Genomic DNA, 56,180 nt, shown 5'->3' on the forward strand with positions numbered 1-56,180 from the left:
GCTCAAGTCAACAAGCGCGCACGTTTACGTGAGGCAACGAATCCGCCTTCGCGCGCATCTTGACGTGAGGCAACAGGGCGGACATGCGCCACGCCGCAGGCGGCAGTTGTGGATGAAGACCGGACTGTGGACGAATCGAGGTCATGAAGGGCACAGATCGGCATAGGCGACGTCCACCAGGTCGCTTGCCTGTTGCGGGCTGAGCCCCTCGGAGCCCTGGTTGGCGTCGGAACGCGCCAACGCCCTCGCCTTCAGCTGCGAGGCATTGGCGCCGGCCCACAACTCTTGACAGAGTCGCTGACCCGCCGCCAGCAACCCGGCGTCACCACCGCGCGCGTCGTGAATGCCGAGGTTGCGCATCGCTGAGGAACGAATTGGCGTCGGCCTGAGCCGGGGATGCCCACAGGCATCCGGCGACGAGGAAGGAACAGCTCGTCAGCGCCAGACTCGCCAATCGGTCACGACGTCTGTGTCCTGCCATCGCTGCTCCTTGCCTCTGCGCGCAAACCGGGACTGAATCGGGAACGCCACTTTCAACGACGGGTACCCCGGCGCATGCCGGCGGAACCGTCGTCGTGACGGGGCGGGACGGCCATCGGCGCGGCGCGCGCACCCGTCTAGGGTGAAACTCATGCGGGTAGGCGTTTTGGGGGCTAAGGGCAAAGTCGGTTCGGCGATGGTGGCGGGCGTGCAGGGCGCCGACGACCTGACCCTGGCCGCGGAGGTGGACGCCGGCGATCCGCTGGGCCTGTTCACCGATTCGGGCACCGAGGTGGTCATCGACTTCACCCACCCCGACGTTGTGATGGATAACCTGGAGTTCTTGATCGCCAACGGCATTCACGCCGTGGTGGGCACCACGGGCTTCACGCAGGAGCGCCTCGACCAAGTGCAGGCCTGGCTGGCCGACAAGACCGACACGAGCGTCCTCATCGCGCCCAACTTCGCGATCGGCGCGGTGCTGTCGATGCATTTCGCCAAGCAGGCCGCGCGGTTCTTCGAATCGGTGGAAGTCATCGAGCTGCACCACCCGCACAAGGCCGACGCGCCGTCGGGTACGGCGGCGCGCACCGCCAAGCTGATCGCCGAGGCACGAAAAGGGCTGCCGCCCAACCCCGATGCCACGAGCACCGGCCTGCCCGGCGCCCGCGGCGCCGACGTCGACGGCATCCCCGTCCATTCGGTGCGGCTGGCCGGGCTGGTCGCCCATCAGGAGATCCTGTTCGGGACCGAGGGGGAGACGCTCACCATCCGCCACGACAGCCTGGACCGCACCTCGTTCGTGCCGGGCGTCTTGCTGGCGGTGCGGCGCGTCAAGGAACGACCCGGCCTCACCGTCGGGCTCGAGCCCCTGCTCGACCTGCAGTGAACCCGCAATGAACCCCGCCCTGCGCACCCAGTTGCTGATCGCGTTGCTCTGCGTCGCGATGCTGGGGTACTTCGTGCTGCTGGGGCGGATGGCCGTCGCGATGATCGCCTCGGGCCGCGCGGCCGCCGTGGGGCTGGGGGTGGCGGTCCTGGTCATGCCGCTGATCGGTCTCTGGGCCATGGTGGCGACCCTGCGGTCCGGGTTCGCCCACCAGAAGCTGGCCACCCTGATCGCGGCCGACGGCATGGAGCTCGACACCAGCGCCCTGCCGCGACGCGCGTCCGGTCGCATCGAGCGGGACGCCGCCGATGCGCTGTTCGCCTCCGTGCGCACCGAAGTCGAAGACCACCCCGACGACTGGCGGCGCTGGTACCGGCTGGCCCGCGCCTACGATTACGCGGGTGACCGCCGCCGGGCGCGGGAAGCCATGAAGACGGCGCTCGAATTGCAGGGCCGCCGAGGAGCAGGCCGGTGAGCAAGACGCTGCTGATCGTCCACCACACCCCGTCCCCGCATTGCCAGGAGATGTTCGAGGCCGTCGTCTCGGGCGCCACCGACCCCGAGATCGAGGGCGTCGAGGTGATACGGCGGCCGGCGCTGACCGTGTCGCCGGCCGAGATGCTGGCGGCCGACGGTTATCTGCTGGGCAGCCCGGCGAACCTGGGTTACATGAGCGGGGCGCTCAAGCACGCGTTCGACTGCGCCTACTACCAGCTGCTGGACTCGACGCGTGGACGCCCGTTCGGCCTGTACCTGCACGGCAACGAGGGAACCGAGGGCGCCGAGCGCGGCGTCATGTCGATCACCACCGGGCTGGGCTGGGCCAAAGCCGCTGAGACCGTGCTGGTTTCGGGCAAGCCGGACAAGGACGACCTGCAGGCCTGCTGGGAACTCGGCGCGACGGTCGCCGCCCAGCTGATGGAATAAGCCGTCTAGGTGTAGGTCGGCTTGAACGCCTCGGCGGGCTGGGCCAGGGCCAGCGCCGAGCTGGTGCCGATCGGCCCGTGCCGGTCGAACAGGGTGGCGGCCCCGGTCGCGACACCGGCCGTGCCGTAATGGCTTTGGGCCGCCAGGCCCAGGTATTCACCGTCGGGCAAGCGGCTCGCGGTGACCGTGTAGTCGGCATTGATGTAGCGCAATCCGCCGGTGCCCCAATGGGTCAGCGAGCTGGTGATGTCACCGGCGAAAGCGAGGCGGACGAACGGGGTCAGCGGGTGGCCCTGCACGATCGGGCGAAAGATTCGCGTCCAGGCGAACTTCTGCGAATGGGATTGCTCCCACTCGCCGGCCGCGATGCCCGGGCTACCCGCGGCGGTGGCCCCGTACCCCCAGATCAGGAACGGCATGTCGGCCGGGAACCCATCGGACGTGACCGGCAGCGGCGGCATGGCCAACGGCGCCGACCACACCGCGCCGTCCGGGTGTTCCCCTCGGCGCAGGAACAGCGCGCTGGCCCGGGCGACGGTGTTGCCGTTCTGCACCAGCGCCCCGTCGACGAGCTTGATGCGCCGCCCTTCCCGCTGCACCGAGGTCCGGACCTGCACCGGTTCGGGCAAGGCCGGACGCAGCAGGTCGACCGTGAGCCGGGCCGGCTGAAAGGCGGGCTCGATGCCCGATTGCTCGATGCCCCAAGCCAACAGGCCACCGACGTTCTGGCCGCCCATGGCCGCGCCCCAGGGTCCGCGGGTCAGCGGGCCCGGCACGTAGGAGTCGCCGTCGACAGTGAAGAACGCCTCGGGCATGATGGCGGGATCCTCGATCGTCACCGCTACGACGATAGGACACCGGGCAGGGGAGCCCGCGCGCTGTCAGGTGCGGGCGGGAATCGCGACGTGCAGCGCCGTGCCGCCACCGGGCGGGCTGGCGATCTCGAGGTGTCCACCGAGCGCTTCGACTCGGTCCATCAGGCCGACGAGCCCCGATCCCTTGCCGATGTCGGCGCCGCCGGCACCGTCATCGCGAATGGCGAGCCGCAACTCCGACCCGTCGCCGCGGACGTCGATGTCGATCCGGGAGGCCTGCGCATGCCGGGCCGCGTTCGTGAGTGCTTCCGCCACAACGTAATACGTGGCGACCTCAGCGGACTCGGTCGCCGGTCCCGCCAGTGCCAGGCTGATGTTGACCGGAATCGGGCAGCGGCGGGCGAGCGTCTTGAGTGCCGCACCGAGCCCTCCTCTGCTCAAGATCGCCGGATGAATGCCCCGAGCGAGTTCCTGGAGGTCGGCCGATGCGGTGGTCAAACCGGTAACGACGGCCGCGATCTCGTCTTTCAACCGACTGAGGTCCGCCGGCACCCCCGCCTCGATGGAGCGCAATTGCAGGGCAAGCGATACCAGTCGCTGTTGCGCGCCGTCGTGCAGATCGCGCTCCAGGCGGCGGCGTGCATCGTCGGCGGCGGTCACGATGCGCGCGCGGGACGCGGTGAGCGCCGCGTGGGCCTCGGTGTTGGCGATCGCGGTGGCGACGAGTTCGGTGAACTCGCCGACCCGCTGCTCGGTATCGAACGGGAGTGGCTCGGTGGGGGAGCCGACGACTGCGAGACCCCAGAGCCTGCCCCCGACCACGATCGGTGCCCCCACGCCGCTGCGCAGTCCCAGACGGCGAATCAGCGCCGCCACGTCACCGGTCGCGGTGTCATGACTGTCCATCCGTGCTGGTTGACCGGAACCGGCCACCATGGCGCCGAGGTTCTCCCCGTCCAGGGACCAGCGGCTGCCGACGGGCATCCGCGCCACCTGCCCGGGGTCATCGTGGGCCGCGACAAGTGTTGCGGTGCCGTCGGATTCGTAACGCCACAGCGCGGCGTTGGCGACACCGAGCGATCTCGCCAACTCATTCGCCACGGCCGGTAAGACGTCCGATGGCCGGACTCCGCGTGCGACCAGGGTCGCCACCCGGCGCAGCGCGGCTTGCTGCTCGGCCAGGACGCGGAGCTCGTCGCGGCTCGCCTCGGCTTCCCGCCTGCGTCGTTCGGCGGCCACGGCATGCGCTCGTGCGGTGCGCGCCAGCGAATTTGCCACCAGTCCGACGACGACGAAGACGGCCAATGCCGTCCAGTCCTGGGGCTCGGGTGACCCCATCGTGGCGTCCGGCCAGTTACGAAAGTAGTCAAAAGCGAGTGCGCTCAACACGGCCGTGCCGCCGGCCAGGCCGGCGCCCCACCCGGTTGCGACGATCAGGACGCCGATCAGGTAGAGCACGCCAAAGGCGTTGTCCGGGACGAACATTTTGAGCACCAGCATGACCGACGTTTCCGCCGCGATACACCCGATGGCCACCGCGACGCCCAGCGACGTGGGTAGTGGGTCCCGCGACAGCCATGTCGAGGCCGGGCGGGATACCCACTGGGGCTTGGCTTCCGGCACGGGTCAGCGAGCTTCCAGGAAGGTGATGACCGCGCGAACGCGCCGGTGATCGTCGGGCGCTTCGTGGAGCTCCAGTTTGGTCATGATGCTGCGGACGTGCTTTTCGACGGTGCCCTCGGTCACCCACAAGCGGCGGGCGATCCCCGCGTTCGACCGCCCTTCGGCCATCAGGCCGAGGACTTCCTTCTCCCGTGGGCTCAGCACGGCGAGCGGATCGTTGCGCGTGCGCGCCTCGACCAGTTCCTGAACCAGCGCGGGGTCGACCACACATCCGCCGCCGGCGATTCGGCGAAGCGTGTCCAGGAAATCGCCGACATCGGTGACCCGGGTCTTCAGCAGGTACCCGACGCTGCGGCCGCTGGCCAGCAGCTGCATCGCATGTTCGACGTCCACGTGGGCCGACAAGATCACCAACCCGACCGAGGGCAGCTCCTCGCGGATGGTTATCGCGGCGTCGAGTCCGTCGGTGGTGCCCGTCGGCGGCATCCGGATGTCGACGATCGCCAGCTGCGGCCTTTCCCGACGGACCAGTTCCAGCAGGCTTGCGGCGTCGCCGACCTGACCGACGACGCGGTATGCGGAGCGGGCCAGCAGGCTGGCCAAGCCCTCCCGCAGGAGCACGTCGTCGTCGGCGACGACCACCCGCACGCCTGCCTCCTCCGGCTCCACCCCGCCCGTGATCCTCTCGTGTGATCTGCGCCCGCAGTGCTGAGCGTAATTCCAGCCAGCAGGTATTGCCCCGGTCAGGCTGGCGGGCCCGCAAAGACGGGTGTCAGCAATGACGACTCGGGCCCCGCAACGCGAGAGCCTGGGACCATGGAGACAACCACGGCTTCTCCGATCAGTATCCGTGCGGCGGGCGCCCGGTATGTGACGAGGTGTGCGGCCTACGTGGCCGGGACCTTGACGGTCAATGCGGCCGCCTTGCTGGCGGGCCTGCGGCTCAGCGGATTGGGCTGGTCGGAGCTGTGTTTGTTGGTGCTGCCACCGATGATGGCCGGATCGGGAGCGGTCCTCACCTTCTTGGCTCAACCACATGGTGTTGCGGTCAGAAGCGGCCGCCGCCGCTATCGATGGCGCAAGCGTTTCGGTCCAAACGCGTACAGGGCGACGTACAGGGCGACGTACAGGGCGCGGATGCGACAGATCCGGTTAAGGAGAGGCCTCGACGTGGTCGCCAACGCCGTGCTCAGCGCGGTTCTCGCGCTGGGCTGCAGTGTCGGGACACCGGTCAGCCCCGATCCCAACCCGTTCGGGGGCCTCGGCTGCGACTGCCGGAACTCGCCGTCGGCGGGCGGCGAGGTTCAGAAACACGAGATAAGTCGCGGTATCAGCGACGGTCTGTCCGGCGCGTTGCCGGCACCGATGCACTGATCCGGCCGCGGGGTTTCAAGTTCTCAGACGGGACCGCCGACTACGCTCACAGCCGGGACGTAACTGCTCGTTGTGACGGAGGTCGAGACGTGCCGCAGCCACAAGTCCTCGACATCACCCGCGACCACAACCCCTTCCCGACGACTGGCGTGACCCGCGGCGCCGACGGCGTCCCGCGCTATGCCGACCTGCCCGCCACGCTGCTGGACATGCTCGCCGAGCAGGTCGAGGGGCGCCCGGACAGTGAGGCGCTGGTCGAGCTCGGCGCCGGTCGATTGACCTACCGCCAGCTGTGGGACCGCGCGGCGCGCGTCGCCGGTGGGCTCCGCGCGGCCGGGTTGCGATCCGGTGACCGCGTCGCGGTGCGCTACCCCGCCGGCAACGACTGGGTGCTGGCGTTCTGGGGGACCGTGATGGCCGGTGGCATTGCGGTGGCGGTGAACACTCGCTCCGCACAGCCGGAAGTCGACTTCGTCCTCTCCGACTCCGGCGCGACGCTGGACCTGACGGCCGACACCCCGCTGCCCGACGGCCAGCCGTACGTGACCGAGCGGCTCGGCCCCGCCGACGTGGCCGCGCTGTTCTACACCTCGGGCACCACCGGCCACCCCAAGGGGGTGCCGACCACCCACGAGGCCTTCCTGACCAACACCGAGAACGCCATCCGCTGTCTCGGCCAGCCGCGTGACCTCGGCGAGGCGATGCGGACGCTCATCTCGGTGCCGCTGTTCCACGTGACCGGCTGCAACTCACAGCTGCTGGCCGCCACCCGGCTCGGCGGTGCCTCGGTGATCATGCCCACCCTCAACCTGGACGGACTGATCGCCGCGCTGACCTCGGAGCGTGTCTCCGTCATGGTCACCGTGCCGGCGGTGTACGCATTGATGTTGCGCCACAAGGGCTTTGCCGACGCGGACGTCTCCGGGGTCCGCTGGGTGGGGTACGGGGGCGCCCCGATCGCGCCGTCGCTGGTGCGTGCGGTGAAGGACGCCTTCCCCCAAGCCACCGTGTTCAACGGCTACGGCATGACCGAGACGGCTTCGCTGATGACCGTGCTGCCCAGTCAGGACGCCGTAAGGCACGCCGATTCGGTCGGGTACGCGGTGCCGTCGGTCGACCTCGGACTGGTCGCGTTCGCCGGCGACGAGCCGGGCGTCGGTGAACTGGTGGTGCGCGGCGCCAACGTGACCGCCGGGTACTGGAACCGGCCGGAAGCGACCGCGGCCACCATTGTGGACGGCTGGCTGCACACCGGGGACGTGGTCCGCATCGACGATGCGGGCCGGGTGCACATCGTCGACCGCCTCAAGGACATCATCAACCGCGGCGGCGAGAACGTCTCCAGCGTCGAGGTGGAGGCCGTGCTGCTGGCGGCGCCCCACGTCGCGGACGCGTGCGTGCTGGCCGTCCCCGACGACGTCATGGGCGAGAAGGTGGGCGCGGTGCTGTTCGGCGGCGCCGACGAGATCGACGTGCCGGCGGTGCTCGACCATTGCCGAGAGCAACTCGCCGACTTCAAGGTGCCGCAGTACGTCACGGTGGTCGACAGCGCGCTGCCCCGCAACGCGGGCGGCAAGCTGCTCAAGGGCAAGCTCCGTGACCAGGTGCGGTGGGGGGAACCGCTGCGATGAGCGCGACCGTGCTGGTCGCCAACCGCGGCGAGATCGCGCTGCGGGTGGTCCGCACGGCAACCGAATTGGGCATGCGAACGGTCGCCGTCTACGCCGAAGACGATGCCGAGAGCCCGCATGTGCACGCGGCCGACGAAGCGATCGGCCTGCCCGGGGCCGGACCGCGCGCGTATTTGGACCAGCCCGCCATGCTGGCAGCGGCCAAAGACTCGGGAGCGGAGCTGATCCACCCGGGCTACGGGTTCCTCAGCGAGAACGCCCAATTCGCGCGCGCCTGCGCCGGTGCCGGCTACACGTTCGTGGGACCGGACGCCGACGCGCTGGAGCTGGTCGGCAACAAGGCCGCCGCCCGCGCGGCCGCCGTCGCCGCCGGGGTGCCGGTGCTGCCCGCAACCGACGGGCCCGCCAGCGTCGCGGACATCGAGAACTTCTACGAATCCCGGGGCGGTCCCATCATGATCAAGGCGCTGGCCGGCGGGGGCGGTCGCGGAATGCGCCCGGTGCGCAGCGCCGATCAGATCGGCGACGCCTACCGGCAATGCGCCGCGGAGGCGCAGTTGGGCTTCGGGGATCCGGCGCTGTTCGCCGAGGTACTGCTCGAACACGCACGGCACATCGAGGTGCAGGTCGTCGCCGCGCCGGCGGGGCACCAGACGCGCGCGCTGGCGCTCGGTGACCGCGACTGCAGCATTCAGCGCCGCCACCAGAAGATCATCGAAATCGCGCCCGCCCAAGGACTTTCCGACGGGATGCGGCGTGACTTGCATCAGGCGGCTGCGCGGTTGTGCGCGCGGGCCGGGCTGCGCGGGCTGGCCACGGTCGAATTCCTCGTCGCCGGTGGGGAATTCGTGTTCCTCGAGGTCAACCCGAGAATTCAGGTAGAGCATACGGTGACCGAGGAGACGACCGGGTTCGACCTGGTGGCCGTCCAGTTGGCCATCGCCGGGGGCGCCTCCTACTACCAGCTCGGGCTGCCGGCCGGGATCGCCTCCGACGGAGAAGAAGTCATCGGCGAGCCCGCCGCGCATCGCGGCATCGCCATCCAGGCCCGGGTGAACGCCGAGACGTTCGCCCCCGACCTGTCCGTGGCGCCCGCGGCCGGCACGCTCACGGTGTTCTCGCCGCCGAGCGGGCCGGGGGTCCGCGTCGACACCTACGGCCGGGCCGGGCTGGTGGTCAACGCGCAGTACGACTCACTGCTGGCAAAGGTCGTGGCCCACGTGCACGGGCCGTCACCGCGGGCGGCGCTGCGCAAGGCCCGGACCGCCCTCGCCGAGTTCCGCATCGAGGGCGTTCGCACGAACATCGACTTCCTCCACGCGGTGCTGAGCGACCCCGCGGTGGAATCAGGTTCGGTGAGCACCGGTTTCCTCGACGAGAAGCTGCCCGAGCTGGCGGCGGCGGCGTCGTCGCACCACCACGACGTCCAGGTCGCGCCCGTCGAGCTCTATCCCGGCGAGGACGTGCTGCGCGCGCAACTGGCGGGCACCGTGGTCGAGGTGGCGCCCGAGGGCGCCGACTTTCGTGCGGGCAGCCAGCTCGTCGTTCTGGAAGCGATGAAGATGCAGCATGTGCTCGCCGCGCCGGACGCGCTGCGGACGGTGCGCGTCCTGGCGTCACCCGGGCAGGTGGTGGGGACCGGGGATCCGCTGCTGGTGTTCACCCGCGCGGAGGCCGCACCCGGCGGCGACTCCGGCGCCGCGGCAACCGATCTCGACCGGCCGCGCGCCGACCTGGACGAGGTGCGCAGGCGGCATCTGCTGACCCTCGACGAGGGCCGCGAGGCCGCGGTGGCCAGGCGGCACAAGCAGGGCCGTCGGACCGCGCGGGAGAACATCGCCGATCTGATCGACCCGGGCAGCTTCGTCGAATACGGCGCGCTGGCCATCGCGGCGCAGCGCAGCCGGCGCTCGGAGGAGGACCTGATCGCCAACACGCCGGCCGACGGCCTGGTCGCCGGGCTCGCGACGATCGGCGCGGACCGCTTCGGGCGTGCGGCGGCCGAGGCCGTCGTGGTGTCCTACGACTACACCGTGCTGGCCGGCACGCAGGGAATGCGCAACCACGCCAAGACCGACCGGGCGTTCGACCTGGCCGCCCGGAGACGGCTGCCGGTGGTGCTGTTCGCCGAGGGTGGCGGCGGCCGGCCGGGGGACACCGACGTCGGCGGCCTCGCGGGGCTGGACGTGCCGACCTTCCGGATGCTGGCCGCGCTGAGCGGCCGGGTGCCGCTGATATCGATCGTCTCGGGCCGATGCTTTGCCGGCAACGCCGCGCTGGCCGGGGTGTGCGACGTGATCATCGCGACCCCGGACGCCAACATCGGGATGGGTGGACCGGCGATGATCGAGGGCGGCGGGCTCGGGGTGTATCCGCCGGAGGCGATCGGGCCGATCGGCGTGCAGCGGCGCAACGGCGTGGTCGGCCTGGTCGCCCGCGACGAGGCGCACGCGGTGTCGTTGGCCAAGCAGTACCTGTCGTACTTCCAGGGCGACCTGGCCGATTGGTCGGCGCCGGATCCGCGGCTGGCCCGGCATGTGGTGCCCCAGAACCGGTTACGCGCCTACGACGTGCACCGGGCCGTCGAGGCGATCGTCGACACCGGTTCCGTGCTGGAGCTTCGACCCGATTACGGCGTCGGCATCGTCACCGCGCTGGTCCGCGTCGAAGGCGCGGCCTACGGGCTGATCGCCAACAGCACGCACCACCTCGGCGGGGCCATCGATGCCGAGGCGGCGGACAAGGCCGGCGACTTCCTCGCCTTGTGTGAATCGTTTAGGCTGCCCGTCATTTCGCTGTGCGACACGCCGGGCTTCATGGTCGGACCCGACGCGGAGGTTCAGGCGGCGGTCCGGCGGTTCGGTCGGATGTTCGTCTTGGGCGCGCGTTTGACCGTTCCGGTGGGAATGATCATCCTGCGCAAGGGATATGGGCTCGGCGCGATGGCGATGGCCGGCGGTTCGTTCCGCGCCCCGCAGTTCACCGTTGCCTGGCCGACCGGCGAAATCGGCGGGATGGGGCTGGAGGGCGCCGTGCGCCTCGGGTTCAGCAAGGAGCTGGCCGCCGAAGGCGACCCCGGCAAACGCCAGGAGCTGTTCGACAAACTCGTGGCGGCGGCCTACGACCACGGCAAGGCGCTGCGGGCGGCCACCACTTTCGAACTCGACGACGTCATCGACCCCGCGGACTCCCGGGCCTGGATCGCCAGGCTCCGGGAGCCGCCGGGTTCGGTCTGATCAGGCGTGGCCGGAGTCGGTCTGATCAGGCGTGGCCGGAGCCGCAGCCGACGCCGGGCAGGCAGCCCTGGCCGCCCGGAATGCCGCCGGGGCCCGCGTTCTGGCCGCCGGAGCCGCAGCCGACGCCCGGGACGCAACCGTGGCCGCCGGGACCGCCACCGGGGCCGCCGAACTGGCCGCCCGAGCCGCAGTTGCCGTTGGCGTCGCAGCCGCCACCGCCCGGGTCGTCCTTGAACACCACGTGCGTCGGCGCCGCCGAGGTGGCGGGCCCGGAAGCGACAGCATCGGTGATGGCGATCGGCGCGACGGCGATCGCCGCGGCCGCAGCCCCGCCCACCGCCAGTCTTTTCGTAAGGGTTAATTTCGAGAACATGCGGGTCGCATACCACGCGCAGACACGTGTAAAACATCCATGTAGCGAACGGGAAACCGTTCGATTTCGCGCGACGGAAGGCGCATCACGATGACCTCACTGGACCTGAGCGGCCGCACCGCGATCATCACCGGCGCATCCCGCGGGATCGGCCTCGCGATCGCCCAACAGCTTGCGGGGGCGGGGGCCAGTGTCGTGCTCACCGCCCGCAAGCAGGAGGCCGCCGACGAGGCCGCCGCGCAGGTGGACGGCAACGCGCTCGGCGTCGGCGCGCACGCGGTCGACGAGGAAGCCGCACGCCGCTGCGTGGACCTCACGCTTCAGCGGTTCGGCAGCGTGGACATCCTGGTCAACAACGCGGGCACCAACCCCGCGTACGGTCCACTGATCGACCAGGATCACGCCCGCTTCACCAAGATCTTCGACGTCAACCTGTGGGCGCCGTTGCTGTGGACCTCGCTCGTCGTCAAATCGTGGATGGGTGAGCACGGCGGCGCGATCGTCAACACGGCCTCCATCGGCGGCCTGCACCAATCGCCGGCCATGGGCATGTACAACGCCACCAAGGCCGCACTCATCCACGCCACCAAGCAGCTGGCGCTCGAGCTTTCGCCGCGCGTCCGCGTCAACGCCATCGCCCCCGGGGTGGTGCGCACCCGGCTGGCGGAGGCGCTGTGGAAGGACCACGAGGATCCGCTCGCGTCGTCGATAGCGCTCGGACGCATCGGTGAGCCCGCCGATGTGGCCGGCGCCGTGGCCTTCCTGGTCTCCGACGCCGCCAGCTGGATCACCGGCGAGACGATGGTGATCGACGGCGGCCTGCTGCTCGGCGCCGCACAGGGCTTTCAGGCCCGGCCGTAGGGCTAGCCGTGAGCCCCGAGGATGTGCAGGCCCGGGTGCGGGCGCTGCTGGACGAGCACGACCCCACCACCACCGACCCGCGCGAATTCCTGGGCGCACAGTACGACGCGGGCCTGGCCTGGGTGCACCTGCCGCGGGGCTTCGGCGGGCTGGACTTGCCGCGCAAAGCCCAGGAGCTCGTGGACGCCGAGCTGGCCGCTGCCGGCGCGCCGGTGGGCGGCACCGTCAAGAACTACATCGGCATGGGCATGGCGGCGCCGACGATCGCGGCGTTCGGCACCGACGAGCAGAAACGAAAGTTCCTGCGCCCGTTGTTCACCGGCGAACAGATTTATTGCCAGTTGTTCAGTGAGCCCGGCGCCGGCTCGGACCTTGCCGGTGTCTCCACGCGGGCGGTCCGCGACGGGGACGACTGGATTGTCAACGGCCAAAAGGTGTGGACGTCGCAGGCGCAGCACGCGTCCATGGCCATCCTGGTCGCCCGCACCGACCCGACGGTGCCCAAACACTTCGGCCTGACCTACTTCCTGTGCGACATGACGCAGCCCGGCGTCGAGGTACGCCCGCTGCGCCAGATCACCGGCGAGGCCGAGTTCAACGAGGTGTTCCTCACCGACGTGCGGGTGCCCGACGCGAATCGGCTCGGCCCGGAGGGCGGCGGTTGGCGGGTCGCGACCACCACCCTCAACAACGAGCGCGTCGCCATCGGCACCCGCGCCGGAACGCCACGGGAGGGCGGCCATATCGGCAAGGTCACCAAAGCCTGGCGAAACGACCCGGCGCTGCGCGATCCCGCGATGCACGACGAGCTGATGCGGCTGTGGGTGGAGGCGGAGGTTCTGCGGTTGGCGGGTGAGCGGCTGCGGCAGCAGGCCACCGCGGGTCAACCGGGCCCGGAGGGTGCGGGCATGAAGGTGGCGTTTGCGCGCCTGGCCCAGGCGGTTTCGGGGTTCGAGATCGAGCTGCACGGCGAAGCCGGGCTGCGCTACGACGACTGGACCATGCGCCGGCCGGAAACGGTCGACCTGGTCGGCCGCGAACCCGGCTACCGCTACCTGCGCGCTCGGGGCAATTCGATCGAAGGCGGCACCTCGGAGATCCTGCGCAACACCATCTCCGAGCGCATCCTGGGCCTGCCGGGTGAGCACCGCGTCGACAAAGACGTCGCCTGGAAGGATCTGGACCGGTGAGCGACCTGTTGTACTCCGACACCGAGGAGGCCCTGCGGGACAGCGTTCGTCACCTGTTCGCCGACCGCTGCCCGCCCGAGTCGGTGGTGCGCGTATATGACTCTGCGCCCCAAGACTTTTCGGAAGTCTGGCGGACACTGGCCGGCGAGCTGGGAGTGGCGGGCCTGCTGGTCCCCGAGTCGCTCGGCGGCGCGGGTGCGGGTGCCCGCGAGGCGGCGGTCGTCATGGAGGAGATCGGCCGGGCGGTCGCGCCCGTGCCCTTCTTGTCCAGCGCCGTGCTGGCCACTGTCGCGCTGCTGCGCGCCGGCGATACGGCGACCGTGTCCGCACTGGCGCAAGGCGAACTGACGGCCGCGTTGGCGGTGCCGCTGTCGACGGCCCCGGGCGATCCGGTCGCCGCGGTGACCGGCGGCGCCGACGGGCTGAGCGGATCGGTCACCAGCGTCGCCGGCGCCGCCGAGGCCGACGTGCTGGTGGTGCCCGTCGCCGGCCGCGACGGGCTCGAGCTGCACACCGTGCCCCGCAACGCGGCCGGCGTCCAGGTGTCGCCGCTGCTGGCCCTGGACATGACCAGACCGCTTGCCGACGTGAGTTTTTCGGCGGTCGACTCCTCATGCGTCGGGCCGGCGGACGGGCCGGTCGCCGACGCGCTGCGCACGGGGGCAGCCCTGCTGGCGTCCGAGCAGCTCGGAGTCGCCCGGTGGTGTTTGCAGACCACGCTGGATTACGTCAAGCAGCGCAAGCAATTCGGCCGCACGATCGGCTCGTACCAGGCGATCAAACACCGGCTGGCCGACCTGTGGTTCGAGGTCGGCGCCGCGACGGCGGCAGCCCGCTACGCCGCCGACACGTGCGCCCGCGGCGACGAAGACGCCGACGTCGCCGCGACCGTCGCGCAGGCATATTGCAGCGGTGTCGCCGTGCACGCGGCCGAGGAGTGCGTCCAGCTGCACGGCGGCATCGGCATGACATGGGAGTATCCCGCGCACCTGTACCTGAAGCGGGCCAAGAGCGACCAGTTGATCTTCGGCACCGCCTACCGTCACCGCGCCCGGCTGGCCGAGCTGGTGGGCCTGCCCCCGACGTAGTTGCGCTCGACCGCCGGGTCAGCGCGGTAACGCCGAACCGAAGACCTCGGTCATGGCCAGCCAGTGCCGCTCGGCCGCGGCGGGGTCATACGGCCCGTTGTCCGGAACCGCGAACCCATGGCCCGCCGGATACCACTCGATGGTGTGGCGCACGCCCGCGGCCGTCAGCGCCTTGTCGAGCTGTTCGGCGTGGTCGCGGGTGAAGGACGCGTCGTCCTTCGCGCCGCCCACGTAGACCGTGGCGGTCATCTTGTCGGCCAGCAGGTGCGGGCTGTCCGCGGTGTCGGTGACCAGGCCGCCGCCATGGAAGGAGGCCGCGGCGGCGACCCGGTCCGGCACAAGGCCGGCCACCACCAACGACGTGCGCCCGCCCATGCAGTAGCCGCACACGCCGAAGCGATCTCCCAATACCTCCGGGCGCTCCGCAAGGTAATCGAAGAACGCGACGGCGTCGCTGGCCATCTTGTCCGGCGTGACGCTTCCGATCATGCCGAACAGGCGCTTGCGCTCGCTTTGGTCGCCGAACACGGTCGCCATGTCGAACGGCGCCCAATCGCCGCTGCGGTAGTACACGTCCGGCAGCAGGACCGTGTAGCCGTAGCCGGCCAATTGGGCCGCCATCTGCTCGAAGGTGTCGCGCACGCCGCCGGCGTCGGGATACATGATCACGCCCGGGTGGGGGACTTGGGTGTCCGGACCTCCGGGGGTGAACAGATGGACGGTGCAGGTCCCGTCCGGGGTGGTGATGGTGTCGATGATGTTCGGCATGGCACCCGTTCTACTCCGCGGCTTTTGCGGGTGGCTTACTGGCGTCGACCCGCCGCGCCCGGCTTCGCCGCGCTTGCGATCGCCGCGGGGTTTTCTGGCGTCGATCCGCCGCGCCCGGCTTCGCCGCGCTTGCGATCGCCGCGGGGTTTTCTGGCGTCGATCCGCCGCGCCCGGCTTCGCCGCGCTTGCGATCGCCGCGGGGTTTTCTGGCGTCGATCCGCCGCGCCCGGCTTCGCCGCGCTTGCGATCGCCGCGGGGTTTTCTGGCGTCGATCCGCCGCGCCCGGCTTCGCCGCGCTTGCGATCGCCGCGGGGTTTTCTGGCGTCGATCCGCCGCGCCCGGCTTCGCCGCGCTTGCGATCGCCGCTAAGCTGGCCGCGTGCCGATCGCCGTGCCGGTTCCCACCCCCTACGAGGACCTGCTGCGCCTCGTGCTCGAGCGGGGCACGGCAAAATCGGACCGCACCGGCACCGGGACCCGCAGCCTGTTCGGGCAGCAGTTGCGCTACGACCTGTCCGCCGGCTTCCCGCTGCTCACCACCAAGAAGGTGCATCTGAAGTCGGTGGTCTATGAGTTGCTGTGGTTTCTGCGCGGCGACTCCAACGTCGCCTGGCTGCACGAGCACGGCGTCACCATCTGGGACGAATGGGCCAGCGAGACAGGCGATCTCGGGCCGATATACGGCGCCCAGTGGCGATCCTGGCCGGCGCCTTCCGGCGAGCACATCGACCAGATCAGCGCCGCGCTGGAGTTGCTGCGCACCGACCCGGACTCGCGGCGCATCATCGTGTCGGCATGGAACGTCGGGGAGATCCCGCAGATGGCCTTGCCGCCGTGTCACGCGTTCTTCCAGTTCTACGTGGCCGGCGGCCGGCTCAGCTGCCAGCTGTATCAGCGCAGCGCCGACCTGTTCCTGGGTGTGCCGTTCAACATCGCCAGCTACGCGCTGCTCACCCACATGATGGCCGCCCAGGCGGGCCTGTCGGTCGGTGAGTTCGTCTGGACCGGCGGCGACTGCCACATCTACGACAACCACGTCGAGCAGGTGCGCACCCAGCTCGGTCGCGAGCCGCGGCCCTACCCGGAACTGGTTCTGGCGCATAGGGATTCGATCTTCGACTACACCTACGATGACGTCGTCATCAAGAACTACGATCCGCACCCGGCGATCAAAGCCCCCGTCGCCGTATGACGCGCGGCGAAGACGTCGGCGCCGGCCTGGCCGGGGCCCCGGGAAGTCACCGATGACGGACGTCGGCCTGGTGTGGGCACAGTCGACGTCCGGCATCATCGGCCGCGGCGGTGACATCCCCTGGCGAGTCCCCGAAGACCTGGCACGTTTCAAGCAGGTGACGATGGGCCATACCGTCATCATGGGCCGGCGCACGTGGGAGTCGTTGCCGGCCGCGGTTCGGCCGTTGCCGGGCCGCAAGAATGTCGTACTCTCGCGAGGCAGCGACTTCGTGGCCGACGGGGCGCAGGTCGTGGGTTCGCTCGAGGCGGCTCTTGCGGACTGCGCGGGTGAACCCGAGGCCTGGGTGATCGGCGGCGAGCAGGTATACCTGCTCGCCCTGCCGCACGCCACCCGGTGTGAGGTCACCGAGGTCGACGTCGACCTGCGGCGCGACGACGACGACGCGCTGGCCCCGGTGCTCGACGATGCCTGGCTGGGTGAGACGGGGGAGTGGCAGGTCAGCCGCACGGGACTGCGGTACCGCCTGCACAGCTACCGTCGGGCATGAGCTCTGGTCTCCGCGACCGTGACATACTCGGACGCGGGGGTCGGTCTCACCAGGTCAACACACGTTGCCAGGAGGGGGAATTGGCAGTGATAACCGAACCCGCAAAACAGTTCACTCGGATGTTCAGGGGCTATGACCCGGCTGCGGTCGATGCCCACATCGAGATGCTGACCACCAAGCAGCAGCTGCTGCTCGACGACGTCGAGAACCTGCGGTCCCGGCTGAAGGAAGCCGGCGACCAGACGGCCGCGCTGCGCAAGGAGGTCGCCGTCCTCACCGACACCTCGCCCTCACCCCACGCGATGCAGCGCCGGATGGCGAAGATGCTGCAACGCGCGGTCGAGGAGGTTTCGGAAATGCAGGCCGAGGCGCGCAGCGAGGCGGATGCGCTGATCGCGGCGGCCGAGGCCGAGGTCGAGGCCGCGCGGCGAAAGCACGAAGAGGAGTTGGCGGAGATGGCCGAGCAACGAAAAGCCATGGAAACCGATTACGAGGAAGCCAAGAAGCAGCTCGAGGCCGAACTGGCCGGGATGCGCGCCGACACCGAAGCGGCGATCGACAAGGCGTGGCGGGACGCGCAGCGGGAGGCCGATCACTATCGTGAACAGGCCCGCCGCGCGGCCGACGAGGCGATCAAGCAACGGATCAACGTCCTCGAGCAGCTGATGGGCGTGTACCGGGACCTCGAGGCGGTCCCGGCCGCGCTCGAGTCGGCCTACCAAGAGCAGAAGAACGCGCCGGAGCCCAGCGTCGTGGTGCCGCTGGACGGGAAAGTCAGCACGGGCTAGCCGCGTCGCCGCAGGGAGCTGTCGTACCCGGGCGGTATTCTCGGCGCCGTGTCGATCCGGACCCCCAGGTTGTCGGCCCCGCAAGCCCGGCGGATCGCCGTTGCGGCCCAAGGCTTTAGCCAGCCGCGCCCGGCCGGTCCGGTCACCCGCGCCCACCTCAAGCGCCTCATCTCGAGAATTCAGGTGCTGCAGCTGGATTCGGTGTCGGTTGCGGTGCGCGCCCACTACGCGCCGGTGTTCAGCCGGCTCGGCCCGTACGACCGCGAGGTACTGGACCGCGCCGCCTGGGGCCCGCGTTCGTCGCGGCTGCTGGCCGAATACTGGGCGCACGAGGCCGCGCTGATGGCCGTCGACGACTGGCCGCTGCTGCGCTGGCGGATGCGCCAATACCGGCACGGTCGCTGGGGCACCCACATCGTCAAGGCCAACCCCCAACTCGCCGAGGATGTCGTCGCCGCCGTCGCGGAACTCGGTCCCAGCACCGCCGGCCAGATCGAGGCCCACCTGGCCGCGGCGCCGCGCAGGAAAAAGGGAACGTGGTGGAACCGCAGCGACACCAAGTGGGTCGCGGAGGCGCTGTTTGCGGCCGGCGTGCTGACCACGGCCACCCGCGTCGGCTTCGCCCGCCACTACGACCTGGTGGAACGGGTGCTGCCGGCGAGCGTGCTGGCCCGCGAGGTCGACGACGCCGACGCCGTCCGGGCTCTGGCGTTGCGGGCGGCCACCGCGCTCGGGGTCGCCACCGAGGCCGACATCCGCGACTACTTCCGGCTGACGGCCCAGCAGGTCAAGCCGGCCATCGCCGACCTGCTGACCGCCGGTGAGATCGAGCGCGTCGACGTCGACGGCTGGTCCGCGCCGGCCTACGTGCGGGCCGGCCGGCCCGTGCCGCGCGGCGACCGCGGCACCGCGCTGCTGTGCCCGTTCGACCCGCTGATCTTCTTCCGGCCCAGGGTCGAGCGGCTGTTCGGGTTTCACTACCGCATCGAGATCTACACTCCGGCCCACAAGCGCCAGTACGGCTACTACGTGTGGCCGCTGTTGATGGACGGGCGGCTGGTCGCGCGGGTGGACCTCAAGGCCGACCGGGCGGGTGACACGCTGCGCGTCCTGGGCGCGTTCGGCGAGGCCGACGTGCCGCGGCCGCGCGTCATCGATGCGCTGGCCGGCGAACTGCGGTCCATGGCGTCGTGGCTGGAACTGGGCGGGTTCAGCGTCGCCACCCGGGGCGACCTGGCCGCCGACCTGCGGGCGGCGAGCTGATGCGGGCAACGGACAAAGAACTCGAGGACACGCTCTGGAAGGCGGCCAACAAGCTCCGCGGCTCCCTGTCGGCCGGCCAGTACAAGGACGTCGTACTCGGGCTGGTGTTCCTCAAGCACGCCAGCGAAGCGCAGTGGAAGTCGTTGGCGCGCAACGCGGATTCGCCGGGCATCGGCCGGCTCGTCGACGAAGCGATGGAGGCCGCGGGGCTGCCGCGGCTGTACGAAAACCTTGACCCGTGGCGGGTCGGCGAGCTGGTGCGCCTGCTCGACGCCGCGCGGCTCGGCGAACGGAGCCGCGCCCGCGACCTGATGGGCGAGGTCTACGAGTACTTCCTGGGCAATTTCGCGCGCGCGGAGGGGCGCCGGGGCGGCGAATTCTTCACCCCGCCCAGCGTGGTCCGCGTGATCGTCGAGGTGCTGGAACCGTCGAGCGGGCGGGTATACGACCCGTGCTGCGGTTCGGGAGGCATGTTCGTGCAGACCGAGCGATTCGTCGCCGAACACGACGGCGACTCCGCGCAAATCTCGTTCTGGGGGCAGGAATCCGTCGAGCAGACCTGGCGGCTGGCGAAGATGAACCTCGCCGTGCATGGCATCGACGACACCGGCCTGGGCGCCCGGTGGGGCGACACCCTGCTCGACGACCAGCACACCGGCGTCCAGATGGACTACGTGCTTGCCAATCCGCCCTTCAACATCAAGGAGTGGGCCCGCGACGAGCGCGACCCCCGCTGGCGGTTCGGTGTCCCACCCGCGGGCAACGCGAATTACGCATGGATTCAGCACATCCTGTCCAAACTCGCCCCGGGCGGACAGGCCGGCGTGGTCATGGCCAACGGGTCGATGTCGTCGAACACGCTCCGCGAAGGCGAGATTCGTGCGCGGATCGTCGACGCCGACCTGGTGTCGTGCATGGTCGCGCTGCCCGCCCAGCTGTTCCGCAGCACGTCGATCCCGGTGTGCCTGTGGTTCTTCGCCACCGACAAGGGCGCGCGGTCCGGGCAGGTGCTGTTCATCGACGGCCGGGGGCTCGGCCACCTGGTGGATCGCGCGGAGCGCGCGCTGACGCGCGAGGAGGTCGTCCGGATCGGGGACACCTACCACGCCTGGCTGGGCGCCGCGTCGGCCGCCGCGAAAGGCCTTACCTACCAGGATGTCCCGGGGTTCTGCGCGTCCGCTTCGCTCGACGACATCGCCGCGGCCGGCTACACCCTGACGCCGGGACGCTATGTCGGAGCGCCCGCCGGCGAGGACGACGGCGAGCCGGTCGAAGAGAAGATCGCCCGGCTGGCCGGCGACCTGCTGGATGCGCTCGACGAATCCGCCCACCTGGACGGCGTTGTGCGCCAACAGCTGGAGCGCCTGCGGTGACGACCACGCTGGGCGACCACCTGCTCTTCAGCAACGGCGGCCGGGCGCCGCGGCGCGCCTCGGGCGGACGCGTCCGCGTCTACGGCGCCAACGGGGCCATCGGTTATGCCGCCGAACACAACGCCGCCGGTCCACTGATCGTGCTCGGCCGCGTGGGGTCGCAGTGCGGCAGCCTGCTCTACTGCGACTCCGACGTCTGGGTCACCGAGAACGCGCTGGTCTGCCGGGCGAAGGATCCACGCGAGACGCGGTATTGGTACTACGCGTTGCACACCTGCCGGCTGGGCGCTCACCGTTCCGGATCGGGACAACCGCTGCTCAACCAGAAAATCCTGCGTGACATCGCGGCGCCGAGCGTGGGTGCGCCGCGGCGCGCGGCGATCGCCGAGCTGCTCGGCGCCCTCGACGACAAGGTGTCGGCCAACGAGCGGGTGATCGAGGCCGCCGGGAACCTGATGGTGGCCCTGGCCGAATCGGCCCCCGCCCACGCGCCGCTGTCCAGCCTGGCGAGCAGGTCGACGGCGTTCCGCAACGCGGCCGAGTTCGACGACGTGGTCGCGCACTTCAGCCTCCCGGCGTTCGACGCCGGGGCGACACCCCGGGTGGTGCGCGGCGGATCCATCAAGAGCGGCAAGTTCGTCCTGTCGGAGCCGTGCGTGTTGTTCGCGAAGCTGAACCCCCGGATTCCGCGCATCTGGAACGTGGTGGCCCTGCCGCCGGAAATGCCCTTGGCCAGCAGCGAGTTCGTCGTCCTGACGCCGACGGGCGTCGACGCCTCGGCCCTGTGGGCGGCCGTGCGGCAACCGGACGTCTCGGCACGGCTGCAACGGCGGGCCGCGGGGACCTCGCGCAGCCATCAGCGGATCCGACCGCGCGATCTGATGGACGTTGCGGTCCCCGATGTCCGGCGGCTGCCCGTGTCGGCGTTGCGGACGATCACCGGCCTGGGGGCGCTGTGCCACACGCGCCGCACCGAGAACGCGCGGTTGTCCGCGCTTCGCGACGCGCTGCTGCCGCCGCTGATATCGGGTGAGCTCCCCGTTCGGCCATCACGGTGAGGCGAGACGTTAAGGTGAGCGCCGTGGCCGAGACCGCGCCGCTACGCGTGCAACTGATCGCCAAGACCGAGTTCCTGGCGCCGCCGGACGTGCCGTGGACCACCGACGCCGAGGGCGGCCCCGCGCTCACCGAGTTCGCCGGGCGGGCCTGCTACCAAAGCTGGGCGAAGCCCAATCCCAGGACCGCGACCAACGCCGGCTACATCAAGCACATCATCGACGTGGGGCACTTCTCGGTGCTCGAGCACGCGAGCGTGTCGTTCTACATCACCGGGATCTCCCGCTCGCTCACCCACGAGCTGATCCGGCACCGGCATTTCTCCTACTCGCAGCTCTCCCAGCGCTATGTGCCCGAGGGCGATTCACGAGTCGTCGTGCCGCCCGGCATGGAGGACGACCCCGAACTGCGGCGGATCCTGACCGAGGCCGCCGACGCGAGCCGGGCCACCTACGCCGAGTTGCTGGCCAGGCTCGAGGCGAAATTCGCCGATCAGCCGAACGCCGTCCTGCGGCGCAAGCAGGCCCGGCAGGCCGCCCGGGCCGTGCTGCCGAACGCGACCGAGACCCGCATCGTCGTGACCGGCAACTACCGGGCGTGGCGGCACTTCATCGCCATGCGCGCCAGCGAGCACGCCGACGTGGAAATCAGGCGGCTGGCCATAGAGTGCCTGCGCCGGCTCGTCGAGGCCGCGCCCGCGGTGTTCGCCGACTTCGAGATCTCGACGCTGGCCGACGGAACCGAGGTGGCCACCAGCCCGCTGGCGACCGAGGCCTGAGCGGCCGCAGCCCCGCGCCGTTGGCAAACAGCTTGCCTCCGCCAGGTAACCTAAGGATCGTGAGCACGGTCGGATTCGACGCCCCGGCACGGTTGGGAACCGTGCTGACCGCGATGGTGACACCGTTTGCTCCCGACGGGTCGCTCGACACAGCGGCGGCCGCGCAATTGGCGAACCACCTGGTCGACGCCGGGTGTGACGGCCTGGTGGTGTCCGGGACCACCGGCGAGTCGCCGACCACCACCGACGACGAGAAGCGAGAGCTGCTTCGCGCGGTGCTGGAGGCGGTGGGCGATCGCGCCCGGGTGATCGCCGGCGCCGGCACCTACGACACCGCCCACAGCGTCCGACTCGCCAGGGCGTGCGCGGCCGAGGGCGCGCACGGACTGCTGGTGGTCACGCCGTACTACTCGAAGCCGCCGCAGAGCGGGCTGGTCGCGCATTTCACCGCCGTCGCCGACGCCACCGACCTGCCGGTTCTGCTCTACGACATTCCGCCCCGCTCGGTGATCCCGATCGAGACCGAGACCATCCGCGCGCTGGCCGCCCACCCGAACATCGTGGGAATCAAGGATGCCAAGGCCGACCTGCACAGCGGCGGCCAGATCATCGCCGAGACCGGGCTCGCCTACTACTCCGGCGACGACGCGCTGAACCTGCCCTGGCTGGCCATGGGCGCGACCGGCTTCATCAGCGTGATCTCGCATGTGGCCGCGGGTCACCTCCGGGAAATGTTGTCCGCCTTCGCTTCCGGCGATATCGCCACGGCGCGGAAGATCAACGTCACGGTCGCGCCGCTGTGCAACGCGATGGGCCGGCTGGGTGGCGTGACGATGTCCAAGGCGGGTCTGCGCCTGCAGGGCATCGAGGTTGGCGATCCCCGGCTACCGCAAATGCCGGCGACGCCCGAGCAGATCGATGCGCTGGCCGCCGATATGCGCGCGGCGTCGGTGCTCCGGTGAGCCAAAGGATGGCCCGTAAGTGGATGTAGATCTCGACCCTCCCGGTCCGTTGACCACCGGTGGGTTGCGGGTCACGGCGCTGGGCGGCATCAGCGAAATCGGCCGCAACATGACGGTTTTCGAGCATCTGGGCCGGCTGCTGATCATCGACTGCGGGGTGATGTTCCCCACCCATGACGAGCCCGGGGTGGACCTGATCCTCCCGGACCTGCGCCATATCTCCGACCGGCTCGACGACATCGAGGCGCTGGTGCTGACCCACGCACACGAGGACCACATCGGCGGCATCCCGTTCCTGCTCAAGCTGCGTCCCGACATCCCGGTCGTCGGGTCGAAGTTCACGCTGGCGCTGGTCGCCGCCAAGTGCCGTGAGCACCGGCTCAAGCCGGTCTTCGTCGAGGTGACCGAGCGACAGCGCAGCACCCACGGCGTGTTCGAGTGCGAATACTTCGCCGTCAACCACTCCATCCCCGATGCCCTGGCGATCGCCGTGCACACCGGCGCGGGAACCGTCCTGCACACCGGCGATATCAAGCTCGACCAGCTGCCCCTTGACGGCCGGCCGACCGACCTGCCCGGCATGTCCCGGTTGGGTGACGCCGGGGTGGACCTGTTTTTGTGCGACTCGACCAACTCCGAGATCCCGGGCGTCGGCCCGTCGGAGAGCGAGGTGGGACCGACCCTGCACCGCCTGATCCGGGGCGCCGAGGGGCGCGTCATCGTCGCGTGCTTCGCCTCCAATGTCGATCGGGTGCAACAGATCATCGACGCCGCCGTCGCCCTGGGCCGGCGGGTGTCGTTCGTCGGGCGGTCGATGGTGCGCAACATGGGCATCGCCCGCGAGCTGGGATTCCTGCGGGTGGCCGACTCCGACGTGATCGACATCGGCGCCGCCGAGATGATGCCGCCCGAGCAGGTGGTGCTGATCACCACCGGCACCCAGGGTGAGCCCATGTCGGCGTTGTCACGGATGTCGCGCGGCGAGCACCGCAGCATCACGCTCACCGCGGGCGACCTGATCGTCCTGGCGTCGTCGCTGATCCCCGGCAACGAGGAGGCGGTCTACGGCGTGATCGACGCGCTCGCCAAGATCGGCGCCCGCGTGGTCACCAACGCCCAAGCCCGCGTTCACGTTTCGGGCCACGCCTACGCCGGCGAGCTGCTGTTCCTCTACAACGGTGTGCGGCCGCGCAACGTCATGCCGGTGCACGGCACCTGGCGGATGCTGCGCGCCAACGCCAAGCTGGCGGCCAGCACCGGAGTGCCCGAGGAGTCGATCCTGTTGGCCGAGAACGGCGTCAGCGTCGACCTGGTCGCCGGCGCGGCGTCGATCGCCGGGGCGGTCCCGGTCGGCAAGATGTTCGTAGACGGGCTGATCAGCGGCGACGTCGGCGACATCACGCTGGGCGAACGGCTCATCCTGTCGTCGGGTTTCGTCGCGGTGACCGTGGTCGTCCAGCGCGGCACCGGGCGTCCGGTGACCCCGCCCCACCTGCATTCGCGTGGCTTCTCCGAAGACCCCAAGGCGCTCGAACCCGCCGGGCGCCGGGTCGAAGCCGAGCTGGAAGCGCTTGTGGCCGAGAACATCACCGACGCGGGGCGCATCGCGCAGGCCGTGCGCCGCACCGTCGGCAAGTGGGTGGGCGAGACATACCGCCGGCAGCCGATGATCGTCCCGACGATCATCGAGGTCTGACCCGGCTCACGAGACTCAAACCGCTGCGGCGTTTTTCGGGGCGTCGTCGCGGACGTTTGTGTGTCGCGGGGCGGGGCGCGCTACAGCTTCTCGGCGTACGCCGACCATTCCAGTTGCGACGCCTTCAGCTTGCGGCCGGTGGGCTCGACGTATCGGCGGACCAGCTCGTCGGGCCCGGCCTGCTCCACCAGCCGCCAACCGTATTCGTCGACGAAACCCGCGACCTCATCGGGCTGTAGACCGAAGTGCCACATCCCCCGCACGCTCCGGTATAACGCGCGGGTGCCGTAGCGATTCGTGCCGTCGATGAAGTCCCGCCGAACGTAAGTGAATACCAGGCGGCTGCCGGGCGCCGCCGCGCGCAGCCCCTCCAGTGTCCGCCGGACGGTGGCCTCGGTCAGGTATTGGGTGACGCCCTCGCAGATGAAAAACGTCCGGTATTCGGTGTGGTAGCCGTGTTCGGCCAGGGCGGTGAGCAGGTCGTCGTGTTCCAGGTCCAGGGCCACCTGCCGCACCGACATCGGCGCCCCGCCCAGCACCCGCCGGACCGTTTTCACCTTTCTGGCGATATTGATTGGCAGGTCGACCTCGAAGACGGGCAGGCGCACCTGCCGTGTCAGGAGGTAAGCGCGCGTGTCCAATCCCGCGCCGAGGATCACGACCGCGTCGACCTCGCCGAGCGCCTCGGCGAGCTTGTCGCCGATGAACCGCTTGCGGCAGGCCATGTTCGCCCACAGGCCACGGCCGGACCACTCCGAGCCGCGGATCATCAAGCGGCGCACCGGCGCAGCGCGGGTCGCCGCGACCAGCCAGCGAAATGGCGTCGGCAGGAATAGCTCCGCGAGGTCGTCGTCCACCAGGCGCCGGCCCGGCGGCTCATTCTGCTCCACGGCCGTCAACACCATCGGGCCGAAGGCGGTCTGCGCGGCGGAATTTCGTGCCATGCGACGCTACTTGTTCAGGAAACCGGCATCGACGGGCAGCGTCACCCCGGTGATGTAGCGGGCCTGGTCGCTCACCAGCCACGCCACCGCGTTCGCGACGTCCTCGACGTCCAATACCTCCACCGGCATGGCGTTGCCCATCGCCCCCGGTGTGTCGGTCGCCGCGGCCATCTTGGCCAGCCACTCGCGGGTGAACTCGTTGTTGATCATCGGCGTCTCGACGCCGGACGGGTGAATCGAGTTGACCCGAATGTACTGCGTCGCAAGAAGGTTCGCGTACACCCGCATCAGCCCGACCACGCCGTGCTTGGCGGCGGCGTAGCCGACCGAACCGGCGTCCGGGCTGCCGACCCCGGCCAGCCCGGCGCTCGAACTGATCAACACGATCGAACCGCCGGTGCCCTGCTTGACCATCGTCGGGATGGACACCTTGATGGTGTTGTACACACCGGTGAGGTTGACGTCGATGACGTCGCGCCAGCCGTCGTCACCGGACTGCATCGGGGCGATGCCGGCGTTGGCGACGACGATGTCGAGCCGGCCGAATTCGTCGAGACCCGACTGCAGCGCGGCCGACAGCGATGCCCGGTCCCGCACGTCGCCGCGGGCGGCCACGATGCGGGCGCCGGCGTCCTCGACCAGCTTGACGGTTTGCGCCAGGTCGTCCGCGGTGGCCAGCGGATAGGGGACGCTGGCGATCTGCTCGCACAGGTCGACCGCGATGATGCTCGCACCGTCGGCGGCCAGCCGCATCGCATGCGCGCGACCTTGGCCGCGCGCCGCGCCGGTGATGAAGGCGACCTTGCCCTCCAGTGGCCGGGCCATCAGGACCGCAGCTGACCCTTGTCCGGGTCGCCGGCGGGAACCGGCTGCAACATCTTGATGTCCGGCGCCCCGGCGAGATGGTCGCCGGCAGCGGTGAACATCTTGGTGACGGCCGGAGCGGTGCTGTGGGCCTTGAGCGCCTCGGGGTCCGCCCACTGCTCGACGAAGACGAACGTCTCGCCCGATTGGTGCAGTGAGTACACCTGGCATCCCGGTTCGTTGTGCACTTCCTCCACCGCCTGCGTGAGGATGTCGCGGACTGTGTCGACCGATTCGGGTTTGACGGTCATGGTGGCAACGACGACGACGGGCATGCTGGGGCCTCCTGGGTTGACGGGGTGGGTGACGCGCATGACTTCTGTTATCTAGGTCACCGGCTGTCCACCCTACTCACGGGCCGCCGCGGTCGACCCGTCAGATGGCGCACAACCCCGCACCGTTACCAGTGTGGCGGGTGGTGCAGATGATATCGATGCGACTACCCTGGCCGACATGGCTAACAAGACCGCCGCCCGCTCCAAAGCTCGAACGAGCAGGTCAAAGGCCACTCCGCGGAGTGGGTCGGGCCGCCCGCGGCCGGCGGCGCCCCGCAAGCGGCCGAGCAGGCCCGCCAAGCGGCGGAACCACTCGCTGCTGGTGGCCGCCGGGCTGACCGGTGGCCGCGCCCTGCGCGCCACCTGGCTGATGGCGGCCCGCAGCACCGGCGGCGCGGCCCGGTCGATCGGGCGGGCCCGCGACATCGACCCGGGACACCGCCGCGACGGCATCGCGCTGATGCTGCTCGGCCTCTCCGTCGTGGTCGCAGCGAGCTCGTGGTTCAATGCCGCCCGGCCGGTCGGCGCGTGGGTCGACACGCTGTTGCGCACGTTCGTCGGGGCGGGTGTCCTGGCCCTGCCCGTCGTCACCGCCGCGGTGGCGGTGGCGCTGATGCGCACCGAGCCCAATCCCGACGCGCGTCCCAGGCTGATCCTGGGCGCCACCCTGATCGCCCTTTCCGTGCTCGGCCTGCGCCACCTGTGGTCCGGTTCGCCGGAAGACCCGGAGGCGCGGCGCCGGGCGGCGGGGTTCATCGGCTTCGCCATCGGCGGCCCCCTGTCGGACGGGCTGACGGCCTGGATCGCCGCGCCGTTGCTGTTCATCGGCTTCATGTTCGGCCTGCTGCTGCTGACCGGCACCACCATCCGGGAGGTGCCCGACGCCGTCCGCGCCATGTTCGGGGCCCGGCTACTCGCCGACGACGAGTACGACTACGACGACAACGATTCCGTTGTCGAGGAAGACTGTTCGGACGGCTACTACGACGAGAGCGCCCTCGGCCCCGACGACGAGCCACCGGCCTGGCCGACGGCGGACCCGGCCCCCGCCCTGCGCGACAACGAGGACGACATTCCCACGACGCCGGAGCCGGCCGTCGGCAAGGGCCGCCGCCGCGATAAGAAGCAGACCGAGGTGCTGGACCGGGTCGTCGAGGGGCCCTACACCCTGCCGTCGATGAGCCTGCTGGTGGCCGGGGACCCGCCGAAGAAGCGCAGCGCGGCCAACAACGTGATGGCCGACGCCATCGGCGAGGTGCTCACCCAGTTCAAGGTCGACGCGGCCGTCACCGGCTGCACCCGCGGCCCGACCGTCACCCGCTACGAGGTCGAGCTCGGCCCGGGCGTGAAGGTGGAGAAGATCACCGCGCTGCAGAAGAACATCGCCTACGCGGTGGCCACCGAGAGCGTGCGCATGCTGGCCCCGATCCCCGGCAAATCCGCCGTCGGCATCGAGGTGCCCAACACCGACCGGGAAATGGTGCGGCTGGCCGACGTGCTGACCGCGCCGTCGACCCGCCGCGACCACCACCCGCTGGTGATCGGGCTCGGCAAGGACATCGAGGGCGACTTCATCTCGGCCAACCTGGCCAAGATGCCGCACCTGCTGGTCGCCGGGTCCACCGGATCCGGCAAGTCCAGCTTCGTCAACTCCATGCTGGTGTCGCTGCTGACCCGGGCCACGCCCGAAGAGGTCAGGATGATCCTGATCGACCCGAAGATGGTGGAGCTCACCCCGTACGAGGGCATCCCGCACCTGATCACGCCGATCATCACCCAGCCCAAGAAGGCGGCCGCCGCGCTGGCCTGGCTGGTCGAGGAGATGGAGCAGCGCTACCAGGACATGCAGGCGTCGCGGGTGCGCCACATCGACGACTTCAACGAGAAGGTGCGGTCGGGGGCCATCACCGCTCCGCTGGGCAGCCAGCGCGAATACCGGCCCTACCCCTACGTCGTGGCGATCGTCGACGAGCTGGCCGACCTGATGATGACCGCGCCCCGCGACGTCGAGGACGCCATCGTGCGGATCACCCAGAAGGCCCGCGCGGCGGGCATCCACCTGGTCTTGGCCACCCAGCGCCCGTCGGTGGACGTGGTCACCGGGCTGATCAAGACCAACGTGCCGTCGCGGCTGGCGTTCGCGACGTCGTCGCTCACCGACAGCCGGGTCATCCTGGACCAGGCCGGCGCCGAGAAGCTGATCGGCATGGGCGACGGCCTGTTCCTACCGATGGGGGCGAGCAAGCCGCTGCGCCTGCAGGGCGCGTTCATCACCGACGAGGAGATCCACGCCGTCGTCAATGCGTGCAAGGACCAGGCCGAGCCCGAATACACCGAGGGCGTCACCGCGGCCAAGCCGACCGGCGATCGCGCCGACGTCGACCCCGACATCGGCGACGACATGGACGTGTTCCTGCAGGCCGTCGAGCTGGTGGTGTCCAGCCAGTTCGGCTCCACCTCGATGCTGCAGCGCAAGCTGCGCGTCGGGTTCGCCAAGGCCGGCCGGTTGATGGACCTGATGGAGACGCGCGGCATCGTCGGGCCGTCCGAGGGGTCCAAGGCGCGCGAGGTGCTGGTCAAGCCCGACGAGCTGGCCGGGACGCTGGCGTTGATCCGGGGCGGCAGCGACGCCGACGGGTCCGACGGGGACGAGGAATAGTCGCGGGGGACTGCAGCACTGTGGCACTCGACACGTGCGGGTTTGTTTCCCTGTCAAACAGTGTCACAGTACTAAGGAAACGGTTTGCCAGGATTTGAGGCCGTCCTCCCCGGATCGATGGAGACGCTTCGGACCGGCGCCCAAGCCGAGTGGATCGGCCGGATGCGCGAAGACCGCCATCGCGGCGCCACCGGTTGACCACCGCGAGTGACCAGAATCCGAGCAGAGGGCAGGGAGGCGATGACGATCCCCGCCCGGCCGGCCAGCCAGCTCGGGGTTGGTCATGTCCGCGACGACTGCCTACCAGGCCGGCGCCAGCGCTGCTCGTGACCGAAGACGATTCGGCAGCGTCGCACAGCGCCTGTGGCGCCGACGGGGACACGGAAAAGCAACTGACCGGTGCCGTGGTCATCATCGCCCTCGTCGCGGCGATCTCGGGGATGCTCTACGGCTACGACACGGGTGTCATCTCCTGGGCCCTGTTGCAGCTCACGGAGGACTTCAACATCACCGCGGGCTGGCAGCAGGTGATCGCCGCCAGCATCCTGCTCGGTGCCATCATCGGTGCGCTGACGTGCAGTTGGCTTTCCGATCTGCGCGGCCGGCGCGGCACCCTGCTGATGCTGGCGGTGGTGTTCATCGTCGGCGCACTGTGGTGCGCCGACGCGCCGGAGTCTGTTGCGCTGTCGCTGGGACGGCTGGTCCTGGGCTTCGCGGTTGGCGGGGCGACGCAGACGGCACCGATGTATGTCGCCGAGCTCTCGCCGCCGGCCTACCGGGGACGGTTGGTGCTGTGCTTCCAGATCGCGATCGGGGTGGGCGTCCTCGTCGCCACCCTCGTCGGGGTCGCCGAGTCGACCAACTGGCGAGGGCCGATCGGACTCGCCTGCGTGCCCGCCGCGATCATGCTGTGGCTGTTGTTGCGCCTGCCGGAAAGTCCGCGCTGGCTGGTCAAGCAGGGCGATCGAGACACCGCAAAAGCTGTGCTGGAGCATGTCCGGCCCGAGGGCTACGACGTGGGCACCGAACTGAATGAAGCGATCGAACTCGCCCGCGTCGAACGCGCGGCCAGCACCCGCGGGTGGCGCGGGCTGCGCGACGCCTGGGTGCGCCCGGCCCTGGTCCTCGGTTGCGGCATCGCGGTGTTCACCCAGCTCAGCGGCATCGAGATGATCATCTACTACTCGCCGACCATATTGACCGACGACGGCGTGTACCGGTCCGTGGCGCTGCGGATGTCGGTCGGTTTGGGTGCGACATACCTGATCGCCCAACTGATCGGGCTGGCCATCATCGACCGGGTCGGCCGGCGCCGGCTCACCCTCATCATGGTGCCGGGCGCGGCGATCAGCCTCTTCGTGCTGGGCCTGCTCTTCGTCACCAGCGGCAGCGGTCACGACGTGATTCCCTACATCGTGATCTGCCTGATCGCCTTCATGCTGTTCAACGCCGGTGGGCTGCAGCTGATGGGGTGGCTGACCGGCTCGGAGACCTATCCGCTGGCGGTGCGGCCCGCGGCCACCGCCGTGCAGTCGGCGACGCTATGGGGGACCAACCTGCTCATCACGCTGACGATGCTGTCGCTCATCAAAGCGATCGGGGTCGGGCCCTCGATGTGGCTCTACGCGTTGTTCAACGTGGCGGCGTGGGTCTTCGTGTTCTTCCGCATGCCCGACCTCACCGGTAAGAGCCTGGAGGAGATCGAGAACAAGCTGTCCGAGGGGACGTTCCGGCCGTCGGATTTCAGGCGCTGACGAATCGGGCGGTGCGGCAAGTAAGTTCCTTCGCGTCACAGCACCAGCAGCATCCGGGAATTGCCCAGGATGTTGGGTTTGACGTAGCTCAGGTCCAGGAACTCGGCCACGCCGATGTCGTAGGAACGGCACATCTCCTCGAACACCTCGGCGGTCACCGGCGTGCCCTCGATCTCGGTGAACCCGTGCTTGGCGAAGAACTCGGTCTCGAACGTCAGCACGAACAGCCGCTTCAGCTGCAGCTCGCGCGCGACCTCGAGCAGACGGTCGACGATCGCGTGGCCGATGCCGCGGCCGGTCATCGCCGGGTCGACCGCGACGGTGCGAATCTCGCCCAGGTCCGACCACATCACGTGCAGCGCGCCGCAGCCGACCACGTCGCCGCCGGATTCGGCCACCCAGAACTCCTGCACGGCCTCGTACAGCGTCACCAGGTTCTTCTCCAGCAGAATCTTCCCGGAGTAGGTGTCGACGAGTTGCTTGATCGCGGGGACGTCGGACGTTCGCGCGCGTCGCACCGCCAGTCGGTGGTCCTGCGGACTTTCGGTCACGGCTAACAGTATCGGCATCGCGAACGGGTGCGCTGGTCAACGGTTATTCTGTTGCAGTGTCGGGGCAGCCGGAGACCGGTCCGTTGATGGGACCGCCAGGCCGCGTCCACATCGCAAACCTCGCCAACACGCTGACGTTGCTGCGGCTGGTGTTGGTCCCGATCTTCCTGCTCGCCCTGTTCGCCAAGGACGGCCACGAGATCGCCTTCCGGGTCCTGGCTTTCGTGATTTTCGCGGTCGCCGCCATCACGGACCGGCTGGACGGCCTGCTGGCCCGCAACTACGGCATGGCAACCGAGTTCGGCGCGTTCGTCGACCCGATCGCGGACAAGACGCTGGTCGGCTCGGCGCTGATCGGGCTGTCGATGCTCGGTGAGCTGCCGTGGTGGGTCACGATCGTGATCCTGGTTCGCGAGTTCGGGGTGACCGTGCTGCGGCTGGCCGTGATTCGCCGTGGGGTCATCCCCGCCAGTTGGGGCGGCAAGATCAAGACCGTGGTGCAGGCGGCGGCGATCGGCTTGTTCATCCTGCCGCTTTCGGGGCCGTTCCGGGTGACGGCGGCCGTGGTGATGGGTGTGGCGATCGTGCTGACGGTCATCACCGGCATCGACTATGTGGTGTCGACCGTGCGGGAAGTGCGCCGCGCCGCCGACTGATTCTGGGTTCGCCGAACGGGAACCAAGACCCCGCCGACCGCGTTTCACGTAATGAGCGCCTGCCGGACGCGGTCGATCGCCGCGCCGAGCGGGCTGACTGGACGAAGGAGGGCAGAAATGCCGTCATTGGTGCGCGAGGTGATCGGCGACGTGCTGCGCGAGGCCCGGATGACCCAGGGCCGGACGCTGCGCGAGGTGTCCGATTCGGCGCGGGTGAGCCTCGGCTACCTGTCCGAGGTGGAGCGCGGGCGCAAGGAGCCCTCCAGCGAGCTGCTCAACGCGATCTGCGACGCGTTGGAGGTGCCGCTGTCGTCGGTGCTCATCGACGCAGGCGAGCGGATGGCCGGCCGGGAGCGGGTGGCCCACGGGGCGCCCGTCGACGGCGTGCGGGGTCCGAGCATCGACGCCGACACCAAGGTCGTCATCCCGCCGGTCGCGTCCCTGGCGATCGCCTGAGCGCGGCCCCGGGCGGGGATCCAGCGCCAGGGGTGGGGCGATCGGCGCCGACCCACTAAATTGAGCGACAAGCGACGGCCCATCCAAGGACCATCCGGCCTATAAGAAGCGAAGGTGGAGCTCACTCATGGCCAATCCGTTCGTCAAAGCGTGGAAGTACCTGATGGCGCTGTTCAACGCGAAAATCGACGAGCACGCCGACCCCAAGGTGCAGATCCAGCAGGCCATCGAGGAGGCGCAACGCACGCATCAGGCGCTGACCCAGCAGGCGGCGCAGGTGATCGGCAACCAGCGCCAACTGGAGATGCGGCTCAACCGGCAACTCGCCGACATCGAAAAGCTGCAGGTCAACGTGCGTCAGGCGTTGACGCTCGCCGATCAGGCCACCGCCGCCGGTGACGCCGCCAAGGCCGCCGAATACAACAACGCCGCCGAAGCGTTCGCGGCCCAGCTCGTCACCGCCGAGCAGAGCGTCGAGGATCTCAAGACGCTGCACGACCAGGCCCTCAACGCCGCCGCCCAGGCCAAGAAGGCCGTCGAGCAGAACGCGATGGTGCTGCAGCAGAAGATCGCCGAGCGCACCAAACTGCTCAGCCAGCTCGAGCAGGCGAAGATGCAGGAACAGGTGAGCGCCTCGCTGCGGTCGATGAGCGAGATCGCCGCGCCCGGCAACGTGCCCAGCCTCGACGAGGTGCGCGACAAGATCGAGCGCCGTTACGCCAACGCGATCGGGGCGGCCGAGCTCGCCCAGGGTTCGGTGCAGGGCCGCATGCTCGAGGTCGAGCAGGCCGGGGTGCAGATGGCCGGTCACTCCCGCCTGGAGCAGATCCGCGCGTCGATGCGCGGCGAGGCGCTGCCGACCGGCGGGGCGGCCGCCGCCGGCGCCACCCCGGAGGCGGCCCCGGCCGAGACCACCGGCGGCGCGGTCACCGAGAAGCCCTTTGGCCAGTAACCGGGTGTCATGGCGGTGAGCGAGACGCGGGGTGGGCTCTGGCGCACGGTGCTGGGCCGTGGGCTGGCCACCGCCGCCGACCTTTCCGGCCTGGTCGCCCAGAAGCTCAGCGCCGCCGCGGATCCGCGCGCGCGGCTGCTGCGGCGGCGCCGCCGCGCGCTGCGGTGGGGCCTGATCTTCGCCGTCGGCTGCGTGTTCTGGGCGGTGGTGACGATGCTGCTGGCGGCGTGGGGATGGTTCGCGCTGCTGCTCGAGATCACCGGCGCCGTCGCGGTCGTCATGGCCATCCCGGCGACGCTGTTGCTGCTCCGCTACCGGTGGCTGCGTGCCGAGCCGCTGCCCACGCCGCGCCCGACGAACGTGCGCCGGCTGCCGCCGCCCGGTTCGGCGGCGCGGCCCGCGATGTACGCGTTGGGCGCCTCCGAACGCGGTTTCGTCTCGCTGCTGAACGTGATCGAGCGGGGCTCGATGCTGCCGACCGCCGAGATCCGCGACCTCACCGCGGCGGCCGACAAATCTTCGGCGGCCATGGCCGCCACCGCCGCGGAAGTGGTCTCGATGGAGCGGGCGGCGCAATCCAGCGACTCGTCGCGGTCGTACCTGGTGCCCACCATCAACGCGTTCACCGCGCAGCTCAGCGCCGGCGTCCGCCAGTACAACGAAATGGTCACCGCCGCAGCGCAACTGGTGTCGTCCGCGAACGGCGACCAGTTGGCCGCCTCGCAGCGCTACCGCGCCGAGCTGACCGGTGCAACCGATCGGCTGGTGGGTTGGGCGCAGGCGTTCGACGAACTCGGCGGTCTGCGCGGCGCCAGCTGACCCGTCTCGGGCGGGCTAGAACGTCGCCTTCAGGGACGGCAGCACCAGCGCGGCCAGGCCGCGAACGGTCGCCTTGAACATGTCGAACAAGTCGAAGTAGTCGCGCCACAACGTGATCTTCCCGTCGTGCACCTCGAACACGCCGCACACCCAGAACTGAAGCCGCAGTGGGCCGAAGATCAACGCGTCGGTGCGCTCGGTGAGCACCGCCCCGCCCTCGGCGGCGATCCGGTGGATCTTCACCTCGAAGGCGGCGCGCCCGTCCATCTGGCGGAAAAGCTTCATGGCCCTGGCGCGGCCGTGAATGGTCGGCAGCCCGACATTTTCGTAGACGAGGTTGTCGTCCAGGGCCGCGTCGGCGGCGTCGTAATCCGCATCCTGCAGAGCGTTCAGAAAGCCCTCGACCGTGCGGGTGTTCGCAACGGCCGTCCCGGTCAGCTCGGTCATGATGGCCAGCGTAGGCGAGCGTCGCGGCCGCGCGCTGTGGCAGGGTAGGGCCGATGCGCGTCGCCGTGGTCGCCGGGCCGGATCCCGGGCACTCGTTTCCGGCCATCGCGCTGTGCCGACGCTTCGCCGAAGCCGGCGACGAGCCCACGCTGTTCACCGGCGCCGAGTGGGTCGACACCGCCCGCGCCGCCGGGATCGACGCCGCCGCGCTGGACGGGCTGGCGGCCACCGACGACGACGTCGACGCCGGCGCGCGGATCCACCGGCGCGCGGCGCGGATGGCCGTCCTCAACGTGCCGGCGCTGCGCGCCCTGGCGCCCGACCTGGTGGTATCAGACGTCATCACCGCCGGCGGCGGCATGGCCGCCGAGCTGCTGGGCCTCCCGTGGATCGAGCTCAACCCGCACCCGCTGTACCTGCCGTCGAAAGGGTTGCCGCCGATAGGCAGCGGGCTGGCGCCGGGCGCCGGGATCCGCGGCCGGCTGCGCGACGCCACGATGCGGGCGCTCACCGCGCGGTCCTGGCGCGCGGGGCTGCGGCAGCGCGCGGCCGTGCGGGCCGAAATTGGGCTGCCCGCGCGCGACCCCGGACCGCTGCGGCGGCTGATCGCCACCCTGCCCGCCCTCGAGGTGCCGCGCCCGGACTGGCCCGCGGAGGCCGTGCTGGTGGGCCCGTTGCACTTCGAACCGACCGATCGGGTGCTGGACATCCCGGCGGGCCCGGGCCCCGTGGTGGTGATCGCCCCGTCGACCGCGTCGACCGGCACCGAGGGGCTGGCCGAGGTCGCGCTGGCCCGGTTGCGGCCCGGGGAGACGCTCCCGGCGGGGTCTCGGCTGGTGGTCTCGCGGCTGGGGGGAGCGGACTTGCGGGTGCCGCCGTGGGCGGTGGTCGGGCTCGGCAGCCAGGCGGAGTTGTTGCGGCACGCCGACCTGGTGATCTGCGGCGGCGGGCACGGCATGGTGGCCAAGACGCTGCTGGCGGGGGTGCCGCTGGTGGCGGTGCCCGGCGGCGGGGACCAGTGGGAGATGGCCAACCGGGTGGTCCGGCAGGGCAGCGGGCGGCTGATCCGGCCGCTGACCGCCGACGCGCTGGTGGCCGCCGCGAATGACGTGCTGTCCTCGCCCCGCTATCGGGCGGCCGCGCAATCCGCCGCCGCGAGCGTCGCCGCGGTCAGCGATCCGGTGCGGGTGTGCCACGAAGCGCTCGCCCTGGCGGGATGATGGTCGGGGCCTGCGAAAGGAGGGGGACGGCAATGAGGACGATCGCGGCGGGCGGTTTGCTGCTCGCCGCCTTGATGTTCAGCTCGGGGGTGGCCCGCGCCGACAGCGCCGATGAGCAGCAGGCGTGCCAGTTGATGGACGACCCCGCGGCAGCGGAGCAGGGGCTCGCTCCGGCCGAATACGCCTTCATGCGATTGCGCGCCAGGATGTCGGCGGAGTGGGCGCGGACCATCATGTCGGTGGCGGTGCAGGACTACTGCCCCAATCACCTGACGGACCTGCCGGCCAGCTGGCGGTGATGCGGCCGGTGTCCGATCGCCGCCGGGTGGGTATCTTGCTGGCGTGCGGCTAACGGAATTCAACGAGCGGGTCGTCCTGCGATTCGGGGCGGCGTACGGTTCTTCGGTGCTGGCGGACCACGTGCTGACCGCTTTCGGCGGCCGGACCGCCGCCCAGGCGATCGACGACGGGGTCGAGCCCCGCGACGTGTGGCGCGCCCTGTGCGTCGACTTCGACGTGCCGCGCGAACAGTGGTGAATCAGGCGGTGGCAGCGTTGGGTGTGCGCTGGTGGCTTTGAGTGTGTAGCGGTGGCGTGATCGGGGCCGTTTCCCCGCCCTGGACGCACACTCAAAGCCCTGGACGCACACTCATCCCCGGTTCGACGACGGTGGCTTCTCGAAGACGCAGTCGCCGCAGACGGATCCGCCGGGCAGGCGGTAGAAGAGGCAGCAACTGCGGCGTTTGAAGTCCAGGAGCGGGCCGGCGACGACGCCCGAACCGGCCAGCACGCCGATGCCCAGCAGCGCCTCGGTCGTCTCGGCGATCCGCGGGCCGAGGTCGGGGCGCGCCACCAGCAGCGCCCGGGCGGCCCCGGCCAGCGCGGACGCGATGTTGCCCGCGAGCAGCGCCGGCGCCAGCCCCACCCGCAGTCCGGCGGCGAGCGGTTGCATGTGGTCGTGCACGACCACCCGGTACAGCACCTCCGGCGCGTCGACGGGGCTCCCGACGGGGGCGGGCAACCGCAGTTGCGCCCCGTCGTCGGCGCGGTGCAGATCGCCCAGGTCGGGGACGACGCCGTGGCCGAGCGCGCAGGCGAGCACCGGCGACCAGAGCCGGGTGGCGTGGCCGAGATGGACCAGCGAGGCGGCGACCCGCAGGTCCGTCGTGTGATAGCGCCGGGCGGTGGCGTCGACCAGGTCGGTGAAGCCGTCGGCGTAAGACCGGCCGACCGGGTGCCATCCGGCCGCGTCGCCGCCCGCGGTCAATGCGAAAAACCCTTTGTAGGAAGATATTTCGGCCAGCTCGGCAGAGATGTCCATGTGTGCGCGACCAAGCCTCCTTCAAGGGGAGATCCGCCCCGGCGTCGTGCGGAAGCGCCGGCGGCGAGTGTCCGGCCCGCGGGGCGGACCCCGGTCAGGGGGACCGCATCGGATTCACGCCGGTTTACTCGGGCTTCGTCGGGCTTCGTCTGGCTTCGTCTGGCTTATCGGCCCCGTCGGCCCCTTTCGGCAGCAGATGTTGCCACACGGGTCGCAGGGCCCGGCGTGTCCACTTGAATCGAACACGTGTTCGGCTACTGTGGGGAACGTTCGGTGAGTCAACTTGTCGGTGGCCTTCTCTAGTGTCACGGCCAACCGACCGACACCGGTCACCGAACACACCGAACCATAGGAGAGGCACCATGGCGCAAGCCCCCGACCGCGAGAAGGCTCTCGAACTGGCGATGGCCCAGATCGAGAAGAGCTACGGCAAAGGCTCGGTGATGCGTCTCGGCGACGAGATGCGTCAGCCGATCTCGGTCATCCCGACCGGATCCATCGCACTGGACGTGGCCCTGGGCATCGGCGGGCTGCCCCGCGGCCGGGTCGTGGAGATCTACGGCCCGGAATCCTCGGGTAAGACCACCGTCGCCCTGCACGCGGTGGCCAACGCCCAGGCCGCCGGTGGCGTCGCGGCGTTCATCGACGCCGAGCACGCCCTGGACCCCGATTACGCCAAAAAGCTTGGCGTGGACACCGATTCCCTGCTGGTGAGCCAGCCCGACACGGGGGAGCAGGCCCTCGAGATCGCCGACATGCTGATCCGCTCCGGCGCGCTGGACATCCTGGTCATCGACTCGGTGGCGGCGCTGGTGCCGCGCGCGGAGCTCGAGGGCGAGATGGGTGACAGCCACGTCGGGCTGCAGGCCCGGCTGATGAGTCAGGCGCTGCGGAAAATGACCGGCGCGCTGAACAACTCGGGAACCACCGCGATCTTCATCAACCAGCTGCGCGAGAAGATCGGGGTGATGTTCGGCAGCCCGGAAACCACCACGGGTGGAAAGGCCTTGAAGTTCTACGCGTCGGTGCGTATGGACGTGCGCCGGATCGAGACGCTCAAGGACGGCACCAATGCGGTCGGCAACCGCACCCGCGTCAAGGTCGTCAAGAACAAGGTGTCGCCGCCCTTCAAGCAGGCCGAGTTCGACATCCTCTACGGCAGGGGGATCAGCCGGGAGGGCTCGCTGATCGACATGGGTGTGGAGCAGGGCTTCATCCGCAAGTCCGGTTCCTGGTTCACCTACGAGGGCGAGCAGCTCGGTCAGGGTAAGGAGAACGCCCGCACCTTCCTGATGGAAAACGACGAAGTGGCCAACGAGATCGAGAAGAAGATCAAGGAAAAGCTCGGCATTGGCGCGGTCGTGACCGATGGCTTGTCCGATGACAGCGTCCTGCCCGCCCCCGTCGATTTCTGAGCCCTCCCGCGAGGAGCAGGCGCGGACGCTGTGCCTGCGCCTGCTCACCGCGAGGGCGCGCACCCGGGCCGAACTGCACGGCCAACTGGCGAAACGCGGTTACCCCGAGGACGTCAGCGCCTCCGTGCTCGACCGGCTCGCCGCCGTCGGCCTAATCGACGACGCCGACTTCGCCGAACAGTGGGTGGTCGCCCGCCGGGTGAAGGCGGGCAAGAGCAAGCGGGCGCTGGCTGCCGAACTGCACACCAAGGGCGTCGACAGGGACGTGATCGCCACCGCGCTGTCGGGGATCGACGCGGGCGCCGAACGCGACCGCGCCGAGCAGTTGGTGCGGGCCAAGCTGCGCCGGGAGACGCTGGATGATGACGACGCGCGGCTGACCCGACGGCTGGTCGGGATGCTGGCGCGTCGTGGCTACAGCCAGAACCTGGCGTGCGAGGTGGTGATCGCCGAGCTGGCCGCCGAACGGGAGCGCCGCCGGGTCTAGCCCGTGACGTGCGGTTTCTCGCCCGCCGACGGGTCGCCGTACCATGGCCCCGTGACTTCGATGGTGGTTTCGGCGCGGACGTATCAGGTCCGCACCTATGGCTGCCAGATGAATGTCCACGATTCCGAGCGGCTGGCGGGCCTGTTGGAAGCGGCCGGATACCAGCGCGCGGTCGACGGCTCGGACGCCGACGTGGTCGTCTTCAATACCTGCGCCGTCCGCGAGAACGCCGACAACAAGCTGTACGGAAACCTCAGCCACCTCGCCCCGCGCAAGCGCGGCAATCCCGAGATGCAGATCGCGGTCGGGGGATGCCTGGCGCAAAAGGATCGGGACGCATTGCTGCGCAAGGCGCCCTGGGTCGACGTCGTGTTCGGCACCCACAACATCGGGTCGCTGCCCACGCTGCTCGAACGGGCCCGGCACAACAGGGCCGCCCAGGTGGAGATCGCCGAGTCGCTACAGGAGTTTCCGTCGTCGTTGCCCAGCGCACGCGAATCAGCCTATGCAGCTTGGGTTTCCGTCTCGGTCGGGTGCAACAACAGCTGCACCTTCTGCATCGTCCCGTCGCTGCGGGGCAAGGAGGTCGACCGCAGCCCGGCCGACATCCTGGCCGAGGTGCGCGCGCTGGTGGCCGACGGCGTGCTCGAGGTCACGCTGCTGGGCCAGAACGTCAACGCCTACGGGGTGTCCTTCGCCGACCCGGCTCAACCCCGCGACCGGGGCGCCTTCGCGCGGCTGCTGCGTGCCTGCGGGGACATCGACGGGCTGGAGCGGGTGCGGTTCACCTCGCCGCATCCGGCCGAATTCACCGACGACGTCATCGAGGCCATGGCGCAGACGCCGAACGTCTGCCCCGCCCTGCACATGCCGCTGCAGTCGGGCTCGGACCGCGTGCTGCGCGCGATGCGGCGCTCGTACCGCGCCGAGCGCTACCTCGGCATCATCGACCGCGTTCGCGCGGCCATGCCGCACGCCGCCATCACCACCGATCTGATCGTCGGGTTCCCCGGCGAGACCGAAGAGGACTTCGCGGCCACCCTGGACGTGGTGCGGCAGGCCCGGTTCGCGGCCGCGTTCACCTTCCAGTACTCCAAGCGGCCCGGCACCCCGGCCGCCGAGCTCGACGGGCAACTCCCGAAAGCCGTTGTGCAGGAGCGCTACGACCGGCTGGTCGAGCTGCAGGAGCAGATTTCGCTGGAGGGCAACCGCGCGTTGGTCGGCCAGACCGTGGAACTGTTGTGCGCCGCCGGCGAGGGGCGCAAGGACACCCGGACCGCCCGGATGACCGGCCGCGCCCGCGACGGCCGCCTGGTGCACTTCGGCGCCGACGATCGGGTGCGCCCGGGCGATGTCGTCACCGCGGAAATCACCCAGGCCGCGCCCCACCACCTCATTGCCGACGGCGGCATCCTGAGCCATCGCGGCACCCGCGCGGGGGACGCGCACGCCGCCGGGCTGCGCCCGCGCGGCATCGGTCTCGGCATGCCCGCCGTCGGAGCGCCCCCCGAACCCGCAAACCCCACCGAAACCCTTGGATGTGCCCGATGAAGGAAGAACACCCCCACCTGGACGCCCTGCGCACGGAGATCGAGGCCGCCGAGCGCCGCGTGGCGCGTGGATTCGACCCTGGCCCACGCGGTTTCGTCGTCGCGATCCTGATCTTCGTGCTGCTGGGATCGTTCATCCTGCCGCACACCGGCGCGGTGCGGGGCTGGGACGTCCTGTTCAGCAGCCACGGCGCCGGCGCGGCCGCGGTGGCGTTGCCGTCGCGGGTGTTCGCCTGGCTGGCGCTGGTGTTCGGCGTCGGGTTCTCGATGCTGGCGCTGATGACGCGGCGCTGGGCGCTGGCCTGGGTCGCGCTGGCCGGTTCTGCGCTCGCCGGCGCGGCGGGCATGTTGGCCATCTGGTCGCGCCAGACCGTCGCCGCGGGGCACCCGGGCCCGGGGCTGGGGCTGATCGCGGCCTGGATCGTCGTCCTCGCGCTGACCTACCAGTGGGCCCGGGTGGTGTGGTCACGCACCATCGTCCAGCTCGCCGCCGAGGAGCAGCGACGCCGCGTCGCGGCGGAGCAGCAGTCGATCACCTTGCTCGACAGGCTGGACAGCGCGGCGGGGGCCGACGCGGCGGACCGGGCGCCGCGCGACCCCGAAGCCTAGGGTTTGCGGGCCAGCGCCTCGGCGGCCGCCTGCGCCCACTGCCGCCACTGTTCGGCGTTGGCCCTGGCCTCTTCGGCCTCTTTGGTGCGGCCCGCCGCCGCGGCCTTCTGAGCCTGCTGCTCGTACTGTTCGGCGCGGGTGCGGAACTGCTCTGCCCGGGCCTGCGCCTGGGGGTCCGACCAATCGGCCTCGCCCGCGTCACGCACCTTCTTCTCGACCGCGCGCAGCCGACGTTCCAGCTCCGCGGACCGTTCCCGCGGCACCTTGCCGATCGCGTCCCACTTCTCGGCGATCGAGCGCAGCGCCGCGCGGGCCGCGTCGTGATTGCTGGTGTCGATCTTCTCCGCCTCGGCCAGCAGCGCCTCCTTGGCGCCCGCGTTGGCCCGCAGCTCCGCATCCTTTTCCGCCGTCGCCGCGTTGCGGGCCGTGAAGAACACGTCCTGGGCGGCCTTGAACCGTCGCCACAGGGCGTCGTCGACGTCCCGGGCCGCCCGGCCCGCCGCCTTCCACTCCGTGAGCAGCTTGCGGAATTCGGCGCTCGTGGCGGTCCAGTCCGTCGAATCGGACAACTCCTCGGCGCGCTCGCACAGCCGTTCCTTCGCCTGGCGGACGCCCAGTCGCTCCCGGTCCAGTTCGGCGAAGTGGGAACCCCGCCGCCGGTTGAAGGCCTCCCGGGCCGCCGAATACCGCTTCCACAGCGCGTCGTCGACCTTGCGGTCCAGGCCGTTGATCGTCTTCCACTCGTCCAGGATCGCCCGCAGCCGGTCCCCGGCGGCCTTCCACTGCGTCGAGTTGGCGCCCAGCTCCTCGGCCTCGGCGGCCAGCGCCTCCTTGCGCGCGGTCTGGGCCGCGCGATGCTCCTCGCGGCGGGAGCGTTCCGCGGCGACGGTGGCCTCGACCTGGTCGATGAGGCTGGTCAATCGCCGCGCGAGTGCGTCGATGTCGCCCAGTACGGACGCCGTCGGCAACGTTTCGGCCAGCTCGGCCGCGTGGGCCTTGATCTTGCGGGCGTCTCCCGTCCCCGCCGCCAGCCGCTCTTCCATCAGGGTGACTTCGGTGCTCAGGTCGTCGAACCGCCGGCCGAAGTGGGCGAAGGCGGCTTCGGCGTCACCGGCCTGCCAGGACCCGACGACGCGCTCGCCGGCGGAGGTGACCAGCCAGACCGTGCCGTCGTCGTCGACCCGTCCGAACCGATGCGGATCGCTGCGCGGGGGTGCCGGCACCGGGTGGGCGGTGGGCCGCGGCCCCGGGCTCGCCGGGCGGGGCCCGGGACGCGGTCCCGGGCGGGGCGCCGGACGCGAAACCGGTTGGGGCACCGGCCCGGCCGAATCTGCGCCGCGGGGTTCGTCAGCCGTCATGCGCTCGTCACCTACCCTTCGCGCGGTCGCTGTCCCGCGCACCTGCCGCGCGTAGCGGCACCGTCTGCTGCGGCCGTGGGCGGGCCAATGCGGTTCACCCAACAGCTGCTTAACAGTATTCAAGCAGCTTGGCGGCCCGCGCGCCGCCACCTGAGATCTTCCCGCCCGGGATGCGTCGGCGCAGGGGCAGCGGGTATGACAATTGTCCGTACCCCGAAGTCCGTACCCCGAAGTCCGTACCCCGACTCGGACGGAGAAACCATGGCCAAGGCGGACATTGCCGCTTTGCTCGCGCTGGCGTCCGCGCTCTGCGTCGCGATCGGCGACGTCCTGCAGCAGCGCGCCACCCACCGGATCACCGACACATCAGCCGGGCAGCTCCAACTGTTCCTCAGGCTGCTCGGCAATCAGCGGTGGCGGTGGGGCGCCCTGATGCTGGTCGTCAGCATCGTCTTGCAGGCGGCCGCGCTCGACCAGGGTTCGGTGCTGCTCGTGCAGGCGCTGCTCGTGCTCTCGCTGCTGTTCGCGCTGCCGATCAGCGCCAGGTTGGCCCGGCGCGCCGTGACCGCCCGGGAGTGGGTCTGGGCCGTCGTGCTCACCGCGGCGGTGACCGTGATCGTGACCGTCGGTAACCCGCAGGCGGGCCGTTCCACGGCGCCGCTGCGGACCTGGGCCATCGTGGCGGCGGTGCTGGCGCCGCTGCTGCTCGCCTTCGTGTCCGGTTCGCTGTGGGCCGTCTTCGCGGTGCTCGCCAAGGGCGTCGTCCACCGGATCGGCGACGGCGGGTGGGCAGTGGTCCGGACACCGGAGCTCTACGCCTGGCTGGTGGTCGCGCTGGCCGGGTTCGCGTGGGAGCAGGCGGCGTTCCGGGCCGGTTCGCTGACCGCGTCGATGCCCACGCTCGAGGTGTCCCAACCGGTGGTGTCGGCCGTGCTGGGCGTCGTCGTTCTCGGCGAGACGCTCGACACCGGCCGCTCCGGGATGCTGGCACTGGCCGTGGCGGCGCTGGTCATGGCGGCCGCCACCGTCGAGCTCGCCCGCGTCGACGCCTCCGCCACCCGCGAGAGGATCGAGGCGCGGCTCGGGGACGCCGCCGCGCAACCGGCGTGAGCACCGCGCGTCGGGTCGGTGCCGCGCGCCCGGGGCGGGTACCGTCGTGCTGTCGTACGGGGGCAGTTTGAATTCATAGAGTTAGCACAGTCGTTACCCAGCTTTGTGAAGTAACAATGAAACGGTTACCTACCAGGCCGTCCGCGCAGGGCGCAGGGCCATACAGTTGTAGTTGAACTGGCCGCAAACGCCGCGTGTATTCCGGCTCTCCGGGGGAACGCCTGGTGGAAATCATGTGAGGTGAGGGGTCGCCCATGTCCAAAGTTGACGTCGCGGCGTTGATCGCGTTGTGCGCCGCGATGGCATCCGCGGTCGGCGACGTGATCCGTCAGCGCTCGGCGCAGGAGATCACCGACAAGCAGGTCGGGCATCTCGAACTGTTCCGGATGTCGTTGAAGGACGCCCGCTGGTGGCTGGGCGGCATGGCCGCCGTCACGAATTACAGCCTCCAGGCCGGGGCCCTGGCCTGGGGCTCCGTGGTGCTGGTGACCGCGCTGCAGGTGACGGCCTTGCTGTTCGCCCTGCCCATCTATGCCCGCCTCGCCCGCCAGCGAGTCAGCCGCTGGGAGTGGATCTGGGCGCTCGTCCTGGCAGGGGCGCTGGCTGTGGTCATCATCGTCGGCGACCCGGCGCAGGGCCAGCAGCGCGCCTCGACGCAGACCTGGGGCATCGTCGCGCTGGTGATGGTGCCGCTGCTGGTGTCCTGTGTGGTGGCGGCCCGCATCTGGTCGGGGAGCCCGTTCGCGGCCGTGCTGCTCGCGCTCGTCGCGGGTTCGTCGTTGGCGCTGTTCGCGGTGCTGACCAAGGGAATCGTGGAGATGGCCGAACACAGCGTGGTGGGCGTGCTGACGTCGCCGGAGTTCGTCCCCTGGCTCCTGGTGGCCCTAACCGGAATGGTCTTCCAGCAGTCGGCCTTCCGCGCCGGTTCGCTGACGGCCTCGCTGCCGACCATGACCGTGGCCAAGCCCGTGGTCGCCGGTCTGCTCGGGGTGCTTGTCCTGGGGGAGACGCTGAACGCGGACGGCCCGAAGGCGTTCGTGCTGATCGCGGCGGTGGCGGTGGTGATCGTCGCGACGGTCGCCCTGGCTCGCGGTGAGGCGGCCACGATGGTGGCTCAGACCGGGCGCGACGTGGGAACCGTCCCCGAGAACGAGGCCCCCGCGGGATCGGACGTCGACCCTTTTAAGGGCCCCGTCGTCGCGGTGGAGTGCCCGTAGCAGGCGACTCGTCGCGGCATGCGACGGCGAGTCGACCGATCGCTCCGGCGAAACGTTAGTTTGGTGGCGTGCTCAGCGGCATTGCCATCGTTCCGTCGGCGCCGGTGCTGGTGCCCGAGCTCGCCGGCGCGGCCGCCGCGGAGGTGACCGACCTGGTGGGCGCGGTGCTCGCGGCGGCCGCCCTCCTACCCGCGCGCTGGACCGTCGTCGGGGTCGCGGAACGCGACGACGTGTTGGGCCCCGACACCGCCGGTACGTTCGCGGGGTTCGGCGCGGACGTCCGCGTCCGGCTCTCCCCGGGGTCCGACACCCCGCCGCCCGCCGATCTGCCCCTGTGCGCGTTGGTGGCCGCCTGGGTCCGCGGCCAGGTCCGGCCCGACGCGACCGCCCGGGCGCGGGTCTACTCCGCCGACCACGACGCCGCGACCGCGCTGGCCCTGGGCCGGCGCCTGCGCGCCGAGCTCGACGGGGCACCGGAACCGACGGGGGTGCTGGTGGTGGCCGACGGCGCGAACACCCTGACGCCGGGCGCGCCCGGCGGCTACGACCCCGGCAACGCCGAGGCGCAGCTGGCGCTCGACGACGCGCTGGCAACCGGCGACCTGGCCGCCCTGGCGCGCGTGCCCGGGCAGATCCCGGGCCGGGTCGCCTTTCAGGTGCTGGCCGGCCTGGGCGAACCGGGACCGCGATCGGCGAAAGAGCTTTACCGGGGCGCGCCCTACGGCGTGGGCTACTTCGCCGGCGCCTGGCAGCTCTGAGGTGACCGTGCGACCGCTGGCCATCATCGGCCCCACCGGAACCGGCAAGTCGCAGCTGGCGCTCGACTTCGCGGAGCGGCTCGGCGCCGAGATCGTGAATGCCGACGCGATGCAGCTGTATCGCGGGATGGACATCGGCACCGCCAAGCTTCCCGTCGACCAACGCCGCGGCATCCCGCACCACCAGCTCGACGTCCTGGACGTCACCGAGAGCGCCACGGTCGCCCGGTATCAGCAGGCCGCCGCCGCGGACGTGGAGGCCATCGCGGCCCGCGGCGCCGTGCCCGTCATCGTGGGCGGTTCCATGCTCTACATCCAGTCCCTGCTCGACGACTGGTCGTTCCCCGCCACCGACCCGGCCGTGCGGGCGCGCTGGGAGCAGCGGCTGGCCGAGGTCGGGGTGGGCGGCCTGCACGCCGAGCTGGCCCGCCGCGACCCCGCCGCCGCGGCGACCATCCTGCCCACCGACGCGCGGCGCACCGTGCGAGCGCTCGAAGTCGTCGAGCTGACCGGCCAGCCGTTCGCCGCGTCCGCGCCACGCATCGGTCACCCGAGGTGGGACACCGCCATCGTCGGCCTGGACTGCGAGACGCCGGTGCTGGACCAGCGGCTGGCCCGGCGCACCGACGCCATGTTCGACCAGGGCCTGGTCGGCGAGGTGAGCGCGCTGCTCGACGAGGGCCTGCGCGACGGGGTCACCGCGTCGCGCGCGCTGGGCTACGCCCAGGTGATCGAGGCGCTCGACGCCGGGGGCGGCGCCGAGCGGCTGCGCGAGGCGCGGGAGCAGACGTACGTGGGCACCCGCCGCTACGTGCGGCGGCAGCGATCCTGGTTCCGCCGTGACCACCGGGTGCACTGGCTGGACTCCGAAATAGGGGGGGCCGACGGCACCCGGCTGGTCGACGAGGCTTTGCGGGCGTGGGGCCACGTATCCTGAGCAGGTGATTTTCGCGAAGGGCCACGGCACCGAGAACGACTTCCTGGTGCTCCCGGACGCGGGGGCCGCGCTTGACCTGACCGCGGCCCGGGTGGCCGCCTTGTGCGACCGCCGGCGCGGCTTGGGGGCCGACGGGGTGCTGAGGGTCACCAGCGCGGCCGCCGCCCTGTCGGCCGGGGTGCTCGACCGGTTGCCCGACGGCGTCGCCTCGGGAGATTGGTACATGGACTACCGCAACGCCGACGGCTCGATCGCGCAGATGTGCGGCAACGGGGTACGGGTGTTCGCGCACTACCTGCGGGCCAGCGGCATGGAGGCCCGCGACGAGTTCGTGGTTGCGTCGGCGGCGGGCCCGCGGCCGGTCACCGTGCACCGCGCCGACGCGACCCGCGCCGACATCACCGTCGACATGGGCAAGGCCAACAGGCTCGGCAGCGGGGGACCCGCCTTCGAGGCGACGGTCGGCGGGCGCCGGTTCGCCGGCCTGGCGGTCGACGTGGGTAATCCGCACCTGGCGTGCGTGGATCCGGCGCTGACCGCCGAGGAGCTGGCAGGGCTGGACGTGGCGGCCCCGGTCAGCTTCGACCACGCCCAGTTCCCGGAGGGGGTCAACATCGAAGTCCTCACGGCGCCGGCCGACGGGGCGGTGCGGATGCGGGTGCACGAGCGCGGCGTCGGCGAGACCCGCTCGTGCGGGACGGGCACGGTCGCGGCCGCGGTGGCCGCGCTGGCCGCCGCCGGGGCGGACACCGGCACGCTGGCGGTGCGGGTGCCGGGCGGCGAGGTCGTCGTCACCGTCACCGACGCCACCAGCTACCTGCGGGGGCCGTCGGTCCTGCTGGCGCACGGGGAGGTGAGCGGGGAATGGTGGGACGCGCAGGGGCGTTAATTGGGGTGCACGACGCCGATTCGCCGTGCATCATTCTGTATTGCCTATGACACATCCTGATTTCTCCACTCCCACTGTGCCGGAGCCAAGCACCGGCGAGCTCGCCCTCGAAGAACGGTCGGCGCTGCGCCGCGTCGCCGGTCTGTCGACCGAACTCACCGACGTCTCCGAGGTCGAGTACCGCCAGCTCCGGCTGGAACGCGTCGTACTGGTCGGCGTGTGGACCGACGGCACCGCCGCCGACAGCGAGGCCAGCATGGCCGAGTTGGCCGCCCTCGCCGAGACCGCGGGCTCCCAGGTGCTCGAGGGGCTCATCCAGCGCCGCGACAAGCCGGACCCGTCGACCTACATCGGGTCGGGCAAGGCCCAGGAGTTGCGCGAGGTGGTGCTGGCCACCGGCGCCGACACCGTGATCTGCGACGGTGAACTGTCCCCGGCGCAGCTGACCGCGCTGGAAAAGGCGGTGAAGGTCAAGGTGATCGACCGCACGGCGCTGATCCTGGACATCTTCGCCCAGCACGCCACCAGCCGGGAGGGTAAGGCGCAGGTGTCGCTGGCCCAGATGGAGTACATGCTGCCGCGGCTGCGCGGCTGGGGTGAGTCGATGTCCCGGCAGGCCGGTGGCCGGGCCGGCGGCAGCGGGGGAGGCGTGGGCCTGCGCGGTCCGGGTGAAACGAAGATCGAGACCGATCGCCGCCGCATCCGCGAACGAATGTCCAAGCTGCGCCGCGAGATCAAGGACATGAAACAGGTCCGCGACACCCAGCGCAGCCGGCGCCTGCAGAGCGACGTGCCCTCGATCGCCATCGTCGGCTACACCAACGCCGGCAAGTCGAGCCTGCTCAACGCGCTGACGGGGGCTGGGGTGCTGGTGCAGGACGCGTTGTTCGCCACGCTGGAGCCCACCACGCGTCGCGCTGAGTTCGCCGATGGTCGCCCGCTGGTACTCACCGACACCGTCGGGTTCGTCCGGCACCTGCCCACCCAGCTGGTCGAGGCCTTCCGCTCCACGCTGGAGGAGGTCGTCGACGCCGACCTGCTGCTGCATGTGGTCGACGGCTCCGATGCCAACCCGCTGGCCCAGATCAACGCGGTGCGCGCGGTGGTCTCCGAGGTCATCGCCGACCACAACGGTGACCCGCCCCCGGAGCTGTTGGTGGTCAACAAGGTCGACGCCGCGAGCGACCTGACGTTGGCCAAGCTGCGGCACGCGCTGCCCGGCGCGGTGTTCGTCTCGGCCAGGACCGGCGACGGGATCGGCGCCCTGCGGGCCAGGATGGAAGAGCTGGCCGTTCCCGCCGACACGGCCGTGGACGTGGTGATCCCGTATCACCGCGGCGACCTGGTGGCGCGATTGCACGCCGACGGTCGCGTGCAGCAGGAGGAGCACAATCCCGACGGCACCCGGATCAAGGCCCGGGTTCCGGTGGCGCTGGCCGGGCGCCTGCGGGAATTCTCCGCCCGCTGATCGCCGCCGGCCACCCCGCCGTACGCCGACCAACCGTCTGGTTGGTATATGTTGGGCGACAGAGTCCCCAGCCGCCGGAGGTCATCCACATGGGCAGTGCCGTCAAGTACCAGCGCACTCTTTTCGAGCCGGAGCACGACCTGTTCCGTGAGTCCTACCGGGCCTTCCTCGATCGCCACGTCGCCCCTCATCACGACGAGTGGGAGAAGGCGAAGATCGTCGACCGCGGCGTCTGGCTCGAGGCGGGCAAGCAGGGCTTCCTCGGCATGGCGGTCCCGGAGGAATACGGCGGCGGGGGCAACGCCGACTTCCGCTACAACACGATCATCACCGAGGAGACCACCTTCGGCCGCTACAGCGGCATCGGCTTCGGGCTGCACAACGACATCGTCGCGCCGTATCTGCTGGCGCTGGCCACCGAGGAGCAGAAGCAGCGCTGGTTGCCGAAGTTCTGCACCGGCGAGATCATCACGGCGATCGCGATGACCGAACCGGGCACCGGCAGTGACCTGCAGGGCATCAAGACCCGCGCGGTCGACCACGGCGACCACTACGTGCTCAACGGCGCAAAGACGTTCATCACCAACGGAATCAACGCCGACCTGGTGATCGTGGTGGCGCAGACCGATCCCGACAAAGGGGCGCAGGGCTTTTCATTGCTCGTCGTCGAGCGTGGCATGGAGGGCTTCGAGCGCGGCCGCCACTTGGACAAGATCGGGCTGGACGCGCAGGACACCGCCGAGTTGTCGTTCACCGACGTGAAGGTTCCCGCCGAGAACCTGCTCGGGCAGCAGGGTATGGGGTTCATCTACCTGATGCAGAACCTGCCGCAGGAACGGATTTCGATCGCCATCATGGCGGCCGCCGCGATGGAGCAGGTGCTGGAGGACACCCTGCAATACACCAAGGAGCGCAAGGCATTTGGCAAGCCGATCGGCAGCTTCCAGAACAGCCGCTTCGTGCTTGCCGAGCTCGCGACCGAGGCCACCGTGGTGCGCATGATGGTCGACGAGTTCATCCGGCTGCACCTGGACAAGCAGCTGACGGCCGAGCAGGCGGCGATGGCCAAGTGGTACTCCACCGAAAAGCAGGTGCACCTGATCGACCGTTGCCTGCAACTGCACGGTGGTTACGGCTACATGCGTGAATACCCCGTCGCGCGTGCCTATCTGGACGCGCGAGTGCAGACCATCTACGGCGGCACGACCGAGATCATGAAGGAGATCATCGGCCGCAGCCTCGGGGTCTAGCGCGTCAACTCCGTTGGCCGGCAGCGCCGTCGGAACCGGCGAATTTGCGCGGCGACGGCAAAGCGGTCGATGCCCCGTCCGCGGTCGTTTTCTCGGGTAGATCGTCGCCGAGTTAAAGGCGTCACGTACCGTCGGCGCATGTGTTTTGGGCACGCCGCCCGCGCAATGGCGCTTCGTCAAGCCGAAAAGCACGACGCCGCTGGCGAGCCGGTCACGTGCGGCGGCACGCACGCACGTAGATCAGCCAGGCGTGACACGGCCCGCGTGCCCTTGCCCGGCCCCACATCGGATTCGGGCGGGCCCGCGACAAGGGCGCGATGCCGTCGGTCGCGATTTGAGCGTGGCTTGGCATCATTTCGACATCGGCGTGGTATCCGTTTTTGTAATATGCGTGATTTGACTTCGCAATTTTCGCCGGCTGGAGCAAAGTTATCCGAGCCTCGCGATAATGCGAATCGGAACGGGGTTGTTTCCCCGCGGTCGGACTACGGCCCGCCCGCCGGCTGTGCAGGTGGGGGCGCAGCCGCCGATAGGGGCATAACCGCCGGCTGGGAGGCTTGGTGAACGGGCAGAGAGGTCACATGCGCAGGCTGGTCGGGAGCGCGCTGGTCGGCTTGACCGCTGCAGCGATAGCCGCCGCCGCGTTGCTGGCGCCCCCCGCGGCGGCGTCTCCGATCGGCGACGCCGAGGCGGCCATGATGGCGGCGTGGGAGAAGGCCGGCGGTGACGCTTCGCCCCTGGGCGCCCGCAAGGGCGACGTTTACCCCGCCGGCGACGGTTTCGTCCTGGACTTCGACGGCGGCAAGATGTTCTTCACCCCCGCGACCGGCGCCAAGTTCGTCTACGGGCCGATCCTGGACAAGTACGAGATGCTGGGCGGTCCCGCGGGCAGCGATCTGGGCTTTCCCGCCATCAACGAGGTGCCCGGTCTGGCTGGACCCGACAGCCGCGTGAGCACCTTCTCGGCCAGCGACAAGCCGGTCATCTTCTGGACGCCCGAGCACGGCGCGTTCGTCGTACGCGGCGCCATCAACGCCGCCTGGGACAAGCTGGGCAGTTCCGGCGGCGTGCTGGGGGTCCCGGTCGGCGACGAAACCTACAACGGCGAGGTGTCGGCGCAGAAGTTCAGCGGCGGTCAGGTCTCGTGGAACAGGCAGACCAAGCAGTTCACCACCGAGCCACCGGCACTTGCCGACCAGTTGAAGGGCCTGCAGGTGGCGATCGACCCGACCGCGGCCATCAACATGGCCTGGCGCGCGGCCGGCGGTCCCAACGGGCCGCTGGGCGTCAAGAAGGGCGCGCAGTATTCGATCGGCGGGGACGGGATCGTCCAGGACTTCGCCAACGGGAAGGTGTACTTCAGTCCGGCGACCGGCGCCAACGCCGTCGAGAGCAACGTCCTGGCCAAGTACGAGTCGCTGGGCGGCCCGGCCGGCAGCGACCTGGGTTTCCCCACCGCCAACGAGGCCGACGGCGGCATCCCGTCCAGCCGCGTCGTCACCTTCTCCGGTGCCGACAAGCCGGTCATCTTCTGGACCTCGGAGCACGGCGCGTTCGTGGTCCGCGGGGCCATGAAGGCGGCGTGGGACAAGCTCCGCGGGCCGACCGGCAAGCTCGGCGCGCCCGTCGGTGATCAGTCCGTCGACGGCGACGTCGTCTCCCAGCAGTTCACCGGCGGCAAGATCTCGTGGAACCGGGCGAAGAACACGTTCAGCACGGACCCGGCCAATCTCGCTCCGCTGCTTTCCGGCCTGCAGGTGTCGGGCCAGAACCAGCCGAGCAGTTCGGCGATGCCCACCCATGCGAAGAAGTTCGCGTGGCAGTGGTGGTGGTTGCTGGCCGCCGTCCCGGTGCTGGTGCTGATCGTCTTGGCGGGGTTGGTGGCCTTCGGCTGGCGTCGGCGTCGCGCCGGACGAGCCGAGGCCGAGTATGGGCCCCACCGCGACCTCGGTGTCGGTTACGACGCGGAAGGGGACCGGCACTGGGGGCCCGACGACGTCACCACCGACCATTTCGCACGGCAGCCGGAAGCGACCGGTGCCGAGCCCTCAGGCCGGGTCAGCTGGCGGCGCGGCGGCGCCGACGAGGGCGTGTTCGAGGCCGAGCAGGATCCCGACGCGGTGGACACCGACTCCTTCGCGGCCGTTTCACCGGCCGCCCTGTCGGAGGCCGGCTACGCCGAAACCGAAGGCGAATACGGGGAACCGGAATACGCCGAACCCGAGTACGGCGCATCCGAAGACGGCGTATCCGAGTACGCCGAAAGTGACTACGCGAACGAGGATTACGCGGAAGCCGGCGGGGATTACCCGGAAGCCGAGTACGCAGACGACGCGCGTGAGGCCGGCTACGCGGAGGCCGAGAGCCCGGAAGACGAGTACGTGGAGGCCGAATATCTCGACGTCGCCGTGCCGCATACACCTCCGGACGCCGGGTTCGACGCCGGCGCGTCGGATGCCGCCGCCCCCGAGGCCGAGTACCCGGACGTGGCGGCACCGCATGTTTCGGCGGACGTTGCCGACGGTTCCGGAGCCGTCGCGCCCGAAGCGGCCGCCGCACCCGTCGTCGCGCCCGAGCCACGCGGCGGGCGGCACGCGGCGGCGGACGACGAGGACAGCGGCGCGGGGGCCGGCCCGGCCGGACGCCCGACCATCCACCTGCCGCTCGACGACCCCTACCAGGTGCCCGAGGGATACCCGATCAAGGCGAGCGCCCGCTTCGGGCTGTACTACACGCCGGGCAGCGAGCTGTACCACGACACGCTCGCCGAAATCTGGCTGTCCAGCGAAGAAGTGGCGCAGGCCAACGGATTCGTCAAAGCCGACTGAACGGCCGGCCGCCGCTAGACCTTGCGGATCACCGTGACGACCTTGCCGAGCACCGTCGCCTCATTGCCGGGAATGGGATCGAACGCCGGGTTGTGCGGCATCAGCCACACCTGACCGCCCGCCCGCTTGAACGTCTTCACCGTGGCCTCCCCGTCGAGCATGGCGGCGACGATGTCGCCGTTGTCGGCGACGTTCTGCTGGCGCACCACCACCCAGTCGCCGTCGCAGATCGCCGCCTCGACCATGGAATCGCCTACGACCTTGAGCAGGAACAGCGTGCCCTCGCCGACCAGCTCGCGCGGCAGCGGGAAGACGTCCTCGACGGCCTCCTCGGCGAGAATGGGACCGCCGGCCGCGATGCGGCCGAGGACCGGAACGAACGTCGGCTCCGGCAGGGCGTCCGACCCGGCGACCTCGGTCGCGCGCGCCGCCACCTCGTCATCGGCGCCGCGAACGTCGACCGCCCGGGGGCGGTTCGGGTCGCGGCGCAGGTACCCCTTGCGCTCCAGGGTGCGCAGCTGATGAGCCACCGACGACGTCGACGTCAGGCCCACGGCATCGCCGATCTCCCTGATGCTCGGCGGGTAGCCGCGGCTGGTGACCGACGCCCGAATGACGTTCAAGATCGTGCGCTGGCGTTCGGTCAGCGATGAATCCACGGCGTGCAACCGGCCGTCGCCGGCCGATGAGGTGTCGTTGCTGTCGCTCATGGCACTGAATGTAACCCCGCCGCGCCCAAAATTCAAACATGTGTTCGACTAGCGTGTCGTGACGGTGGGCGCGCCGCAAATACCCTCGCCGAACTCGTTAATCACAAAGGTGTAACTCTTCGGCAGATCGGGTATTTCAGTCGCATGTCAGCCGTAACGACCACGAGCTTGTCGGTGGCGTGGTCTAGCGTTCGACTCGTGCGACACGCTTCGCTCACATGTTCGGATTTCGAACACACGAGCGATACAGTCGAACAGCTGAGCGAATCAAGTTGACCGGAGGAACGCAGATGACAATCATCCACACGCTGGCGCCGCGTACCAGCAGCCCCCGGCGTCCGGTCAACGGGCCGGCCCCGGGACTTCGTAACGGCCGGGACGGGCTGGCCCGTTCCCGCCGTCCCGCCCCGTCGCGGCCGTCGGGCGCGCCGACCCGCTACTACGGCACCGGCGTCGGGGTATCCGCCGCGCCACATCGCAAGCGTCCCGTCACCGTGGCGACCACCGTCTGGTTGGCGCTGGCCGCCGGCGCGATCACGCTGTGGCTGGGCCTGGTCGGCAACGTCGGTCAGGTGCTCAACGGCGGCGCCGGCGGCACGGCCGCGCACGTACCGGACCGGTTGGCCGTCGTCCGCGTCGAGGCGGGGGAGTCGTTGCAGGACGTCGCCCACCGGGTGGCGCCCGACGCGCCCGCCCGGCAGGTCGCCGACCGCATCCGCGAACTCAACGACATGCACTCGCCGGCCCTGGTGGCGGGCCAGACCCTGATCGCCCCCGTCGGCTGACGAGCATGCCCGCGCAGTTGAGCTCGCGGGTACGCTCGAAGTGCTGCGGTACCTGGTTGTCGGCACGGCGAAGGAGCGGTCATGCATTGCCCGTTCTGCCGTCATCCCGACTCCCGGGTGATCGACTCGAGGGAAACCGATGAGGGGCAGGCCATCCGGCGGCGCCGATCGTGCCCCGAGTGCGGACGGCGTTTCACCACCGTGGAGACGGCGGTGCTGGCCGTGGTCAAGCGCAGCGGGGTCACCGAACCGTTCAGCAGGGAGAAGGTCATCAGCGGCGTCCGCCGGGCCTGTCAGGGCCGCCAGGTGGACGACGATGCGCTGAACCTGCTCGCCCAGCAGGTCGAGGACACCGTGCGCGCCGCGGGATCCCCTGAGGTGCCGAGTCATGAGGTCGGCCTGGCCATCCTCGGCCCGCTGCGCGACCTCGACGAAGTGGCCTACCTGCGGTTCGCGTCGGTGTACCGCTCCTTCGAGTCCGCGGACGACTTCGAGCGCGAGATCCAGGCGCTGCGCGAACACCGCGGGGTCGCGACCCCGGGCTAGGCTCGGGTTCATGCCCACCGACTTGCATCCCGATCTCGAGGACCTGGCACCGCTCCTGGGAACCTGGGCGGGCCAGGGCGCGGGCGAGTACCCGACGATCGAGCCCTTCGACTATCTCGAGGAAGTGGTCTTCGGCCACGTCGGCAAGCCGTTCCTGGCGTACGGGCAAAAGACCAAGGCGCTGGCCGGCGGCAAGCCGTTGCACGCCGAGACCGGATACCTCCGCGTGCCGCAGCCCGGCCACGTCGAACTGGTTCTGGCCCACCCGAGCGGCATCACCGAAATCGAGGTGGGCACGTATTCGGTGACGGACGGCCGGATCGAAATCTCGCTCTCCACAACGGACGTCGGGCTGACGCCGACCGCCAAGGAGGTCACCGCGCTCGGTCGGTCCTTCCGCATCGACGGCGATGAGCTGTCGTATTCGGTGCAGA

The 56,180-nt window shown here is 70.2% G+C and carries 57 protein-coding genes (1 of these 57 running past the window's edge); 42 read left to right on the plus strand and 15 right to left on the minus strand.

Annotation, left to right across the window (positions count from 1 at the left end):
• Window positions 1–141 precede the first annotated feature (141 nt).
• Window positions 142–360: a DUF732 domain-containing protein gene (locus BST44_RS31630; protein WP_439330688.1), complete on the minus strand. Its 219-nt coding sequence runs from the start codon at window positions 358–360 to the stop codon at window positions 142–144.
• A 271-nt stretch (window positions 361–631) separates the two neighbouring features.
• Here BST44_RS31630 and dapB point away from each other — a divergent pair, with 271 nt between their 5' ends.
• Genes dapB through BST44_RS02025 form a run of 3 tightly spaced genes read left to right on the plus strand, consistent with a single transcriptional unit; the run spans window position 632 to window position 2,296 of the window.
• Complete coding sequence (gene dapB / locus BST44_RS02015; protein ID WP_083174780.1) at window positions 632–1,369, plus strand: 4-hydroxy-tetrahydrodipicolinate reductase; 738 nt, start codon at window positions 632–634, stop codon at window positions 1,367–1,369.
• A 7-nt stretch (window positions 1,370–1,376) separates the two neighbouring features.
• Window positions 1,377–1,844 (plus strand): tetratricopeptide repeat protein, encoded by a 468-nt coding sequence (locus tag BST44_RS02020; RefSeq protein ID WP_083174781.1) that lies wholly within the window; start codon window positions 1,377–1,379, stop codon window positions 1,842–1,844.
• Window positions 1,845–1,894: 50 nt separating this feature from the next.
• A complete protein-coding gene (locus tag BST44_RS02025; RefSeq protein ID WP_208619716.1) occupies window positions 1,895–2,296 on the plus strand; it encodes a flavodoxin family protein in 402 nt (133 codons plus the stop codon).
• A 5-nt stretch (window positions 2,297–2,301) separates the two neighbouring features.
• On the opposite strand, the gene BST44_RS02030 is transcribed toward BST44_RS02025, so the two are convergent.
• From BST44_RS02030 to BST44_RS31285, 4 genes are all read right to left on the minus strand, one after another.
• Window positions 2,302–3,135, minus strand: a complete 834-nt coding sequence (locus tag BST44_RS02030; RefSeq protein WP_083174784.1) for a thioesterase family protein — start codon at window positions 3,133–3,135, stop codon at window positions 2,302–2,304.
• A 42-nt stretch (window positions 3,136–3,177) separates the two neighbouring features.
• Window positions 3,178–4,734, minus strand: a complete 1,557-nt coding sequence (locus tag BST44_RS02035; RefSeq protein ID WP_142274331.1) for a sensor histidine kinase — start codon at window positions 4,732–4,734, stop codon at window positions 3,178–3,180.
• A gap of 3 nt (window positions 4,735–4,737) precedes the next feature.
• Complete coding sequence (locus BST44_RS02040; RefSeq protein WP_244184710.1) at window positions 4,738–5,382, minus strand: response regulator; 645 nt, start codon at window positions 5,380–5,382, stop codon at window positions 4,738–4,740.
• A 239-nt stretch (window positions 5,383–5,621) separates the two neighbouring features.
• On the minus strand, window positions 5,622–5,753 hold the full coding sequence (locus tag BST44_RS31285; protein ID WP_279628966.1) for a hypothetical protein: 132 nt from the start codon (window positions 5,751–5,753) through the stop codon (window positions 5,622–5,624).
• Between the two features lie 151 nt (window positions 5,754–5,904).
• Here BST44_RS31285 and BST44_RS02045 point away from each other — a divergent pair, with 151 nt between their 5' ends.
• The 3 genes from BST44_RS02045 (at window position 5,905) to BST44_RS02055 (ending at window position 10,975) form a co-directional block, all read left to right on the plus strand.
• Window positions 5,905–6,108: a hypothetical protein gene (locus tag BST44_RS02045; RefSeq protein ID WP_083174788.1), complete on the plus strand. Its 204-nt coding sequence runs from the start codon at window positions 5,905–5,907 to the stop codon at window positions 6,106–6,108.
• Window positions 6,109–6,197: 89 nt separating this feature from the next.
• Window positions 6,198–7,739 (plus strand): class I adenylate-forming enzyme family protein, encoded by a 1,542-nt coding sequence (locus BST44_RS02050; protein WP_083174789.1) that lies wholly within the window; start codon window positions 6,198–6,200, stop codon window positions 7,737–7,739.
• Complete coding sequence (locus BST44_RS02055; RefSeq protein WP_083174791.1) at window positions 7,736–10,975, plus strand: carboxyl transferase domain-containing protein; 3,240 nt, start codon at window positions 7,736–7,738, stop codon at window positions 10,973–10,975. The genes BST44_RS02050 and BST44_RS02055 overlap by 4 nt, the downstream gene beginning before the upstream one ends.
• 25 nt (window positions 10,976–11,000) lie before the next feature.
• On the opposite strand, the gene BST44_RS02060 is transcribed toward BST44_RS02055, so the two are convergent.
• Complete coding sequence (locus BST44_RS02060) at window positions 11,001–11,348, minus strand: PE-PGRS family protein (RefSeq protein ID WP_083174792.1); 348 nt, start codon at window positions 11,346–11,348, stop codon at window positions 11,001–11,003.
• A 90-nt stretch (window positions 11,349–11,438) separates the two neighbouring features.
• Between BST44_RS02060 and BST44_RS02065 the strand changes: the two genes are divergently transcribed.
• Genes BST44_RS02065 through BST44_RS02075 form a run of 3 tightly spaced genes read left to right on the plus strand, consistent with a single transcriptional unit; the run spans window position 11,439 to window position 14,487 of the window.
• Complete coding sequence (locus BST44_RS02065) at window positions 11,439–12,209, plus strand: SDR family oxidoreductase (RefSeq protein ID WP_083174794.1); 771 nt, start codon at window positions 11,439–11,441, stop codon at window positions 12,207–12,209.
• 8 nt (window positions 12,210–12,217) lie between these two features.
• On the plus strand, window positions 12,218–13,399 hold the full coding sequence (locus BST44_RS02070; protein ID WP_083174796.1) for an acyl-CoA dehydrogenase family protein: 1,182 nt from the start codon (window positions 12,218–12,220) through the stop codon (window positions 13,397–13,399).
• Window positions 13,396–14,487, plus strand: a complete 1,092-nt coding sequence (locus tag BST44_RS02075) for an acyl-CoA dehydrogenase family protein (protein ID WP_083174797.1) — start codon at window positions 13,396–13,398, stop codon at window positions 14,485–14,487. The genes BST44_RS02070 and BST44_RS02075 overlap by 4 nt, the downstream gene beginning before the upstream one ends.
• 18 nt (window positions 14,488–14,505) lie before the next feature.
• Here the strand turns inward: BST44_RS02075 and BST44_RS02080 are convergent, their stop codons facing one another.
• Window positions 14,506–15,255, minus strand: coding sequence for a dienelactone hydrolase family protein (locus BST44_RS02080; protein WP_083174799.1), 750 nt, complete (start codon window positions 15,253–15,255; stop codon window positions 14,506–14,508).
• Window positions 15,256–15,645: 390 nt separating this feature from the next.
• Here BST44_RS02080 and BST44_RS02090 point away from each other — a divergent pair, with 390 nt between their 5' ends.
• The 9 genes from BST44_RS02090 to BST44_RS02130 all read left to right on the plus strand — a co-directional run bounded on the left by BST44_RS02090 (window position 15,646) and on the right by BST44_RS02130 (window position 24,912).
• Window positions 15,646–16,446, plus strand: a complete 801-nt coding sequence (locus BST44_RS02090; RefSeq protein WP_083175075.1) for a thymidylate synthase — start codon at window positions 15,646–15,648, stop codon at window positions 16,444–16,446.
• A 52-nt stretch (window positions 16,447–16,498) separates the two neighbouring features.
• Window positions 16,499–16,996, plus strand: a complete 498-nt coding sequence (locus BST44_RS02095) for a dihydrofolate reductase (protein WP_083174800.1) — start codon at window positions 16,499–16,501, stop codon at window positions 16,994–16,996.
• 86 nt (window positions 16,997–17,082) lie between these two features.
• On the plus strand, window positions 17,083–17,784 hold the full coding sequence (locus tag BST44_RS02100; RefSeq protein WP_083174802.1) for a DivIVA domain-containing protein: 702 nt from the start codon (window positions 17,083–17,085) through the stop codon (window positions 17,782–17,784).
• 18 nt (window positions 17,785–17,802) lie between these two features.
• Window positions 17,803–19,047, plus strand: a complete 1,245-nt coding sequence (locus tag BST44_RS02105; RefSeq protein ID WP_439330691.1) for a winged helix-turn-helix domain-containing protein — start codon at window positions 17,803–17,805, stop codon at window positions 19,045–19,047.
• On the plus strand, window positions 19,047–20,420 hold the full coding sequence (locus tag BST44_RS02110; RefSeq protein ID WP_083174804.1) for a class I SAM-dependent DNA methyltransferase: 1,374 nt from the start codon (window positions 19,047–19,049) through the stop codon (window positions 20,418–20,420). Before BST44_RS02105 ends, BST44_RS02110 begins: the two co-directional genes overlap by 1 nt.
• Complete coding sequence (locus BST44_RS02115; RefSeq protein WP_083174805.1) at window positions 20,417–21,478, plus strand: restriction endonuclease subunit S; 1,062 nt, start codon at window positions 20,417–20,419, stop codon at window positions 21,476–21,478. Before BST44_RS02110 ends, BST44_RS02115 begins: the two co-directional genes overlap by 4 nt.
• A gap of 23 nt (window positions 21,479–21,501) precedes the next feature.
• The gene (gene thyX, locus BST44_RS02120; protein WP_083175078.1) at window positions 21,502–22,254 is read left to right on the plus strand and encodes an FAD-dependent thymidylate synthase; all 753 of its coding nucleotides are present in this window, start codon (window positions 21,502–21,504) and stop codon (window positions 22,252–22,254) included.
• A gap of 59 nt (window positions 22,255–22,313) precedes the next feature.
• Complete coding sequence (gene dapA / locus BST44_RS02125; RefSeq protein ID WP_083174807.1) at window positions 22,314–23,216, plus strand: 4-hydroxy-tetrahydrodipicolinate synthase; 903 nt, start codon at window positions 22,314–22,316, stop codon at window positions 23,214–23,216.
• A gap of 19 nt (window positions 23,217–23,235) precedes the next feature.
• On the plus strand, window positions 23,236–24,912 hold the full coding sequence (locus BST44_RS02130) for a ribonuclease J (RefSeq protein WP_083174808.1): 1,677 nt from the start codon (window positions 23,236–23,238) through the stop codon (window positions 24,910–24,912).
• Window positions 24,913–24,992: 80 nt separating this feature from the next.
• On the opposite strand, the gene BST44_RS02135 is transcribed toward BST44_RS02130, so the two are convergent.
• The 3 genes from BST44_RS02135 to BST44_RS02145 are packed head-to-tail and all read right to left on the minus strand — an operon-like array spanning window position 24,993 to window position 26,995.
• Window positions 24,993–25,856: an SAM-dependent methyltransferase gene (locus BST44_RS02135; protein WP_083174809.1), complete on the minus strand. Its 864-nt coding sequence runs from the start codon at window positions 25,854–25,856 to the stop codon at window positions 24,993–24,995.
• A gap of 6 nt (window positions 25,857–25,862) precedes the next feature.
• Window positions 25,863–26,684, minus strand: a complete 822-nt coding sequence (locus tag BST44_RS02140) for a mycofactocin-coupled SDR family oxidoreductase (RefSeq protein WP_142274346.1) — start codon at window positions 26,682–26,684, stop codon at window positions 25,863–25,865.
• Entirely contained in the window at window positions 26,681–26,995 is a 315-nt protein-coding gene (locus BST44_RS02145; RefSeq protein ID WP_083174812.1) for a putative quinol monooxygenase, read from the minus strand. Before BST44_RS02145 ends, BST44_RS02140 begins: the two co-directional genes overlap by 4 nt.
• 178 nt (window positions 26,996–27,173) lie before the next feature.
• Between BST44_RS02145 and BST44_RS02150 the strand changes: the two genes are divergently transcribed.
• Window positions 27,174–29,654 carry an FtsK/SpoIIIE family DNA translocase gene (locus BST44_RS02150; protein WP_083174814.1) on the plus strand — a complete coding sequence of 827 codons (2,481 nt, stop codon included), beginning with the start codon at window positions 27,174–27,176 and terminating at the stop codon, window positions 29,652–29,654.
• A gap of 326 nt (window positions 29,655–29,980) precedes the next feature.
• Entirely contained in the window at window positions 29,981–31,408 is a 1,428-nt protein-coding gene (locus BST44_RS02155; RefSeq protein WP_083174816.1) for a sugar porter family MFS transporter, read from the plus strand.
• 35 nt (window positions 31,409–31,443) lie between these two features.
• On the opposite strand, the gene BST44_RS02160 is transcribed toward BST44_RS02155, so the two are convergent.
• Window positions 31,444–31,959, minus strand: coding sequence for an amino-acid N-acetyltransferase (locus BST44_RS02160; RefSeq protein ID WP_208619711.1), 516 nt, complete (start codon window positions 31,957–31,959; stop codon window positions 31,444–31,446).
• Between the two features lie 56 nt (window positions 31,960–32,015).
• On the opposite strand from BST44_RS02160, the gene pgsA reads away from it, so the two are divergent.
• The 4 genes from pgsA to pspM all read left to right on the plus strand — a co-directional run bounded on the left by pgsA (window position 32,016) and on the right by pspM (window position 34,842).
• Entirely contained in the window at window positions 32,016–32,615 is a 600-nt protein-coding gene (pgsA, locus tag BST44_RS02165) for a CDP-diacylglycerol--glycerol-3-phosphate 3-phosphatidyltransferase (protein WP_083174820.1), read from the plus strand.
• A gap of 117 nt (window positions 32,616–32,732) precedes the next feature.
• Window positions 32,733–33,071: a transcriptional regulator ClgR gene (gene clgR, locus BST44_RS02170; protein ID WP_083174822.1), complete on the plus strand. Its 339-nt coding sequence runs from the start codon at window positions 32,733–32,735 to the stop codon at window positions 33,069–33,071.
• A 127-nt stretch (window positions 33,072–33,198) separates the two neighbouring features.
• A complete protein-coding gene (pspA, locus tag BST44_RS02175) occupies window positions 33,199–34,023 on the plus strand; it encodes a phage shock protein PspA (protein ID WP_083174824.1) in 825 nt (274 codons plus the stop codon).
• A gap of 9 nt (window positions 34,024–34,032) precedes the next feature.
• Window positions 34,033–34,842 carry a phage shock envelope stress response protein PspM gene (gene pspM, locus BST44_RS02180; RefSeq protein WP_083174826.1) on the plus strand — a complete coding sequence of 270 codons (810 nt, stop codon included), beginning with the start codon at window positions 34,033–34,035 and terminating at the stop codon, window positions 34,840–34,842.
• A 15-nt stretch (window positions 34,843–34,857) separates the two neighbouring features.
• Here the strand turns inward: pspM and BST44_RS02185 are convergent, their stop codons facing one another.
• On the minus strand, window positions 34,858–35,289 hold the full coding sequence (locus BST44_RS02185) for a limonene-1,2-epoxide hydrolase family protein (RefSeq protein WP_083174828.1): 432 nt from the start codon (window positions 35,287–35,289) through the stop codon (window positions 34,858–34,860).
• Between the two features lie 53 nt (window positions 35,290–35,342).
• Here BST44_RS02185 and BST44_RS02190 point away from each other — a divergent pair, with 53 nt between their 5' ends.
• The 3 genes from BST44_RS02190 to BST44_RS02200 are packed head-to-tail and all read left to right on the plus strand — an operon-like array spanning window position 35,343 to window position 37,046.
• Window positions 35,343–36,509 carry a glycosyltransferase gene (locus tag BST44_RS02190; RefSeq protein ID WP_083174830.1) on the plus strand — a complete coding sequence of 389 codons (1,167 nt, stop codon included), beginning with the start codon at window positions 35,343–35,345 and terminating at the stop codon, window positions 36,507–36,509.
• Between the two features lie 32 nt (window positions 36,510–36,541).
• Window positions 36,542–36,808, plus strand: a complete 267-nt coding sequence (locus BST44_RS02195) for a hypothetical protein (protein WP_083175081.1) — start codon at window positions 36,542–36,544, stop codon at window positions 36,806–36,808.
• A 43-nt stretch (window positions 36,809–36,851) separates the two neighbouring features.
• Window positions 36,852–37,046 (plus strand): DUF3046 domain-containing protein, encoded by a 195-nt coding sequence (locus tag BST44_RS02200; protein ID WP_083174831.1) that lies wholly within the window; start codon window positions 36,852–36,854, stop codon window positions 37,044–37,046.
• A 111-nt stretch (window positions 37,047–37,157) separates the two neighbouring features.
• Here BST44_RS02200 and BST44_RS02205 read toward each other — a convergent pair whose 3' ends face one another.
• Window positions 37,158–37,829: a (2Fe-2S)-binding protein gene (locus BST44_RS02205; RefSeq protein WP_083174833.1), complete on the minus strand. Its 672-nt coding sequence runs from the start codon at window positions 37,827–37,829 to the stop codon at window positions 37,158–37,160.
• 362 nt (window positions 37,830–38,191) lie between these two features.
• On the opposite strand from BST44_RS02205, the gene recA reads away from it, so the two are divergent.
• Genes recA through BST44_RS02225 form a run of 4 tightly spaced genes read left to right on the plus strand, consistent with a single transcriptional unit; the run spans window position 38,192 to window position 41,890 of the window.
• Window positions 38,192–39,244, plus strand: a complete 1,053-nt coding sequence (recA, locus tag BST44_RS02210) for a recombinase RecA (RefSeq protein WP_007171543.1) — start codon at window positions 38,192–38,194, stop codon at window positions 39,242–39,244.
• A complete protein-coding gene (recX, locus tag BST44_RS02215; RefSeq protein ID WP_083174834.1) occupies window positions 39,210–39,731 on the plus strand; it encodes a recombination regulator RecX in 522 nt (173 codons plus the stop codon). Before recA ends, recX begins: the two co-directional genes overlap by 35 nt.
• A 60-nt stretch (window positions 39,732–39,791) precedes the next feature.
• Window positions 39,792–41,282 (plus strand): tRNA (N6-isopentenyl adenosine(37)-C2)-methylthiotransferase MiaB, encoded by a 1,491-nt coding sequence (gene miaB, locus BST44_RS02220; protein WP_208619717.1) that lies wholly within the window; start codon window positions 39,792–39,794, stop codon window positions 41,280–41,282.
• Window positions 41,279–41,890 (plus strand): Rv2732c family membrane protein, encoded by a 612-nt coding sequence (locus BST44_RS02225; protein ID WP_083174837.1) that lies wholly within the window; start codon window positions 41,279–41,281, stop codon window positions 41,888–41,890. Before miaB ends, BST44_RS02225 begins: the two co-directional genes overlap by 4 nt.
• Here the strand turns inward: BST44_RS02225 and BST44_RS02230 are convergent.
• Window positions 41,887–43,248 carry a DUF349 domain-containing protein gene (locus BST44_RS02230; RefSeq protein ID WP_083174839.1) on the minus strand — a complete coding sequence of 454 codons (1,362 nt, stop codon included), beginning with the start codon at window positions 43,246–43,248 and terminating at the stop codon, window positions 41,887–41,889. The two genes, BST44_RS02225 and BST44_RS02230, sit on opposite strands and share 4 nt — an antisense overlap.
• Window positions 43,249–43,509: 261 nt before the next feature.
• Here BST44_RS02230 and BST44_RS02235 point away from each other — a divergent pair, with 261 nt between their 5' ends.
• From BST44_RS02235 to BST44_RS02275, 8 genes are all read left to right on the plus strand, one after another.
• Complete coding sequence (locus BST44_RS02235) at window positions 43,510–44,358, plus strand: DMT family transporter (protein WP_083174840.1); 849 nt, start codon at window positions 43,510–43,512, stop codon at window positions 44,356–44,358.
• 254 nt (window positions 44,359–44,612) lie between these two features.
• Entirely contained in the window at window positions 44,613–45,575 is a 963-nt protein-coding gene (locus BST44_RS02240; RefSeq protein ID WP_142274333.1) for a DMT family transporter, read from the plus strand.
• 68 nt (window positions 45,576–45,643) lie between these two features.
• Window positions 45,644–46,333: a class III extradiol ring-cleavage dioxygenase family protein gene (locus BST44_RS02245; RefSeq protein WP_083174842.1), complete on the plus strand. Its 690-nt coding sequence runs from the start codon at window positions 45,644–45,646 to the stop codon at window positions 46,331–46,333.
• Window positions 46,334–46,340: 7 nt separating this feature from the next.
• Window positions 46,341–47,270 carry a tRNA (adenosine(37)-N6)-dimethylallyltransferase MiaA gene (gene miaA / locus BST44_RS02250; RefSeq protein WP_083175083.1) on the plus strand — a complete coding sequence of 310 codons (930 nt, stop codon included), beginning with the start codon at window positions 46,341–46,343 and terminating at the stop codon, window positions 47,268–47,270.
• A 4-nt stretch (window positions 47,271–47,274) separates the two neighbouring features.
• A complete protein-coding gene (dapF, locus tag BST44_RS02255) occupies window positions 47,275–48,159 on the plus strand; it encodes a diaminopimelate epimerase (protein ID WP_083174843.1) in 885 nt (294 codons plus the stop codon).
• Between the two features lie 46 nt (window positions 48,160–48,205).
• The gene (gene hflX / locus BST44_RS02260; RefSeq protein ID WP_083174845.1) at window positions 48,206–49,627 is read left to right on the plus strand and encodes a GTPase HflX; all 1,422 of its coding nucleotides are present in this window, start codon (window positions 48,206–48,208) and stop codon (window positions 49,625–49,627) included.
• Window positions 49,628–49,716: 89 nt separating this feature from the next.
• Window positions 49,717–50,877 (plus strand): acyl-CoA dehydrogenase family protein, encoded by a 1,161-nt coding sequence (locus BST44_RS02265; protein WP_083174846.1) that lies wholly within the window; start codon window positions 49,717–49,719, stop codon window positions 50,875–50,877.
• A 581-nt stretch (window positions 50,878–51,458) separates the two neighbouring features.
• Window positions 51,459–53,705 carry an LGFP repeat-containing protein gene (locus tag BST44_RS02275; RefSeq protein ID WP_083174848.1) on the plus strand — a complete coding sequence of 749 codons (2,247 nt, stop codon included), beginning with the start codon at window positions 51,459–51,461 and terminating at the stop codon, window positions 53,703–53,705.
• Window positions 53,706–53,719: 14 nt separating this feature from the next.
• Here BST44_RS02275 and lexA read toward each other — a convergent pair whose 3' ends face one another.
• Window positions 53,720–54,415 (minus strand): transcriptional repressor LexA, encoded by a 696-nt coding sequence (lexA, locus tag BST44_RS02280; protein ID WP_083174849.1) that lies wholly within the window; start codon window positions 54,413–54,415, stop codon window positions 53,720–53,722.
• Between the two features lie 290 nt (window positions 54,416–54,705).
• On the opposite strand from lexA, the gene BST44_RS02285 reads away from it, so the two are divergent.
• The 3 genes from BST44_RS02285 to BST44_RS02295 all read left to right on the plus strand — a co-directional run.
• Window positions 54,706–55,200, plus strand: a complete 495-nt coding sequence (locus tag BST44_RS02285) for a LysM peptidoglycan-binding domain-containing protein (protein ID WP_083174856.1) — start codon at window positions 54,706–54,708, stop codon at window positions 55,198–55,200.
• An 81-nt stretch (window positions 55,201–55,281) separates the two neighbouring features.
• On the plus strand, window positions 55,282–55,746 hold the full coding sequence (nrdR, locus tag BST44_RS02290) for a transcriptional regulator NrdR (RefSeq protein ID WP_003875225.1): 465 nt from the start codon (window positions 55,282–55,284) through the stop codon (window positions 55,744–55,746).
• A 10-nt stretch (window positions 55,747–55,756) separates the two neighbouring features.
• Window positions 55,757–56,180: the 5' portion of a peroxynitrite isomerase gene (locus BST44_RS02295; protein ID WP_083174858.1), read on the plus strand. Its footprint extends 62 nt past the window's final position; the window shows 424 of its 486 coding nt (coding positions 1–424); it begins with the start codon at window positions 55,757–55,759; the stop codon falls past the right edge of the window.

It is taken from the genome of Mycobacterium scrofulaceum, from assembly GCF_002086735.1.
GTDB lineage: Bacteria > Actinomycetota > Actinomycetes > Mycobacteriales > Mycobacteriaceae > Mycobacterium > Mycobacterium scrofulaceum.

Bases quoted from the DNA above. Each gene is read 5' to 3' on its own strand.
- BST44_RS02195 (WP_083175081.1), top strand. From the start codon at position 36,542: ATGAGGACGATCGCGGCGGGCGGTTTGCTGCTCGCCGCCTTGATGTTC.
- BST44_RS02205 (WP_083174833.1), bottom strand. From the start codon at position 37,829: ATGGACATCTCTGCCGAGCTGGCCGAAATATCTTCCTACAAAGGGTTT.
- hflX (WP_083174845.1), top strand. From the start codon at position 48,206: ATGACACATCCTGATTTCTCCACTCCCACTGTGCCGGAGCCAAGCACC.
- clgR (WP_083174822.1), top strand. From the start codon at position 32,733: ATGCCGTCATTGGTGCGCGAGGTGATCGGCGACGTGCTGCGCGAGGCC.
- BST44_RS02055 (WP_083174791.1), top strand. From the start codon at position 7,736: ATGAGCGCGACCGTGCTGGTCGCCAACCGCGGCGAGATCGCGCTGCGG.
- BST44_RS02095 (WP_083174800.1), top strand. From the start codon at position 16,499: ATGACGGACGTCGGCCTGGTGTGGGCACAGTCGACGTCCGGCATCATC.
- BST44_RS02150 (WP_083174814.1), top strand. From the start codon at position 27,174: ATGGCTAACAAGACCGCCGCCCGCTCCAAAGCTCGAACGAGCAGGTCA.
- miaB (WP_208619717.1), top strand. From the start codon at position 39,792: ATGGTGGTTTCGGCGCGGACGTATCAGGTCCGCACCTATGGCTGCCAG.
- BST44_RS02025 (WP_208619716.1), top strand. From the start codon at position 1,895: ATGTTCGAGGCCGTCGTCTCGGGCGCCACCGACCCCGAGATCGAGGGC.
- BST44_RS02060 (WP_083174792.1), bottom strand. From the start codon at position 11,348: ATGTTCTCGAAATTAACCCTTACGAAAAGACTGGCGGTGGGCGGGGCT.
- BST44_RS02240 (WP_142274333.1), top strand. From the start codon at position 44,613: ATGTCCAAAGTTGACGTCGCGGCGTTGATCGCGTTGTGCGCCGCGATG.
- BST44_RS02275 (WP_083174848.1), top strand. From the start codon at position 51,459: ATGCGCAGGCTGGTCGGGAGCGCGCTGGTCGGCTTGACCGCTGCAGCG.
- BST44_RS02225 (WP_083174837.1), top strand. From the start codon at position 41,279: ATGAAGGAAGAACACCCCCACCTGGACGCCCTGCGCACGGAGATCGAG.
- BST44_RS02190 (WP_083174830.1), top strand. From the start codon at position 35,343: ATGCGCGTCGCCGTGGTCGCCGGGCCGGATCCCGGGCACTCGTTTCCG.
- BST44_RS02135 (WP_083174809.1), bottom strand. From the start codon at position 25,856: ATGGCACGAAATTCCGCCGCGCAGACCGCCTTCGGCCCGATGGTGTTG.
- lexA (WP_083174849.1), bottom strand. From the start codon at position 54,415: ATGAGCGACAGCAACGACACCTCATCGGCCGGCGACGGCCGGTTGCAC.
- pspM (WP_083174826.1), top strand. From the start codon at position 34,033: ATGGCGGTGAGCGAGACGCGGGGTGGGCTCTGGCGCACGGTGCTGGGC.
- BST44_RS02235 (WP_083174840.1), top strand. From the start codon at position 43,510: ATGGCCAAGGCGGACATTGCCGCTTTGCTCGCGCTGGCGTCCGCGCTC.
- BST44_RS02145 (WP_083174812.1), bottom strand. From the start codon at position 26,995: ATGCCCGTCGTCGTCGTTGCCACCATGACCGTCAAACCCGAATCGGTC.
- BST44_RS02230 (WP_083174839.1), bottom strand. From the start codon at position 43,248: ATGACGGCTGACGAACCCCGCGGCGCAGATTCGGCCGGGCCGGTGCCC.
- BST44_RS31630 (WP_439330688.1), bottom strand. From the start codon at position 360: ATGCGCAACCTCGGCATTCACGACGCGCGCGGTGGTGACGCCGGGTTG.
- BST44_RS02065 (WP_083174794.1), top strand. From the start codon at position 11,439: ATGACCTCACTGGACCTGAGCGGCCGCACCGCGATCATCACCGGCGCA.
- nrdR (WP_003875225.1), top strand. From the start codon at position 55,282: ATGCATTGCCCGTTCTGCCGTCATCCCGACTCCCGGGTGATCGACTCG.
- recX (WP_083174834.1), top strand. From the start codon at position 39,210: ATGACAGCGTCCTGCCCGCCCCCGTCGATTTCTGAGCCCTCCCGCGAG.
- recA (WP_007171543.1), top strand. From the start codon at position 38,192: ATGGCGCAAGCCCCCGACCGCGAGAAGGCTCTCGAACTGGCGATGGCC.
- BST44_RS02080 (WP_083174799.1), bottom strand. From the start codon at position 15,255: ATGCCGAACATCATCGACACCATCACCACCCCGGACGGGACCTGCACC.
- BST44_RS02185 (WP_083174828.1), bottom strand. From the start codon at position 35,289: ATGACCGAGCTGACCGGGACGGCCGTTGCGAACACCCGCACGGTCGAG.
- BST44_RS02265 (WP_083174846.1), top strand. From the start codon at position 49,717: ATGGGCAGTGCCGTCAAGTACCAGCGCACTCTTTTCGAGCCGGAGCAC.
- BST44_RS02285 (WP_083174856.1), top strand. From the start codon at position 54,706: ATGACAATCATCCACACGCTGGCGCCGCGTACCAGCAGCCCCCGGCGT.
- dapB (WP_083174780.1), top strand. From the start codon at position 632: ATGCGGGTAGGCGTTTTGGGGGCTAAGGGCAAAGTCGGTTCGGCGATG.
- pspA (WP_083174824.1), top strand. From the start codon at position 33,199: ATGGCCAATCCGTTCGTCAAAGCGTGGAAGTACCTGATGGCGCTGTTC.
- BST44_RS02020 (WP_083174781.1), top strand. From the start codon at position 1,377: ATGAACCCCGCCCTGCGCACCCAGTTGCTGATCGCGTTGCTCTGCGTC.
- BST44_RS02110 (WP_083174804.1), top strand. From the start codon at position 19,047: ATGCGGGCAACGGACAAAGAACTCGAGGACACGCTCTGGAAGGCGGCC.